The 57671-nt window shown below is 41.1% G+C and carries 42 protein-coding genes and 1 tRNA gene (2 of these 43 only partly in view); 28 read left to right on the top strand and 15 right to left on the bottom strand.

Annotation, left to right across the window (positions count from 1 at the left end; all coding sequences use genetic code 11):
- The 6 genes from sdhA to sucD all read left to right on the top strand — a co-directional run.
- Positions 1-323, top strand: the 3' end of a protein-coding gene (sdhA, locus tag Q0688_RS07235) for a succinate dehydrogenase flavoprotein subunit (RefSeq protein ID WP_299074624.1). The gene continues 1447 nt to the left of window position 1, outside the view; the window shows 323 of its 1770 coding nt (coding positions 1448-1770); the start codon falls outside the window, past its left edge; its stop codon occupies positions 321-323.
- Between the two features lie 12 nt (positions 324-335).
- Positions 336-1046, top strand: coding sequence for a succinate dehydrogenase iron-sulfur subunit (locus Q0688_RS07230; protein WP_299074622.1), 711 nt, complete (start codon positions 336-338; stop codon positions 1044-1046).
- A 74-nt stretch (positions 1047-1120) separates the two neighbouring features.
- Positions 1121-3946, top strand: coding sequence for a 2-oxoglutarate dehydrogenase E1 component (locus Q0688_RS07225; protein ID WP_299074620.1), 2826 nt, complete (start codon positions 1121-1123; stop codon positions 3944-3946).
- A gap of 9 nt (positions 3947-3955) precedes the next feature.
- The gene (gene odhB / locus Q0688_RS07220) at positions 3956-5461 is read left to right on the top strand and encodes a 2-oxoglutarate dehydrogenase complex dihydrolipoyllysine-residue succinyltransferase (protein WP_299074618.1); all 1506 of its coding nucleotides are present in this window, start codon (positions 3956-3958) and stop codon (positions 5459-5461) included.
- Between the two features lie 142 nt (positions 5462-5603).
- Entirely contained in the window at positions 5604-6770 is a 1167-nt protein-coding gene (gene sucC / locus Q0688_RS07215; protein ID WP_299074616.1) for an ADP-forming succinate--CoA ligase subunit beta, read from the top strand.
- The gene (sucD, locus tag Q0688_RS07210; RefSeq protein ID WP_299074614.1) at positions 6770-7642 is read left to right on the top strand and encodes a succinate--CoA ligase subunit alpha; all 873 of its coding nucleotides are present in this window, start codon (positions 6770-6772) and stop codon (positions 7640-7642) included. The genes sucC and sucD overlap by 1 nt, the downstream gene beginning before the upstream one ends.
- Before the next feature lie 616 nt (positions 7643-8258).
- On the opposite strand, the gene Q0688_RS07205 is transcribed toward sucD, so the two are convergent.
- Positions 8259-10637 carry an EAL domain-containing protein gene (locus Q0688_RS07205; RefSeq protein ID WP_299074612.1) on the bottom strand — a complete coding sequence of 793 codons (2379 nt, stop codon included), beginning with the start codon at positions 10635-10637 and terminating at the stop codon, positions 8259-8261.
- A gap of 280 nt (positions 10638-10917) precedes the next feature.
- Here Q0688_RS07205 and Q0688_RS07200 point away from each other — a divergent pair, with 280 nt between their 5' ends.
- Genes Q0688_RS07200 through Q0688_RS07190 form a run of 3 tightly spaced genes read left to right on the top strand, consistent with a single transcriptional unit; the run spans position 10918 to position 16972 of the window.
- Positions 10918-14226 (top strand): glycoside hydrolase family 2 TIM barrel-domain containing protein, encoded by a 3309-nt coding sequence (locus Q0688_RS07200; RefSeq protein ID WP_299074610.1) that lies wholly within the window; start codon positions 10918-10920, stop codon positions 14224-14226.
- A 35-nt stretch (positions 14227-14261) separates the two neighbouring features.
- Complete coding sequence (locus Q0688_RS07195; protein ID WP_299074608.1) at positions 14262-16316, top strand: glycoside hydrolase family 97 protein; 2055 nt, start codon at positions 14262-14264, stop codon at positions 16314-16316.
- A 29-nt stretch (positions 16317-16345) separates the two neighbouring features.
- Positions 16346-16972 (top strand): sulfotransferase, encoded by a 627-nt coding sequence (locus tag Q0688_RS07190; RefSeq protein ID WP_299074606.1) that lies wholly within the window; start codon positions 16346-16348, stop codon positions 16970-16972.
- A gap of 13 nt (positions 16973-16985) precedes the next feature.
- Here Q0688_RS07190 and Q0688_RS07185 read toward each other — a convergent pair whose 3' ends face one another.
- Positions 16986-17252 carry a DUF6356 family protein gene (locus Q0688_RS07185; protein WP_299074604.1) on the bottom strand — a complete coding sequence of 89 codons (267 nt, stop codon included), beginning with the start codon at positions 17250-17252 and terminating at the stop codon, positions 16986-16988.
- A 315-nt stretch (positions 17253-17567) separates the two neighbouring features.
- Here Q0688_RS07185 and Q0688_RS07180 point away from each other — a divergent pair, with 315 nt between their 5' ends.
- A complete protein-coding gene (locus Q0688_RS07180; protein WP_299074602.1) occupies positions 17568-19205 on the top strand; it encodes a DUF6174 domain-containing protein in 1638 nt (545 codons plus the stop codon).
- 65 nt (positions 19206-19270) lie between these two features.
- Here the strand turns inward: Q0688_RS07180 and Q0688_RS07175 are convergent, their stop codons facing one another.
- The 3 genes from Q0688_RS07175 to xthA are packed head-to-tail and all read right to left on the bottom strand — an operon-like array spanning position 19271 to position 21606.
- Positions 19271-20080, bottom strand: coding sequence for a sulfite exporter TauE/SafE family protein (locus tag Q0688_RS07175; protein ID WP_299074600.1), 810 nt, complete (start codon positions 20078-20080; stop codon positions 19271-19273).
- 29 nt (positions 20081-20109) lie between these two features.
- Entirely contained in the window at positions 20110-20772 is a 663-nt protein-coding gene (locus Q0688_RS07170) for an energy-coupling factor ABC transporter permease (RefSeq protein ID WP_299074598.1), read from the bottom strand.
- Between the two features lie 27 nt (positions 20773-20799).
- A complete protein-coding gene (gene xthA / locus Q0688_RS07165; RefSeq protein WP_299074596.1) occupies positions 20800-21606 on the bottom strand; it encodes an exodeoxyribonuclease III in 807 nt (268 codons plus the stop codon).
- A 186-nt stretch (positions 21607-21792) separates the two neighbouring features.
- On the opposite strand from xthA, the gene recC reads away from it, so the two are divergent.
- Genes recC through recD form a run of 3 tightly spaced genes read left to right on the top strand, consistent with a single transcriptional unit; the run spans position 21793 to position 30897 of the window.
- Positions 21793-25206, top strand: a complete 3414-nt coding sequence (gene recC, locus Q0688_RS07160) for an exodeoxyribonuclease V subunit gamma (RefSeq protein WP_299074594.1) — start codon at positions 21793-21795, stop codon at positions 25204-25206.
- Complete coding sequence (recB, locus tag Q0688_RS07155; protein WP_299074592.1) at positions 25203-28907, top strand: exodeoxyribonuclease V subunit beta; 3705 nt, start codon at positions 25203-25205, stop codon at positions 28905-28907. The genes recC and recB overlap by 4 nt, the downstream gene beginning before the upstream one ends.
- A 7-nt stretch (positions 28908-28914) precedes the next feature.
- Positions 28915-30897, top strand: coding sequence for an exodeoxyribonuclease V subunit alpha (recD, locus tag Q0688_RS07150; protein WP_299074590.1), 1983 nt, complete (start codon positions 28915-28917; stop codon positions 30895-30897).
- A gap of 85 nt (positions 30898-30982) precedes the next feature.
- Here recD and Q0688_RS07145 read toward each other — a convergent pair whose 3' ends face one another.
- Together Q0688_RS07145 and Q0688_RS07140 are read right to left on the bottom strand one after the other, a co-directional pair.
- Positions 30983-31255 carry a type II toxin-antitoxin system YafQ family toxin gene (locus Q0688_RS07145; RefSeq protein ID WP_299074587.1) on the bottom strand — a complete coding sequence of 91 codons (273 nt, stop codon included), beginning with the start codon at positions 31253-31255 and terminating at the stop codon, positions 30983-30985.
- Complete coding sequence (locus Q0688_RS07140) at positions 31256-31525, bottom strand: type II toxin-antitoxin system RelB/DinJ family antitoxin (RefSeq protein ID WP_299074585.1); 270 nt, start codon at positions 31523-31525, stop codon at positions 31256-31258.
- Positions 31526-31885: 360 nt separating this feature from the next.
- Between Q0688_RS07140 and Q0688_RS07135 the strand changes: the two genes are divergently transcribed.
- From Q0688_RS07135 to Q0688_RS07125, 3 genes are all read left to right on the top strand, one after another.
- The gene (locus Q0688_RS07135; RefSeq protein WP_299074583.1) at positions 31886-32692 is read left to right on the top strand and encodes a MerR family transcriptional regulator; all 807 of its coding nucleotides are present in this window, start codon (positions 31886-31888) and stop codon (positions 32690-32692) included.
- A 285-nt stretch (positions 32693-32977) separates the two neighbouring features.
- Positions 32978-33757, top strand: a complete 780-nt coding sequence (locus Q0688_RS07130) for an SDR family oxidoreductase (protein ID WP_299074581.1) — start codon at positions 32978-32980, stop codon at positions 33755-33757.
- 42 nt (positions 33758-33799) lie between these two features.
- A complete protein-coding gene (locus Q0688_RS07125) occupies positions 33800-34627 on the top strand; it encodes an enoyl-CoA hydratase-related protein (protein WP_299074578.1) in 828 nt (275 codons plus the stop codon).
- A 36-nt stretch (positions 34628-34663) separates the two neighbouring features.
- On the opposite strand, the gene Q0688_RS07120 is transcribed toward Q0688_RS07125, so the two are convergent.
- Together Q0688_RS07120 and Q0688_RS07115 are read right to left on the bottom strand one after the other, a co-directional pair.
- Positions 34664-36610: a GGDEF domain-containing protein gene (locus Q0688_RS07120; RefSeq protein WP_299074576.1), complete on the bottom strand. Its 1947-nt coding sequence runs from the start codon at positions 36608-36610 to the stop codon at positions 34664-34666.
- On the bottom strand, positions 36607-37707 hold the full coding sequence (locus Q0688_RS07115) for a hypothetical protein (protein ID WP_299074575.1): 1101 nt from the start codon (positions 37705-37707) through the stop codon (positions 36607-36609). The genes Q0688_RS07120 and Q0688_RS07115 overlap by 4 nt, the downstream gene beginning before the upstream one ends.
- A gap of 224 nt (positions 37708-37931) precedes the next feature.
- Between Q0688_RS07115 and Q0688_RS07110 the strand changes: the two genes are divergently transcribed.
- Positions 37932-39401, top strand: coding sequence for a DUF3336 domain-containing protein (locus Q0688_RS07110; protein ID WP_299074574.1), 1470 nt, complete (start codon positions 37932-37934; stop codon positions 39399-39401).
- Positions 39402-39466: 65 nt separating this feature from the next.
- Here Q0688_RS07110 and Q0688_RS07105 read toward each other — a convergent pair whose 3' ends face one another.
- Both Q0688_RS07105 and Q0688_RS07100 read right to left on the bottom strand, forming a co-directional pair.
- Positions 39467-40753 (bottom strand): aminotransferase class I/II-fold pyridoxal phosphate-dependent enzyme, encoded by a 1287-nt coding sequence (locus Q0688_RS07105; protein ID WP_299074572.1) that lies wholly within the window; start codon positions 40751-40753, stop codon positions 39467-39469.
- 138 nt (positions 40754-40891) lie between these two features.
- Positions 40892-41575 carry a tRNA-uridine aminocarboxypropyltransferase gene (locus Q0688_RS07100; RefSeq protein ID WP_299074570.1) on the bottom strand — a complete coding sequence of 228 codons (684 nt, stop codon included), beginning with the start codon at positions 41573-41575 and terminating at the stop codon, positions 40892-40894.
- 72 nt (positions 41576-41647) lie between these two features.
- Between Q0688_RS07100 and Q0688_RS07095 the strand changes: the two genes are divergently transcribed.
- The gene (locus tag Q0688_RS07095) at positions 41648-42193 is read left to right on the top strand and encodes a GNAT family N-acetyltransferase (RefSeq protein ID WP_299074568.1); all 546 of its coding nucleotides are present in this window, start codon (positions 41648-41650) and stop codon (positions 42191-42193) included.
- Between the two features lie 279 nt (positions 42194-42472).
- Here Q0688_RS07095 and Q0688_RS07090 read toward each other — a convergent pair whose 3' ends face one another.
- Both Q0688_RS07090 and Q0688_RS07085 read right to left on the bottom strand, forming a co-directional pair.
- Complete coding sequence (locus Q0688_RS07090; RefSeq protein ID WP_299074566.1) at positions 42473-44173, bottom strand: M1 family aminopeptidase; 1701 nt, start codon at positions 44171-44173, stop codon at positions 42473-42475.
- Positions 44174-44272: 99 nt separating this feature from the next.
- Positions 44273-48655, bottom strand: a complete 4383-nt coding sequence (locus Q0688_RS07085) for a hypothetical protein (RefSeq protein WP_299074564.1) — start codon at positions 48653-48655, stop codon at positions 44273-44275.
- Between the two features lie 107 nt (positions 48656-48762).
- Between Q0688_RS07085 and Q0688_RS07080 the strand changes: the two genes are divergently transcribed.
- The 3 genes from Q0688_RS07080 (at position 48763) to Q0688_RS07070 (ending at position 51047) form a co-directional block, all read left to right on the top strand.
- Positions 48763-49170 (top strand): DUF2750 domain-containing protein, encoded by a 408-nt coding sequence (locus Q0688_RS07080; RefSeq protein ID WP_299074561.1) that lies wholly within the window; start codon positions 48763-48765, stop codon positions 49168-49170.
- A complete protein-coding gene (locus tag Q0688_RS07075; RefSeq protein WP_299074559.1) occupies positions 49171-49707 on the top strand; it encodes a hypothetical protein in 537 nt (178 codons plus the stop codon).
- A gap of 155 nt (positions 49708-49862) precedes the next feature.
- Positions 49863-51047, top strand: a complete 1185-nt coding sequence (locus tag Q0688_RS07070; protein ID WP_299074657.1) for an alginate export family protein — start codon at positions 49863-49865, stop codon at positions 51045-51047.
- 89 nt (positions 51048-51136) lie between these two features.
- Here Q0688_RS07070 and Q0688_RS07065 read toward each other — a convergent pair whose 3' ends face one another.
- Complete coding sequence (locus tag Q0688_RS07065) at positions 51137-51556, bottom strand: DoxX family protein (protein ID WP_299074557.1); 420 nt, start codon at positions 51554-51556, stop codon at positions 51137-51139.
- A gap of 75 nt (positions 51557-51631) precedes the next feature.
- Here Q0688_RS07065 and Q0688_RS07060 point away from each other — a divergent pair, with 75 nt between their 5' ends.
- Positions 51632-51985 carry a VOC family protein gene (locus tag Q0688_RS07060; protein ID WP_299074555.1) on the top strand — a complete coding sequence of 118 codons (354 nt, stop codon included), beginning with the start codon at positions 51632-51634 and terminating at the stop codon, positions 51983-51985.
- A 31-nt stretch (positions 51986-52016) separates the two neighbouring features.
- Here Q0688_RS07060 and rnhA read toward each other — a convergent pair whose 3' ends face one another.
- A complete protein-coding gene (gene rnhA, locus Q0688_RS07055; RefSeq protein WP_299074553.1) occupies positions 52017-52478 on the bottom strand; it encodes a ribonuclease HI in 462 nt (153 codons plus the stop codon).
- 98 nt (positions 52479-52576) lie between these two features.
- Here rnhA and dnaQ point away from each other — a divergent pair, with 98 nt between their 5' ends.
- The 6 genes from dnaQ to Q0688_RS07025 all read left to right on the top strand — a co-directional run.
- Positions 52577-53281 (top strand): DNA polymerase III subunit epsilon, encoded by a 705-nt coding sequence (gene dnaQ / locus Q0688_RS07050; protein ID WP_299074551.1) that lies wholly within the window; start codon positions 52577-52579, stop codon positions 53279-53281.
- A gap of 25 nt (positions 53282-53306) precedes the next feature.
- Complete coding sequence (locus tag Q0688_RS07045; protein ID WP_299074656.1) at positions 53307-54809, top strand: TIGR03503 family protein; 1503 nt, start codon at positions 53307-53309, stop codon at positions 54807-54809.
- 175 nt (positions 54810-54984) lie between these two features.
- A tRNA-Asp gene (locus Q0688_RS07040) sits at positions 54985-55061 on the top strand.
- Between the two features lie 159 nt (positions 55062-55220).
- Positions 55221-56294, top strand: a complete 1074-nt coding sequence (locus Q0688_RS07035) for a CNNM domain-containing protein (RefSeq protein ID WP_299074549.1) — start codon at positions 55221-55223, stop codon at positions 56292-56294.
- Positions 56295-56309: 15 nt separating this feature from the next.
- A complete protein-coding gene (lolD, locus tag Q0688_RS07030) occupies positions 56310-57017 on the top strand; it encodes a lipoprotein-releasing ABC transporter ATP-binding protein LolD (protein ID WP_299074547.1) in 708 nt (235 codons plus the stop codon).
- A protein-coding gene (locus Q0688_RS07025) for a lipoprotein-releasing ABC transporter permease subunit (RefSeq protein ID WP_299074545.1) crosses the window boundary here: on the top strand, positions 57017-57671 show its 5' portion. 581 nt of this gene lie beyond the right edge of the window; 655 of the gene's 1236 nt are visible here — the first part of the coding sequence; its start codon is at positions 57017-57019; its stop codon lies beyond the right edge, outside the window. The genes lolD and Q0688_RS07025 overlap by 1 nt, the downstream gene beginning before the upstream one ends.

The following is a 57671-nucleotide window of genomic DNA, read 5'->3' as shown; positions in this document are numbered from 1 at the left end:
CTGGCCTGAAAGAGTTAGGTGATATTCGCGAAAGATTGCAACATGCACGTTTAGACGATAAGAGTAATGATTTTAATACTCAGCGTATTGAATGTTTAGAATTAGATAATTTGATGGAAACGGCATACAGTACGGCAGTGGCTGCAAACTTCAGAACTGAAAGTCGTGGCGCCCATAGTCGTTTTGACTTCCCAGATAGAGACGATGCTAACTGGTTATGTCACTCGGTATATTTACCAGAAGACAGCTCAATGATAAAACGTGAAGTCAATATGACACCAAAACTTCGTGAAGCATTTCCACCTAAAGCTAGAACTTACTAAGGAGTAACGATTATGCAATTGAATTTCTCTGTTTACCGTTACAATCCTGACGTAGACAACGCCCCTCGTATGCAAGACTACCAACTTGAAGTGGATGAAGGCCAAGACATGATGGTATTGGATGCCCTGATTGCCCTAAAAGAAACCGATGCGACTTTGTCTTTTAGACGTTCATGCCGTGAAGGCGTATGTGGCTCTGATGGTGTAAACATGAATGGCAAAAATGGCCTAGCTTGTATAACACCTTTATCGGCACTTAAAGGCTCTAAAATTGTGATTCGACCTTTACCGGGTATGCCGGTAGTACGTGATTTAGTCACTGATATGTCACAATTTTATACCCAGTACGAAAAAATTAAGCCGTTTCTAATCAACGACGACAATCAGCCTCCGGCTCGTGAGTTTTTACAATCTCCTGAAGAAAGAGAAAAACTCGACGGTTTGTATGAGTGTATCTTATGTGCATGTTGTTCAAGCTCTTGTCCGTCATTTTGGTGGAATCCAGATAAGTTTATTGGTCCAGCTGGTTTGCTACATGCTTACCGCTTTTTGGCGGATAGTCGTGATACCGCAACAGATGCTCGTTTAGGCGAGTTGGATGACGCTTTTAGTGTCTTTAGGTGTCATGGCATAATGAATTGCGTTAGCGTTTGTCCTAAGGGATTAAACCCAACTAAAGCAATTGGTCATATAAAATCTATGCTGTTGAAACGAGCCGTTTAGATTTTAACGAAAACAAAAATACTGTGTGCGAATGCACATATACTTGCAAGTCTGAATAAAACCAAGGGACGACAATGCAACAAAGCGTGATGAAAGCATGGTGGGATTCATCCCATTTGTCTGGTGGCAACGCTACTTACATAGAAGAAATGTATGAAGCCTATTTAGAGGATGCTCAAAGCGTATCTGATGAATGGCGGGACATTTTTGAAAAACTTCCTAAGCTCGAAGGAGTAGGAGTTGAAACCAAGCACAGTTTGGTACGAAATCAATTTCGTTCTTTAGCTGCGCTCGGCCCTGCGGCGAGAGCGGGAGCAAGCTCATCTACTGCTGCCACCAGTGGCGGAGACGAAAAGCAGGTAAAAGTATTGCAGTTGATTAACGCCTTTCGTTTTAGAGGCCATCAGCATGCCAATCTTGACCCACTCGAACTGTGGAAACAAGAAAGAGTCAGAGATTTAGAACTGTCGCACCACAATCTTTCTGAAAGTGATTTTGACACAAGCTTTAATCTTGGATCCTATGCCATTGGTAAAGACTCCATGCCTTTAGGCGAGTTGTTTAAGTCCCTTAATCGCACTTATTGTGGCTCTATTGGTACTGAATACATGCACATTACCGATACAGACCAAAAACGTTGGGTACAGCATCGTATTGAATCAGTACAAGCCAAGCCTGAAATTTCTCGTGAAGAAAAGATTAGTATTCTTAAAGGCTTAGTCGCAGCTGACGGTATGGAAAAATACCTTGGCGCTAAGTTTCCAGGAGCAAAACGCTTTTCCCTTGAAGGCGGTGATGCATTAGTGCCTATGCTCAAAGGCCTAATTAGTCATGCTGGCGCTAAAGGCACCAAAGAAGTGGTTATCGGTATGGCGCACCGAGGTAGAATTAATACCTTAGTGAATGTGCTGGGTAAAAACCCATCTGTATTGTTTGATGAGTTTTCTGGTAAACACGATGATTCTCTAGGTGCCGGTGACGTAAAATACCACGCCGGTTATTCCTCGGATTTCGCCACACCTGGCGGTAACTTGCATTTGGCTTTGGCTTTTAACCCTTCACACCTTGAAATTGTTAACCCTGTGGTGATTGGCTCGGTTCGTGCGCGATTAGACAGACGTGGCTGTACCGACGGCTCGGTTGTACTGCCTATTACTATTCACGGAGACTCGGCCATTGCCGGTCAAGGTGTGGTACAAGAAACCTTTAACATGTCGCAAACCCGAGGCTTCCAGGTGGGTGGCACGGTGCGCATCGTTATCAATAACCAAGTCGGTTTTACCACCTCTAAGACTGAAGATACTCGTTCAACTCAATATTGTACTGATATAGCCAAAATGGTTCAGGCGCCTATATTCCACGTGAATGCCGATGATCCAGAAGCGGTATTATTCGTGACTAAATTGGCGCTAGATTATCGTAATCAATTTAAACGAGATGTGGTCATTGATTTAGTTTGTTATCGCCGTCATGGTCACAACGAAGCGGATGAGCCGAATGCGACTCAACCTTTGATGTATCAAAAAATTAAAAAACATCCTGTTCCTCGCAAAATATACGCCGAGCAATTAGTTGCTGAGGGCATCATAGAAACCCATGAAGTTGAAAAACTGGTGAGTGACTATCGGGCCGCTCTGGATCATGGTGCTTGCGTTGTCGAAGAATGGCGTCCAATGACTGAGCATTCGGTGGATTGGTCGCCCTATCTTGGACACGATTGGGATGTAAAGTATGACAGCGCAATCAGTGCTGATAAATTAAAGTCTTTAGGCGAAAAACTCTGTGATTTTCCAGCGGATCACAAGTTACAGTCACGGGTGGCTAAGTTATATAAAGATCGCGTAGCTATGGTCAATGGCGACAAACCGTTCGACTGGGGCATGGCCGAAAATTTAGCCTATGCCGATATAGTCGATCGCGGTAATCCTATTCGCTTGACCGGTCAAGACTCAGGTCGTGGTACTTTTTTCCATCGTCATGCGGTATTACATAATCAAACCGATGGTTCTGATTATATGCCACTGGCTAACTTACATGATAAGCAAGGCAAAATTGAAATTTATGATTCTGTTTTGTCTGAAGCCGCCGTTTTGGCCTTTGAGTTTGGTTATGCGACAGCAGAGCCCGGCACCTTAACGATTTGGGAAGCGCAATTTGGTGATTTTGCTAATGGTGCCCAAGTGGTCATCGACCAATTTTTAAGTTCTGGTGAAGCCAAGTGGGGGCGTTTGTGCGGATTAACTATGTTGTTACCCCATGGTTATGAAGGACAAGGACCAGAGCATAGCTCTGCAAGGTTAGAGCGTTTCTTACAAATGTGCGCCGATCATAACTGGCAAGTATGTGTTCCTTCGACCCCTGCGCAAGTATTTAATATGCTACGTCGTCAGTCGTTACGGCCAATGCGTAAGCCACTTATTGTGATGTCACCTAAGTCTTTATTGCGTCATCCCTTAGCCGTATCTAGTGTGGATGAGTTAGCTGAAGGTGTGTTTCACAATGTAATTGATGAAATAGATGATATTAATCCAAGTGACGTGAAGCGCGTGGTGATGTGTTCGGGTAAAGTGTATTACGATTTGCTAGAACAACGTCGTAAGCAGGAACAAACTGATGTCGCTATTATTCGTATCGAACAACTTTATCCGTTCCCACATGAGGAGCTAGAAAAAGTTGTTACTAGATTCAAGCAGGTCAAGGATTGGGTTTGGTGTCAAGAAGAGCCACAAAACCAAGGGGCTTGGTATTGTAGTCAACATCACTTTTGGTCCTCGTTACCAAAAGGAGCCAGCTTAACCTATGCTGGCCGTCAAGCGTCTGCCTCTCCTGCAGTAGGCTATATTTCAGTTCACAACCAACAACAAAAAGATTTGGTTGATGATGCATTAACAATTAAATAAGGAACCAGTATGACAATAGAAATAAAAGTACCGGTATTGCCTGAATCAGTGGCAGATGCATCAATCGCTACCTGGCATGTAAAAGTAGGCGATAAAGTCAGTCGCGATCAAAGTCTTGTGGATATTGAAACAGATAAAGTGGTTTTAGAAGTTGTGGCTCCTGCAGATGGTGTCGTTAGCGAGATCTTACAAGCCGAAGGCGAAACCGTTTTAGGTGAGCAAACCATTGCCAATTTTGAAGAAGGAGCCAGTGCGGATACAACAGCTAAAGCTAAAGCTGATGTTGATGCTGATGCAGCGCCGGCTAAAGAATCATCCAGTCAAACATCCGATAAAAAAGGTGAATCAGTGGAAATTAAGGTACCTGTTCTGCCAGAATCAGTGGCAGATGCAACAATTGCAACTTGGCATGTAAAGCCAGGTGAAGCTATTTCTCGAGATCAAAACTTAGTTGATATTGAGACCGATAAAGTCGTTTTAGAAGTGGTTGCTCCTGCGGATGGATCCCTTAGCGATATTTTAGCGCCTGAAGGTGAAACGGTAACTGGCGAACAAGTCATTGCGAATTTTGTAGCCGGTGCTGGAGCAACTGCTGATTCATCTGAACCAGTAGAAGAAGCCGCTTCAGAAGAGAACGATGCCCTTAGCCCATCTGTTCGCAGACTGTTAGCTGAAAAGGGATTAGATGCTGCGAATATTAAAGGCACAGGTAAAGGTGGCCGCGTTACCAAAGAAGACGTTGAAAAGTCTTTAAAAGCTCCTGCTGCTGCTTCATCGACAAAAACGGAAGCCGAGCCTGTTGTAGCGCAAGGAAATCGTACCGAAAAACGTGTGCCAATGACACGTTTGCGTAAAACCATCGCCACACGTTTACTTGAAGCGAAAAACAGCACGGCTATGTTAACTACATTTAACGAAGTTAACATGAAGCCAATCATGGATTTACGCAAGCAATACCAAGAAAGTTTTGAAAAACGCCACGGTATTCGTTTAGGCTTTATGTCTTTTTATGTAAAAGCTGTAACCGAAGCCCTAAAACGTTTCCCAGAAGTGAATGCGTCCATTGACGGTGATGATATTTGTTATCACAACTACTTTGATATCTCGATTGCAGTGTCAACGCCCCGTGGCTTAGTGACACCTGTGCTCAAAGATACAGATGCATTAGGCATGGCCGGCATCGAAGGGGGGATCCGAGAACTTGCCCTTAAAGGTCGTGACGGAAAACTAAGCATGGCTGATATGCAAGGCGGTAACTTCACTATCACTAACGGTGGTGTATTTGGATCGCTGATGTCGACACCTATTTTAAACCTGCCACAAAGTGCTATTTTGGGAATGCATAAAATCCAAGACAGACCTATGGCGGTAAATGGCAAAGTTGAAATTTTGCCAATGATGTATTTAGCATTGTCTTATGATCATCGTATTATCGATGGTAAAGAGTCGGTTGGCTTCTTAGTGACCATCAAAGAAATGTTAGAAGATCCGACACGTCTGCTTTTAGATGTATAAAAAGCAGTAGATGTGTCATTAAACTGAGGCAGATGAGGCTTATCCTCATCTGCATCTTGTCGTTATAGCTTGATATAACGACTTACAAAATAAAGCGGCTTATTAGCGGCTTTTTTCTTAAATTAAACGGGTAGAAAAAATCATGAATTTGCATGAATATCAAGGCAAGCAATTGTTTAAAGAGTATGGCTTGCCTGTCTCTGACGGGTTCGCTACGTCTTCTCCAGAAGAAGCCGCAGCAGCTGCCGATAAAATTGGTGGAAGCGAGTGGGTAGTAAAGTGCCAAGTTCACGCAGGTGGCCGTGGTAAAGCTGGCGGCGTTAAGTTAGTGAAAACTAAAGACGAAATCAAAGCCTTTGCTGCCCAGTGGTTAGGCAAAAATTTGGTGACTTTCCAAACTGACGAACATGGTCAGCCGGTATCTAAGATTTTGGTAGAATCATGCACAGATATCGCCGATGAGCTGTATTTAGGTGCGGTTGTTGACCGTACTTCTCGTCGTATCGTTTTTATGGCGTCTACTGAGGGCGGTGTTGAAATTGAAACTGTTGCTCACGAAACTCCAGAGAAAATTCTTAAAGCTGAAATTGATCCTATTGTCGGTGCTCAGCCTTACCAAGCCCGTGAAATGGCGTTTAAATTGGGCCTTAAAGGCGTACAGATTAAGCAATTCACTAAGATTTTCTTAGGTTTAGCAAAAATGTTTGTTGATTTGGATATTGCTCTTATCGAAATTAACCCTCTAGTGATTAAAGAAGACGGTGATATGCACTGCCTTGACGCTAAAGTGGCTATCGATGGCAATGCTGCCTATCGTCAACCAAAAGTCGCGGCTATGCACGATCCTTCACAAGATGATGCACGTGAAGCAGAAGCTGCCGCTTGGGAGCTTAACTATGTAGCACTAGACGGAAACGTGGGTTGCATGGTAAACGGTGCAGGCCTTGCTATGGGTACTATGGATATTGTTAATCTTCATGGTGGTAAACCGGCTAACTTCCTAGATGTAGGCGGCGGAGCAACTAAAGAACGTGTTGCAGAAGCATTTAAGATCATTCTCTCTGACAGCAATGTTAAGGCCGTTTTGGTTAATATTTTCGGTGGCATTGTACGTTGTGACATGATCGCAGAAGGTATTATCGGTGCAGTTAAAGAAGTCGGTGTAAATGTTCCTGTAGTTGTGCGTCTTGAAGGCACAAATGCCGAATTAGGCCGTGAAGTATTAGCCAGCTCAGATCTAGACATCATAGCTGCAAGCAGTCTAACTGACGCCGCTCAATTAGTGGTTAAAGCCGCGGAGGGCAAATAATGTCGGTATTAATTAATAAACACACTAAAGTTATCTGCCAAGGTTTTACTGGTGGTCAAGGTACTTTCCACTCTGAGCAAGCGATTGCTTACGGTACACAAATGGTTGGTGGTGTTACGCCTGGTAAAGGTGGTACCACTCACCTTGACCTGCCTGTTTTCAATACAGTACGTGAAGCGGTTGAGAAAACAGGTGCAACAGCCTCTGTTATCTACGTACCTGCAGCATTTTGTAAAGATTCAATCGTTGAAGCGGCAGATGCTGGTATCGAACTGATTGTTTGTATCACAGAAGGTATTCCTACTATCGATATGTTGTTTGTAAAAGAATATGTAGAAGCCAAAGGCGTACGTATGATTGGACCAAACTGCCCAGGTGTCATCACCCCAGGCGAATGTAAAATAGGAATTATGCCTGGCCATATTCACAAGCCTGGAAAAGTAGGTATTGTGTCTCGTTCTGGTACATTGACCTACGAAGCGGTTAAACAAACCACTGACGAAGGTTTCGGGCAGTCTACTTGTGTAGGTATTGGTGGTGATCCTATTCCAGGCTCTAACTTTATCGACATTTTAGAAATGTTCCAGGAAGATCCAGAAACTGAAGCCATTGTGATGATTGGTGAAATTGGTGGATCTGCTGAAGAAGAAGCCGCTGAATTTATTAAAGCGAACGTCACAAAACCTGTTGTATCTTACATTGCAGGTGTAACTGCTCCAGAAGGTAAGCGTATGGGTCACGCCGGCGCAATTATCGCAGGCGGTAAAGGCACAGCTGACGAAAAGTTCAAAGCCTTAGAAGCGGCCGGCGTTAAAACCGTTCGCTCTTTAGCCGATATTGGTAAAGGGTTACGCGAGATTACTGGTTGGTAGTTTCTGAGTAATTACATTACTTTTGATATGGAAACCCGCTTTTAGCGGGTTTTTTGTTTATTTGGTAAGAGTATTCACTTCGTTCATTTTTGCGGTGCGCTTATTTATGTGCTTCGCACACGGCATCCAAGCCTTTTTTCAAACAGCATCCTTGCTGCTCGATTTACTTTTTACCAGCAGCAAAAAGTAAACAAAAAGTGTCGCGAGCTCCTAAGTTCTTAACCGCACCAAAAGGCTTAATTTTAGGGGCGTTTCAAATGATTCCCTCCAACTTCCACTCTAATGGCATCCCTGCCATTTGCCCCTAAAATAAGCCTTTTGGTGCTGATACTTTACATACGGGGACTTGCGGAGCAGATTGGGGGTTGGTATGAGTAATTAACATGGGTGATGATAAATCTTTGTAAAAAGCTAATTGATGACGAAATTACTTAACTTTCTCAGACGGAATTGACTCCTCTTAACTGAACTACTTCCTTCAAATTAGTCAATCATACGTACGTGGCGAATCTGCAAAGAACCCAGACATAGGTGTCAGAAAATGCTGATGTAAAAACCGTTAGCTTTTAATTGATGTATGAAAAGAAGAGGCAGTGCAATCTAACAACGAACTAGGCTAATTCCCATCGTGTTGACCTTTTAGTAAAGCTTCAAATTCTAAGATTGGAAGAGGCCGAGCAAATAAATAACCTTGACCATATTCACAACCCAATTTCTGCAATATTTTCTGTTGTTCTTTGGTTTCTATACCTTCGGCAATCACTTTGATATTAAGCTTTTTCGCCATTGTGATAATGGCTTCACACAACATTAAATCGTTACCATTGTCGTGTATTGATTGAACAAAACTCTTGTCCATCTTAAGGTAGTTCGTTGGGTATTTCTTCAAATACGAAATAGAAGAGTAACCTGTACCAAAATCATCTAGCGCAATTTCGACACCAGCTTGGCAAAATTGAAACAACTTGTTTGAAACACTTTCGTGAGAGTCCATTAACAGGTGTTCTGTAATTTCTAATAAGATCGCCTGAGGGGGGGTTTTGCTTTCTAGTAGCCAATTTAACCACTGAGTAATACTATTTTCAGTGTCCGTATAATGTGAGGGCGAAGTGTTGATACTAATTTGCAGATTAGGGCAGTAATTGTTTCGCCAGCTTTTAACTTTGCTGATAACTTGGTGGAAAACCCAATTGCTGATATCGATAATCATGCCGGTTTCTTCAGCTAACGGGATAAAATCTAAAGGTCCAACTAATCCACGAACCGGGTGCTCCCAACGAAGTAGTGCTTCTGCCTTATGAATCACACCAGTATGCAAGTCGACTATGGGTTGGTAAACCAAAAATAATTCTTCTTTATCAATAGCTTGGCGTAAATCACTGATGAGTTGCAATCGTTTAGTTGCTTCATCTCGCATACTTTGAGTGTAATACTGGAAGTTATTGCGCCCTAAATTTTTTGCACTATACATGGCTTGATCGGCATTTTTAAGCAAGTCATCAATATCTTGGGCGTCATTTGGGTAGATGGTAATGCCAATACTAGCACTACAATGAACTACTTCATTTTGTAATTTGTAAGGCTCTGTTAAGGTTTTGAGCATGCCTTGAACGAGTCGATCAATACCGTGAAGATCGGTAATATCATTGATCACAACAACAAATTCATCACCGCCTAAGCGCGCGACCGTATCATAGGAGCGAATGGATGACTTTATTCTCTCGCCACATGAAATCAATAAGTCATCGCCTACACTGTGGCCTAGAGAGTCGTTAATATCCTTAAAATTGTCTAAATCTAAAAATGCAATGGCCACTTTACTGTGATTACGGTTTGCCGTATTGATGGCCATTTTGACATGCTCAGCCATCATATTGCGATTCGGTAAACCGGTTAAATCATCAAAGTTGGCCTGTTGCCATATAAGTTCATTGGTACTTTGTCGTTCGATGGAGATACTCGCCAAATAAGCAAACTGTTCAATACGCAGTAGGTCGTTTTTATTGGGGATTGTAGCTTTTTGGTGATATATGCCAAATGTACCAATAACACTACCTTCGGAGTTAATGATTGGTTCTGACCAGCACGAGCCTAAGTTTGCCTTAGTCGTTAACTCTTTGTAATTGACCCAATAAGGATGAGTCGCTAAGTCTTCTGCTACTACGCGTTTTCCAGAAAAAGCTGCCGTTCCGCATGATCCCACACCTTCACCAACTTCTATTCCTTCAATGGCTTCATTGTAAAAATCCGGTAGCGAAGGCGCAGCACCTAAGGTTAAGTGTTGCTTGGTGTCATCAAGCAATAAGATGCTACACAACATGCCCGGATATTCTTGCTCTACGCTTCTGACGATTTTATGCAAAATTGGATTGAGAGGCTTGGACTGGACAATGAGTTCTAGAATTTGATTTCTAACCCTATGTAGGCTTTCATTTTCTTTTAGCTGTTGGGTTTTTTGTTGCAATTCTTGTTGGGATTCAATTAATTGTAGTGATTTTTGATTAATTTCTTCTGTGGTGAGCTCAGATACAACAATTTTAGCTAAATCCTGAAGAGCGTTAAGCTCTTGTTTTGTGACTTTTCTAGGTTTGGTATCGAGTATACATAAGGTACCAATGGCGCAATCACCTTCAATAATGAGCGGCGCGCCGGCATAAAATCGTATGTTCAAATCCCCGGTAACTAAAGGGTTTTCTATGAATATGGCGCTTTGAGTTGCGTCCTCAATTACCATCACTTTGTCTTCAAGAATAGTATGTGCACAAAACGATATATCGCGCGGAGTTTCACTACCTGTAAAGTTGGTTTTTGACTTAAACCATTGACGGTCTTCATCTATTAGCGATACAAACACATAGGGCACATTAAAAACATGCTGCGTTAAACGGGTTAACCTATCAAAGCGTTCTTCGGGCTCAGTATTTAGGATATTGAGTGAGCATAAAGCTTGTAAACGCTGAAGTTCATTCGCAGGCTTAGTCGCAACAATGGTCAAGTAACCACTCCATTATGTAGTTAGTATAAAAATAATGTTAGCACTATACGCACCTCAACTGTATTTGAAAAGTAATACCATTTCTAATAATTATTGACTTTAAATAGCTTATGCTAGTAACCGAATGTAACGCTTTGCCACTTAGAATATATGCCAGAGGGCTGGGGAAACATAAGTGCATCAACACTCGTAATATAAGTAGATAAAATTACCTAAGTAACAAGAGTTTTTTAGACTTAGGTAATATCATTGGGAAAATTATTAGGCGAGTACATTCATTATGGCTAAAATATTGATTTGGTTGAAGCGTGGTTTTATTGGCGTACTGATACTTTTATTGGTGATTGCTGGAGTACTGGCCGCAAAAATGGCGTGGATAGAATTTCAATCGCCGTCAGCGGGTGAGTATCATGAATGGGAAGACTCACGGGTGTTTCGTCAAAATAAAGAAGCGGCTCGCGCTACTGCTGTCCCTTATCAAAGTTTATCTGCGGCAATCAGTGCAGATAAGGACTCATCACCTTTTATACAGTCTTTGAACGGCCGTTGGCGTTTTAATTGGGTGCAGGCACCTGATGAGCGGCCGGTTGATTTTTATCAACCCGATTATGACGATACAGCTTGGGATTTCATCACTGTACCTAGTAATTGGGAAATACAGGGCTATGGCATACCGCTTTACGCTAATACCCATGTCCCTTGGGCGAAAGTAGGGCGTATGAGTAGTCAGACGTTTCATGGTTTTCCGCCTTATGTGACCTTCTTAAGCGGCACAAATCCTCCTTACGTTCGCAAAGATTACAATCCTGTAGGCAGTTATCGTAAAACCTTTGCTCTACCTGAAAATTGGCAAGGTCGAAATGTGTATATTCAGTTCGCAGGGGTAAAAAGTGCATTTTATTTGTGGATAAATGGGCACAAGGTTGGGTACAGCCAAGATAGTTTTACCGCCGCTGAATTTGATATTTCACAATACTTACAAGGGGGTGAAAACACCTTAGCGGTCGAAGTATACCGTTGGTCAGATGGTAGTTATTTAGAACTTCAAGATATGTGGCGTTTAAGCGGGATTTTTAGAGACGTAGAGCTAATCGCTAAGGCGCCATTGCATATCAATGACTTTGCTATAACCACAGATTTGGACAGTCACTATCAAAATGCTCAGCTTAATGTCAGCAGCTGGCTTAAAGGAAAATCAGTTGCCAACCAAAATGTTGATGTAGAAGTCTATCTGCAAGGCCACGAATATGAAAAAGCGACATTGTTGGCTAAAAAGCGAATAGCTGCTGCAGCAAAGCCTGAGGTACAGGCTGATATGTCTGTCACAGTAATGTCACCAAAACTCTGGAGTGCCGATACCCCGCATTTATATCAATTGGCCATTGTACTTCGTGATGAGGCCGGTAATTGGCTTGACGGTGTTTCGCAGCAAGTGGGTTTTAGAGAGGTAGAGATTACAGGCGGGCAGTTGTTAGTAAATGGTAAAGCCATTTATCTTAAAGGTGTTAATCGTCACGAAATGGCTCCAGAGGTAGGCCAAGCAGTTACACGGCAAAGCATGTTACAGGACATAAAGTTACTCAAACAATTTAACTTTAATGCTGTACGCACTTCCCATTACCCCAATCACCCATACTGGTATCAGTTGTGTAATGAGTACGGTATCTATCTAGTTGATGAAGCGAACTTAGAAACTCATGGGCTACGGGAAAGCTTGCCAGCAAGCGACCCAGCTTGGCGCGATGCATCGGTGGATAGAATGACCAATATGGTGCTGCGCGACCGCAATCATCCATCCATTATAATGTGGTCGGTAGGTAACGAAGCAGGGCGAGGCTCAAACTTTGTAGCCATGAAAGAAGCGGCTTTAGCCATAGATAGCACACGCCCAATAATCAGTGAAGAAATGCCAGAAATTAGCGATGTTATTGTGCCTATGTATGCCACTTACAGCGATAAAGATGAAGCTGAATTACCTAAACATCCCGTAGATGAAAAATCTTTTGGGGTAATGACCACCATGGACTTCTTAACTAAAGGTGCTGAGGTGGACGCAGGTCGATATATTGATACTTGGGGTAACACGCCACAAAATGATAAGCCGTTGATTTTAATAGAATATGCTCACGCGATGGGTAACAGTACCGGTGGTTTCGATGATTATTGGCAAGTGTTTAAACGCTATCCTAATTTACAAGGTGGCTTTATTTGGGATTGGGCCGATCAAGCTTTAGCTAAAACCGAAGAGGGGCAGAAATTTTGGGCTTACGGAGGTGATTATGAGCCTGCTGATATAGCACATGATGGAAATTTCAATAACAATGGTGTGGTGTATCCTAATCGGACACCTAAACCAGCCATGTATGAGGTTAAAAAAGTCCATCAATGGATAGATTTTAGCTACGAAAACGCTAAATTGTCGGTTACAAATAATTATTTATTTAAAGACCTTAGCGACTACCAATTACGATGGGAATTGCTGCAAGACGGCAAAGTAATAGCAAACGGAAATAAATCAATGGGGTCAGAGCAATTTGATCTCAATTTGCCAGCTTTACCTAGTGGTGAGATATTGCTAAATGTAGGTGCGCATTTAACCCAGTCGACTCGCTGGGCAGATGCAGGACATCAAGTAGCCAGCGAGCAATTTTTATTGCAACAGCAAAGCTCAAAACAACCTGTTGGCTTTAAAAAAGCAGCACTGACATTAAAACAATTTGCCGATGATATTACTGTTTCAAACCGAAATTTTTCAGTGAAAATTAATCGTCAGAATGGCTTGATTGAGCAATATACTCAAGGCAATACAGTATTGATAGATGGCGCTATTCAACCTAATTTTTGGCGAGCTGGTACCGACAACGATAACGCACTGGGAACCAATTCAGAGCATTTATTACCGTGGAAACATGCCTATGAAAATCGCGATCAGTTAAGGGTAAATATTAGCGAGCAAAGTGATACAAAAATCAAAATTGTGAGTGAGTTTCATCTTCCTCACAGGGATGTGACTGGGCGGCTTGATTACACTATCAATAGTGATGGTGTCATTGAAATCAATATGCAACTAGACTTACAACACCTTCCAAACTCAAGCGAGTTGTTTAAAGTTGGGCTGCAAACCAGTATTGCTCAAAGCTTAGATAATATCAGTTGGTATGGCCGCGGGCCATTTGAGAACTATATTGATCGTAACAAGGCTGCTGATATTGGCCAGTATAACATGCACTTAGATGAGTTTTATGTCCATTATGTTAAGCCACAAGCTAGCAGTAACCGTACTGATACGCGATGGTTTAGTGTCACGCCAACTAATGTGTCAAAAAGCAATCAAGATGTAGGGCTTAAAGTTGTGGCGAAACAAGCTATAGAGTTTAGTATTTCTCCGTACAAAATGCATGAAGTGGCAAGTAAACGCCATCCTCATCGTCTGCAAAGAGCTGAGTCGAATATCCTCAACATAGACTTAATACAGCGTGGTGTAGGTGGTGACACAGGATGGGGTAAAAATGCCATGGCTGCGCCCTCATATAGAATTAAGCCTGGTACCTATCAATATGGATTTTGGTTAGTACCTTGGCAACAATAAAAGTCTGTGGTGTAAATTGAGAGTGATGCTGTGATATGAAAAATATAGGCTTTTTAGTGCTATTAGCATTTTGTTGTGTGAGTAGTTTTGCGAGCCAAGATCAGCAATGGCAGCTCAAAAATGAGCAGAGCATGTTAGTCGCTGATATTCGCTTTGACGCAAGTGCTGGCCGTTTAAGCTATCGTTTAACCCAAGGAAAACAAGCGCTGTTGCAATGGTCACCTTTGGGATTAATCCTTGAAGATCAAAACATGTCACGACAGCTGTCTTTGGTTAATGCGACAACCTTTGATTACCAACAGCAATATCCGTTAATGCATGGTAAACAATCGAAAGTTGATGTTGATGCTCAACGATTGCAAGTTAATCTTATTAATAAACATGCCATTGAGATGACAGTGCTGTTTCATTTGCAAGCAGACGGATTGGCTTTTCAATATCAAATTGCTAAACAAGCCAAACTAGACAATATTGTTGTGGTCTCCTCAGAAGAGAGTGGGTTCGCTTTGGATAAGGGGCAGGATGCGTGGCTTCAAGGCTATCAAGAGCCGAGTATTCATGGCCCTGCATACGAATATAACTATTTTAAGGCTAAAGCGGGTGACGAGGGCGAAGGACGCAGCACTTTAGGATCATGGATAAACCCCATGTTAGAACCAATTGGTTGGCAAATGCTTGGAAGTGACGGCTGGGCTATGCCCGCCTTATTTCAATCGGAGCAACATTACATTTTGCTGGCCGAAGCAAATATGGATGGCAATTATCCGGGCACTCACCTAGCCGGTAAGCCAAAGGGGTTAGAATACAATATTGAGTTTCCTCACCCTGAAGAAGGCCTGGCACAGGGGGCAACAAACGCAGTAGCGAGGTTACCGTTGGCCACACCTTGGCGGGTTATTATTGCCGGACCGCTCGATACTATCGTTGCTTCCACCCTTATTACCGATTTAAGCGATCCTCTCGATGCCATATTCAATGAGAAACTTCCTGTTTGGGTGAAGCCAGGGGCAGTAGCATGGGATTGGTGGGATGACACCACCACAGGCGATTTAGCAAAACAAAAACGTTATGTTGACGCTGCTGCCGCGTTAAGCTGGCCTTATGTATTAGTCGATGCTAATTGGAATATGTGGAACGATTCTCAACCCGAAAAGCCTATTCGTGAACTGGTCGCTTATGCTGCGGGCAAAAACGTCAATATTTTACTGTGGTACAACTCAGGTGGTAAGAATAATCGCGTGACCGAGCAACCGCGAGAAGTGCTGCACACCCAATCAAAACGGCGCCGTGAGTTTGCCAAAATTAAAGAGTGGGGTGTCAAAGGCGTAAAAGTGGATTTTTGGCATACCGATAAACAGTGGATGATGCAGCAATATGTGGACTTATTAACAGACGCAGCTGAATTTGAGTTAATGGTTAATTTTCACGGCTCGACAATGCCGCGAGGATGGCGTAGAACCTTTCCAAATATGATGACCATGGAAGCGGTACGCGGCGCAGAATTTTATCAGTTTTCCCCTTTAAAAGGCCCCACAGCACAACAAAACCTCTACTACGCCTTTACGCGTAATGTAGTCGGCCCGATGGATTACACCCCAGTAGTATTTCAAGCCGCATATGAAAAACAAGAAATTAGTTACGCTCATTCATTGGCGCTAAGCGTTGTATTTGAATCGGCAATGCAACATTTTGCTGACAAATCTGATACTCCCGAGCAAGGTTACCCATTAATATTCACACACTATCCTTTTGTAAAAGAGTTTATGTCTACTGTACCCACGGCTTGGGATGAAACTTTGTTATTAAGTGGCCACCCTGATAGTCATGGCGTGTTTGCTCGCCGGCACAATAATGATTGGTATATTGGTGGTATCCATTCAGGGCAGAAAAAGCGAAGTGATAAATTGTCTTTAGGCTTTTTGGGAGAGGGGACTTACCTCGCTAAAATCATCGAACAAGGTGATACACCCAATACCTTAAAAGTGCGCACTATATCTGTCAACAACAACGACTATGTTGCTCTAACTATGCATAAGAATGGTGGTTTTGTACTCCAACTTCAGCCTGAAGTAATACAGCCACTTGAGTAAATTACAGGTATCTACAAACTGTCAATGCAATGAATAAACTTTTCATTATAGGGTTACCTAGAACGGGTACAACCAGCATAAGTGTAGCCTTACTGGAACATTTCACGGTGTCACATACCGCTTATACCAAACGCTCCTTTGAGTTGGCCGATGTTATATCAGACTGCCCTTGTTTTAGTGATTATCCACAACTTGATGGGCTATTCCCCCAGTCAAAATTTGTGTATTTACAGCGAAAACTAGAGCATTGGTTACCATCAATACAGATGCTTTTGAATAAGATGCTACCTAGCCTTCAGGGTGAAAACTACGTTAATCCCATACTAAAGCGCAGTTTTAACAACAGCTTTCACTTAGACGCAGTTGATGATCCTCTTAATAAAGCGCATTTAGTGAATTGTTACAGGCGTCACGAACAAGGTGTAATAGATTACTTTAATGGGCGAGATGATTGTTTGAGTATTGATATTACACAAGCCAATAGTTTGTCTCAGTTGCAGAGTTTTTTAGCATTGCCCCAATCTGATACTAATACATTTCCCCATCTGAATAGAGGTAAGCGGGTGGATGCTTGGCGTGACATCAAACATCCACATAAAATAAACTCACATGCAGTTGGTAAAGAAGGTAGAAAATATTTTGAATATTGTCGCTAGAAATTCGGCCAATCTAGATCATATATTCAATCGATTCTTCAAATGCTTTATTTGTACTGGCTTCAGGATTATTTTTAACTCTAAAAGTGACCATTTTATGATGTAAATCAGTGATAGCTTTGCTTCCTGTTTTTACACAAAAACCTGGGATAAATGCATGAATTAGGCTGGCAAACGCCGCTTTAAATAGCTTCATAGAAAAGCTCATGGCCACACTAAAGTGTTGTGTGTAGGTTTCGTTGACTGACTCGGGATGATCAATAAATAGCTTTTTAAACATGTTTGTACCTATTTTGATGTGCTGATATAACGCATAAAATGCGCTCACTTAGAATTATTTAACGAATGAGCTTAGGTGGATCTTCGCTCAATTTTGTTGTCTTGTCTCGCCTTTTATTAACACTGTTCTAGGGGAGTTACTGTAACTTATTGTATACAGTCTTAAACCTCTATGGTCTATAAAGTAGGATTTTTGGTGAGTCGACTAATGAAGTGAATAGATCAAACTGTTACTTTAGAATTACAAATGATTACAAATATTTAATTTCGCTGACGTAATATTGTTCAAAATATTAAATTAAACAGGGTAGTACCAATGATCAATTTAGAAACTGTATCAAATAAAGTGTTTTTAGTGGCTGTGGCGTTTTTTGCTTTAGTCGTGATTTCAGGATGCAATAGTTCTGAAGATGTAAGCAATAATAATGAACCATCAGACTTGGCATCGCTGCAAAGCGCCAAAGCATTATGGCAAAGCACTCCAAAACAGTTCTATTCCATTCAAAGCCGACGCTCTTGTGAATGTTTAGATGAGGTAACGACTCTAATGCAAGTCAGTGTATATGACAATGAAGTGCTCTCAGCAATTAATGTTAATACCGATGAGGCCATTTCTAAAGATATACAGCAAGAGATTAAGACTGTAGATGCCTTATTTACGGCGATTGAAAATGCCATCTCAGACGGTGTGTTGATTGAAGTTATTTACAACGAAGAATTTGGTTATCCAGAAACAGCAAAACTCGATCTTGAACAGCTTGCGGTGGATGGTGGCTTGCATATTACTATGTCGGATTTGCAAGTTAAGGACTCATTATTAGAGCTTGAAGATGTTACTTGGTCTTTAGCGTCATTCGATAGTATCGCCGGCCCTCAACCTATTATTGATAATACTTATATCTCACTGTCTTTTGATATGGGCACTATGCAAGTAAAAGGCGTAGCGGGATGCAATCATTACAGCGCAGACTTTGTGTTGGATAAGTCCAATAACAATCTAACAATATCAAATGTTACTAGTACTGAAATGGCATGTAGCGAACCCGAGAACATCATGGAGCAGGAACAAAACTACTTAGCAACATTAGCACAAGTGCAGTTTTTTAGTTTCGACAAAACGAGCATGAATATGGTGGTAGGTGGAGATGCGGGTTTGCATTTTGTTCTTAGTAGTACCCAAGCTGAATTACCAGAACCAGCGCCTGCTAGTAATGAGCTTGCTGCCTTACTAAGTGCCAAAGCCATCTGGAATAGTCAAGCAGCACAACACTATTCAATCCAAAGTCAACGCTCTTGTGAATGTGTAGATGAAGCAGCAGCTCCGATGCAAGTTAACGTACTAGATAATTCAGTCCTGTCGGCAGTAGATATCAATTCTGATGAGGCGATATCAAAAGAAATACGAGCAGAAATCCAAACGGTTGATAACTTGTTTGTGTTAATCGAACAAGCCATAAGCGATGGCATTTCAATTAATGTAATTTACAACAAAGAATACGGTTATCCAGAAACAACACAAATAGATCTCGAGCAAATTGCTGTTGACGGAGGCTTGCATGTCAATTTGTCCAATTTTGAAATTAAAGACACACAATCGGCACTGGATGATGTCACTTGGCGTTTAGAATCTTTTGATAGCATTGCGGGTCCTCTACCAGTTATTGAAAACAGCATACTTACTATGTCCATCGATATGATTAATATGCAAATCACAGGAATGGGTGGGTGCAACAGCTACAGCGCAGATTTTGTCATAAGCGACAAGGGGCGTAGCATCACTATTTCAAATCTGATCAGTACCGATATGGCATGTGATGCGCCAGAAAACTTGATGATGCAAGAACAAAGCTATTTTTCTACCCTAGAGCAAATTCGATTTTTTAACTTACATGAAGCCAGCTTAAATATGGTGGTAGGCGGCGATGCCGGTTTGCACTTTGTTCCAGAATATTAAAGATAATTTGCTCAAGAGCATTTAAGAAAGAAATAATGTTGATGTTATGTACTATCTTTAGGCACTTATAAGACTACATTCATCAACATTTTTACGCTTAAACACACTAATAATATCGCGAATATCTTTTTAAGTATGGCAATGGGCAGTTTATTCGACATCTTCACCCCTATGGGGGCCATAAAAAAGCCGGATGCTGAAATAATTATGACGCTAGGAATATGAATAAAACCAATGATATTGTCATTGTTAGCTAGCTCTAAGGGGCTTATCTGACCATTTATGCCATAGCCAATAGTGCCTGCAATGGCAATAGGAAAACCAATAGTAGCGGCGCTACCTATGGCCGTTCTAAGTGCTAACCTTCTACTCAATAAATAAGGCACGGTAAATGCTGCGCCGCCAATAGCGACTAAAGTTGAGATGCTGCCAATGCCTAACCCCGCTAATTGCGGTGGCAACCTATTGGGTAATTTAGAAGTGGATGGTGCTTGGTTAACAAACAGCTTTATTGCAAGACTGGTTATAAACAACGAAAAAAACACTGCCAGAAAGGTTGTGTTTATAATCGGGATCAAAAATGAGATACAAAGAGCGCCAATCACAATAAAAGGCACCATAGCTTTAACATGAGGCCAATCGACATTGTGATTTTTATAGTGACTAAAAGCACTGGAAAAAGTAGTGGTGATGATACACGCCATAGAGGTTCCAAGGGCTAAATGCACCGCATGGCTAGGCACAATATTAGCCGACAAAAACATACTAGTGAGCATAGGCACTAAAATAACACCACCGCCCACACCCAGTAGACCCGCGGCAAAACCAACAACGACGCCTAGTAAACTAAGTTGAATAATAAATTCTATTTCCACAACATACTCTCTAGCAAACTCCTTAGTGTCTATTGATTATCTAAGTACAATTTATCGTAAAAGGTATATACCCATTCGGGCTTATAAATAATCAACAAGGTAATAGTCATGCCATTAAACATGGCTTCTGGGAAAAACATTAAAGTGGTTAATACCAAATAATTGTTTTCAATTATTTGCCAACTATAGATGCCATCTAGCCAAAAGTAGCCACTAAAAGCTAGCATCTTTAGGCCTATAGTTAATGCACCAGGAATAAAGGCGCAAAGAAAGATATATATAAAGAGGTGCCTAGGTAATTTATGAAAGGTCAGACTATACATGCCATATGTTAACGCAATGGGGGCAAGAACCCCCAATAGAAAGTTTACGCCTAGCATATTGAAGTGTTCAATGCCTAGTAAGGTAAGGCCCAGCAATGCAAGCGTTGCGCTAAAAACGGCCCAACGAAACCCTAATAACAAAGGTAAGGCAGACAACCATAAAAAATGTACATTTAGCCCTTGGTAGATGCCGGTTCGAAATATCCAAAGTACACACACAGCGACAGAGCTGCCAAAAACCAAGTGCTGACATTTTTTGTCTGACAGTAAAGTCGCAAAAACCAATTTTTTGAAGATGATATAAACTAGGCCAAGACTCAACAGTCCAGCCAAAGCTTGTATATCAGTAAAATAACAAGATTGTTCCATACTTAGAGTATCTGGTTTTACTTATCCTTATTCAAACACCGACCAAATAGGTGCATGATCAGAGGGTTTTTCGATGCCACGTAATTCATAGTCTACGTCGGCTTCTTTGAGCAAAGTATGTAGTTTAGCTGTGGCCAAAATTAGATCGATGCGTAATCCTCGGTTGTCAATAAACCCCTTAGAACGATAGTCAAACCAACTGTATTTTTCAGACTCCGTTGGATGCAAGGCTCTAAATCCGTCGGTAAAGCCCCAGTCAATTAGGGTGTTTAACCATTCGCGCTCTTCGGGTAAAAAGCTACATTTTTTAGTTTGCAACCAACGTTTACGGTTCGGCTCACCAATACCTATATCTAAATCAGTATGGGAAATATTCACATCGCCCATCACAATGACATTATCTTCAGGTGTGTGAAATTCCTTTAAATAGCCCATCAAATCAGCATAATATTTACGCTTGGCAGGATATTTGGTTTCATGATTTTGGTTTTCACCTTGTGGAAAGTACCCATTTAACACCCTTACGGTTTCGCCGTTTTCCATAAGGTAATCCACCATGATCATGCGTTTTTGTGCATCTTCATCGTCTGTAGGAAATCCATATTGCACCGCAATAGCAGGCTTTTTACACATCATGGCCACACCGTAATGGCCTTTTTGTCCATGAAAATACACCTGGTAACCCATAGCTTCAACATCGGCGATTGGGAATTGATCGTTGTGCACTTTGATTTCTTGCAGGCCAATAATATCCGGTTGATGTTTGTCGATTAACGCTTGTAACTGATGTAATCGAGCGCGGATACCATTGATGTTAAAAGAGATGACTTTCATGAAGTGTTCCAAAAAGTAAAAATGAGGTGTATTGGACTTAAAGTCCACGAATTGTCGGTATCTTAGCAATAACTTGAGATTATCTGAACTGCCGATTGCAGGGTTTTAAACAGAAAAATAGATTTAAAATCTGAGACTTTGATAGACTAAAAGTCTTAATAACAGGCTTTAAGAAAAAATCATCAAATGTTGTATTTGGTTCAGTCAAACAAAATGGAATGCTTAGCTGAAAGTTTAGTCAGTTGTTTGCAAGAAACCGCAAAGCAAAACACACCGCTAGGGAAGGGCGCCTCAATATTTGAACCAGAGCAAATATTAGTGCAAAGCCCAGGTATGTCGCAGTGGCTTAAAATCCAAATTGCAGGATCCCTTGGCATTACTGCCAATATCGATTTTCCATTACCTTCTAGTTTTATTTGGCAGTTGTACCAACAACATATTCAAGACTTGCCCGACCAATCTGCCTTTACTAAAGCCAATATGACATGGAAGTTGATGTCGATTTTACCTTTGAAGTTATTGGAGCCTGAATTTAAACCTATTGAGCAATATTTACTGGGCTCCAAACCGTTAAAATTATATCAATTAGCCACTAAAATCGCTGATGTGTATGACCAATATTTGGTGTATCGCCCTGACTGGATTTTACATTGGGAGGCGGGTCATAATGATTTGCCAACAGAAACTAACAGGCAAACTAATCCTACGAATATTGTTGATGCTCATCCGTGGCAACCCATTTTGTGGCGCGCCTTAATTGCTGCTAGCAAAAACTTAAAGGAATCACCTTTTCACCGGGCAAATTTGCATCACAGCTTATTAGAAGCCTTACATACATCTAACGACTCACAAGCTAGAAAGCCGCTTATGGTGTTTGGAATTTCCGCCATGCCTTTACAGCAGTTAGAAGTGCTGAGCGCCTTGTCAAAATCACGGGATGTTCTAATTTTTTGGTTTAATCCCAGTCAACACTATTGGGGCGACATTGTTGATGAAAAAACCCAAGCCAAAGCGCAATTGAAGGCGTTAAATGCAGATGAACTCAGTGGGGTCGAATTTTTAGATGTAGGTAATCCATTGTTGGCCTCTTGGGGTAAATTAGGCAGAGATTATCAAGATATGTTGTTGGGATTTGAGTTTCAGCCACAAGACTGTTTTATTGAGTCTAGGCCACAATGTTTATTGCATCATATTCAAACCGATATAAACCAATTACAGTTTAGAGCAACCAATCAGCCATTAGATGCCAGTGAACTGCTTAGCAATGGCAAACAATTCCCTAAAGTTGATATAAAGCCAACAGATAATTCTATACAAGTTCATGCATGCCATTCAAAGGTGCGAGAGCTTGAGGTATTACACGACCAACTTTTACAGCGTTTTAACGACAACCCCAATTGGCATCCAGGTGACGTGATTGTGATGATGCCAGACGTTGCCAGTTACGCCCCTTTTATTGATGGCGTATTTGGCGCTGTAGCAAGTAAATTGGCTATCCCTTACGCCATATCAGATCGTAATGTTGGCCAAGTATCACCGTTATTGAGTAGCTTCTTAGAAGCGATGAAGTTGCATCAAAGTCGCCTGACGTTATCAAGTGTCTTGTCTTTGCTAGAAGTTCCAGCAATTTTGCGAAAGTTTGCTATCGATCCTCAAGAATTTGAATTAATTCAACACTGGTTAACCGATGCTGGTGTGCGCTGGGGCTGGAATGAACAAGACAAACAGCGTTGGGACTTACCGAGTGAAAAGCAAAATACTTGGGTGTTTGGGTTACAGCGATTGTTAGCCGGTTATGCCATGTCGAGCGAAACTTTATTTAAAGGCAGCCAAGAACACATTTCGGCATATGCAGACATAGAAGGGCAGCAAGCCGTAGCCTTAGGAAAGTGTTATCAATTCACAGGATTATTAATAAAAATGTTGGCGTTTTGCCAGCAGCCACAGAATATTCCACAAAAGGTTACCCAAGCCCTTGAGCTACTCACTGAATTGTACGATGCCGATGAGAGCGAACAAACCGACTTGCAAATATTGCGAGAAACCCTCGAAAAAATGTTACTGCATAGTCACCAATTTACAGCTGCTATTGATCAAGATGTGTTTGTTAGTGAACTACAGCAAAATATTCAAGAAAAAGGGGTAGGGCAAAGATTTTTAGCGGGCTATGTGAATTTTTGCACTTTGATGCCAATGCGCAGTATTCCGTTTAAAGTGGTGTGTTTATTGGGGATAAACGACACCGACTATCCACGTCAAAGTGTTCCAATGGGGTTTGACTTAATGCGTCTTGCGCCGATTAAGCGGGGTGATCGCTCGCGAAGGTTAGACGACCGCTACCTGTTTTTAGAAGCGTTATTATCTGCCCGAGAGCAATTGTATTTTAGTTACATTGGTTTTAGCCAAAAGGACAATAGCCCGTTAGCTCCATCCATTTTACTCAGTGAATTAATCGAATATTGCCAACAAGGCTTTTGTTTGGAAGGGCAATGGCAATCTAATGTGACAGAAACCGAGCAAAATATATTGGCACATTTAACAACAAATCATAAGTTGCAACCTTTTGACCAAGGGTATTTTGAAACCACAACTAGTAGCGATTTGTTAAGTTTTAATCACAAGCAGCAAGCTATTGCTCAGCAACTAAGGCAACCGCCTTTGAAATTGAGTTTTAGCTCAGAGCCATTACCACATTCTCAAGAGCAAACCACTCAAGTTGAATTAGATACCTTAATCGAATTTTTTCACAATCCGGCCAAAGCGTTTTTTATGCAGCGCTGGCAAACCCGTTTTTATCCACTGGCGCAGCAAAATACCGATGAAGAGCCATTTGCATTTAATGGTCTAGACAAATATCAGCTAAACCAAAGATTGATCCAACATTTTCTTGCTGCCCATTCAGGGTTAGATGCCGAGCCTGAAGAACTCAACCATAGAGAAATCCACTTAACAGAATTGCTAAATAAACTAAAAGCAGAAGGCAAATTACCCACAGGTAAAAGCGCTGAAATTGTGCTTGAACCACTAGTGAAAAACAGTAATCAGTTAGTTAAACAGTTAGCAGAATTGCATTTATCTATGGATAAAAAGCACAGTGTTGATGTAGACATTTCCATTAACAAAATGCGAATCGTTGCTCGCATAGATAACCTTTATGCTCAAAATTTGCTGCTATGGCGACCGGGTAAACTCAGAGCAAAAGACCGCATAACCCTGTATCTACAATGGCTGGTTTTGTGTGCCTGTCCTCCAAAAACGGGGTTGGATCAAGCTCATTTTGTTAGCATGGATAAGCTTTATTCGTTAAATGTCATCGAATCGTCTATTGCCATACAAAACTTGCAAATATGGAAGGATAGTTGGTTACGCGGTACCAACGAGCTGTTGCACTTTTACCCCGATGCCGCGTGGCAGTGGGCTTCTAGCTTTGATGAGAATAAAACCTTAAATAGCTTTGTTGGCAATGATTTTGCCCTTGGGGAAGGTAGCGAGGCTCATATTCAAAGAGTTTGCCCAGATTTAAGCGAACACTTTACTGAGTTTTCGCAACTAGCAGAGTTATTACTTTTGCCTTTAGTAGAGCTAGGTGAAGCACCATGAGTTTGACCCAAAACGAAACTGCAACGAATCCTCATAGTGCGATGCAACCTTTAGATACTTTTACATTTCCATTGTCGGGCGCCTCTTTGATTGAAGCCAGTGCCGGTACGGGTAAAACCTACACCATAGTCAACTTGTATATTCGGTTGCTGCTAGGCCATGGTTGTGCACCATTAAATGTTGAACAAATATTAGTGGTGACTTTTACTAATGCGGCCACGGGCGAGTTAAAAGAGCGTATTAGGCAACGTTTACGCCAAGCCTATTTAGATTTTTTTGCAGGTACTAGTCAAGATCAATTTATTCAGCAACTCATTGCACAAAGTGATGATATTCAACGAGATTGCCAACGACTGGCGCTGGCCAGTAAGCAGATGGATGAAGCAGCGGTTTATACCATCCATGGATTTTGTCACAAAGCGCTTACCGAACATGCTTTTGAAAGTGGCGCTATGTATGAACAAAATTTCATTCTAGATGAGTCCCAGTGGCTTAAACTAGCGTCTGAAGACTATTGGCGTAAACATGTTGTTACCTTGCCTTTGCACAGCTTACAGATGTTGTTAGATCAGTGGGCTGCCCCCGAGGTTTTACTTAAAGATATAAAGCGTTTTCTAAATCAACATGCAACATCCAAACAAACCATAACCATTGAAGACGCCATTAAAAGTGTAGATAGTTATGTGGCTTACCTTAATAAAGTCAAAAAGTGGTGGGTATCTAATGAAGTTAGCCAACAACTGAGTAAAGCGAATCTAAAAGGCAACGCTAAGCTGGCAAAATTGCCAACACTCCAAGCCATGCAAGCCTTATGTAAAAGTGATGGATTACAAATTGATTTTGATGCCAAAGGTTGGCTGTTGTTCTCCCCAGAACAAATAGTAAAGGCAGCAAAAAAGGGCAGTGAGGATTTGTCGCATCTTGACTTTTCGCAGTTTGAGCAACTTCATCAGTTATTCACTCAATGCCAAAATAATGTGATCCTCGCTGTTAGTGCCCATGGACTTAAAGAAATCTCAGCCAATCTTGCCTCTCAAAAGCAAATGTTGCAGTTGTTATCACCCGATGATTTGTTAGTGGCTTTGCAGCAAGCGTTAAGTCATCAAGCTGCAGGTACAAATGCAGATGGTGCTAGCTCTTTAGCTAAAATCATTAAGCAAAACTATCCAGCTGCTTTAATCGATGAATTTCAAGATACCGATCCAATACAGTTTGAAGTCTTTAAAGGGATTTATTCAAAGACGAAACACAGCCATGAGAGTGATCCCGCAGCTTGTTGGATAATGATTGGCGACCCTAAACAAGCCATTTACGCCTTTCGAGGTGCGGACATATTCACTTATATCAAGGCTAAAGACTGGGTAGCTTGTCAAAGGCATTTTACCCTAGCAACCAACTGGCGTTCTGCGCCTAGCTTGATCCATGTCATTAATCAGCTATTTGCGAGCAGTAAAAAAGGCTTTATGTTTGAAAATAGTATTCCGTTTTACCCAGTTAAAGCAGGGCGCGAATTAGCGGGGTTAAGCATCAAAGGCGAAACGATTAAAAGCTTAGATTTTAATCATCTCACCAGCGCTCAAGGGCAGCCAATTTCTGCCAATGTGGCCTCTCTTGAGTTGGCGAAAGCCACGGCTAATCAGATTTCTCAGTGGTTGCAGTTAGCACAAAATCAACAAGCGCAAATTCAAGGCCGTGCCCTAACGGCGGCTGATTTTTGTGTGCTGGTTCGCGACCGTAAAGAAGCCCAATTGATCAAAGATGCATTGGCAAAGGTAAACGTAGCCAGTGTTTATTTAGCCAGAAAAAGCGTATTTACAACAACTGTTGCTATTGATTTATTGCGAGTGCTTAAAGCCCTAAGCCACCCCACTGATGAAAGGTTACTCAAAGCGGCCTTGATGAGCGAATTGTTTACCTTTACTGCCCAACAACTAGACACATTATTTACTGATGAATCCCGCTGGCAAGACGTGTTAGAGCAGCGTTTTTACTGGCATCAAACTTGGCAAAAATACGGCGTCATTAAAGCCATAAACCAAGTGCTCGATTATTTTGATGTGGAACAACAGTTGATTAAACATTTAGCCGATGGTTTAAGACGGATCACTGACTTACGGCATTTAAGCGAGTTACTACAACAGCAAAGTTTGCAATTGGTTGGCGAAACTCAGCTTATTCATTGGTTTGAAAACTGTATAGTAGAGCCAGATCACCAAAACGAGAGTCAACAAATTCGTTTAGAAAGTGATGCTAATTTGGTGCAAATTATTACCCTACATTCCTCCAAAGGTTTAGAGTTTCCATTGGTATTTATTCCCTTCGCCAGCAGCTACCGCTCCGCGCAGCAGGCTTTATATCACAATGATTCACAACAACTTGAAGTAGACTTTTTAGACACAGATCACAACCTACAAAAAGCGGACTTTGAGCGTTTAGCTGAAGATATTCGATTATTATACGTTGCGGTAACTCGCGCCATTTACTATTGCTCAATTGGTGTATGGAATATCACGTTAGGCAAAAGTAAAAAATCCTCAGGTTTTACATTATCAGGGCTAGGTAGTTTGTTAATGGAAACCCAAGACAGCCCTGAACTAAGTCTACAAAACTCAATCTCCGATCAACAAATAGCAGAGCGTATTCAAGCCCTTGCTGAAAAATGTGAGCTGTCGTATCGAAGCTTCACAGAAGCCTTACCTGCAATCAAACTCAGTCCGCCTGAAGTGGATCCACAACAACAAACACTTTTAGCTAAACAACTGAAATCACCTATCAATCGTGAATGGCGTTTAACCAGTTATTCGGCCATTAGTAGCCAGCAAGCCCATTTGGATATGCCAGCTCCAGGGCAGGATGAAGGGCTAGATCACCTTACAAATATTGAATTCGAAGCGCAGCTCCCTGAGCAAGCAATTACAGGTACAGTGCAACAAAGTCCTTTTAGTTTTGAGCGTGGAGCCAATGCCGGATCGTTTTTACATGGGGTGTTAGAAAATACTGATTTGCAGCAGCCGCAGCAGTTGCCAGATGCCATAACCCAGCAATCCACATGGTTTGGTATAAGTGACGATTGGCATGATTGTGTGAAGAGCTGGTTAAGTGATGTGTTGTTATCGCCTTTTGCTGCTGAAAGCGAAAACGCAAAGTTATGTTTGAATGAACTTAGTGCCAAGCACGTTAAAGTAGAGATGGAGTTTCACATGCCTTTGCACCACGTAAAGGTAAAAGACTTTAATCACATCATTAATCAATATTTTAAACAACATAAGCGAGATTACCAGTTTGAACAACTTAACGGCATGATCAAAGGTTTTATCGACTTAATGTTTGAATTTGACGGCAAGTTTTATGTGGCAGATTATAAATCAAACCATTTAGGCAACGGTTACGAGCACTACCGCTTTGCATCGATGCAGCAAGCCATGTCAGATCACGATTATCATCTACAGGCGATTTTATACACGTTGGCATTACACCGTTGGCTGTCACTAAAGCTGCCTAATTATGACTATGATACTCACATCGGCGGTGCTTACTATTTGTTTTTACGAGGCATGACCCAAGCACAACCGGGTAATGGGGTGTATTTTATGTTGCCAGAAAAATCAATGATTGAAGCTCTAGATAGGTTGTTTTCAGGAGAGCAACTAGCGACATCGCCACAACAAAGCCAACAAAAATCTCAAATGGATTTATGGTAGGGCGGCTATGTTAAATCAACTTAAAAATCCCCCCACTTTAAATGATGCGTTACAACAACTGCAGCAAATGGCCAAAATTCGCGCAATTGACTTGGCTTTTGCAGACTTTGTGTATTCTGAAGAGTTGAGCTTAGAGCTGCAACAAAGAGACTGTTTTGCTATGTTAGCCGCCTATGTAAGTGCCCAGTCGGGTGAACAACATAGCTGTGTAGATATAGAAAAAATAGGGCAACCTTTTGCCGAAGCTTATTTTTTCCCTGAATTAGGTATTCTGCAAAGTTATCTAAGCAATGCCCATTGTATTGCAGTTGTGCCCAATACAATGAATGAAACAACAGCGATTATCGCCAAGCCATTAGTGCTTCAAAGTGGAAAGCTCTATTTGCACCGTTATTGGCAATATGAACAACAACTTGCCGCTATCATTAGAGAAAAAGCGGGTAAAAATCGCGAACTAGATGTTTTATCAACCCAATCCATACTCAATAAACTCTTTGAAAATAGCGAAAATGAAACTTTAGACTGGCAAAAAGTAGCTGTGTGTATTGCCGCCAGTCAATCCTTGTGTTTTATCACTGGTGGGCCAGGTACTGGTAAAACCACCACAGTGACAAAGCTATTGGCGCTGCTCCAAGGGCTAGCGGTAACTAAGAGAAAACCCCTTAATATACAATTGGTTGCCCCAACCGGAAAAGCAGCGGCTAGGTTAACCGAGTCCATCAACAAGGCTAAACAATCCTTACCTACTGAATTACAAACGCACTTACCAGAGCAGTGCCAAACCGTTCATCGATTATTAGGTGCCAAGTCGCAAAGCCCCTATTTTAAAGCCGATGCTGAGCATCCATTACATCTTGACGTACTAGTGTTAGACGAAGCCTCAATGGTGGACTTGCCGCTAATGGCAAAATTGTTTGCGGCTTTGCCTGATCATGCGCAAGTCATCTTATTAGGGGATCAAGACCAACTGGCTTCGGTTGAAACAGGCAGTGTGTTATCTGATATTTGCGCAGTCAGTGACGCTCAATATACGCATTTGGACTCTTGGTTACTTCAACAAAATGGATTGCATAATTACAGCAATAAAATGCAGCAACATTTAGCGCAGTTATTAGCTATCGGATCGCCAACAACACTGCACTCGCAACAGCCAGCTCAATCATCTCAATGTGTTATTCAAGACAATCTAGTGCGTTTAATTAAAAGTCATCGATTTGATGAGAATAGTGGCATTGGTCAACTTGCCACCCAAGTTAAAATGGGGCAATACCCAGCATGTACTAATTTGTTTAAAAACCAGCAATATTCAGATATTGCATGGTATCAACCCACACAAACCTCAACTCAAGGAGTGAGTAACGAAATACTGACATCCTTGATCATAAAGTTACTGCCAATTTACCAAAACTATCACCAAGCGGTAAAACAAGGTGACTTAGCTCAAGCCTTTAACTATCTTGAGCAACAACAAGTGTTATGTGCCCAAAAGAGTGGATGTTGGGGCGTATTGCAGCTAAATGCATTGATTGAGAGTGAAATGCATAGACAAGGGCTGATTGATAACAGTAAAGATTTTTATCACGGCAGGCCGATTATGCTTTCAAAAAACGATCATCAACTAAAGTTATTTAACGGCGATATAGGCATAGTGATGGCCGACCCCAATAACTCAACATTAACCAAAGTCTGGTTTGTCACACCAGAAGGTGAATACAGAGGGCTGTTACCAAGTCGCCTACCAAGCCACGACACCCAATACGCCATGACCATTCACAAAAGCCAAGGCTCAGAATTTGAATCAGTGTATTTGTGTTTACCACCCATAACCACCAACCACCAAGGCCGAGGGTTAAATCGCGAGTTAATATACACCGGCCTAACAAGGGCAAAAAAGCAGTTTATGTTGTTTGCAGAAGCTAAAGCATTGAAGTTGAGTTTGGCGCAACAAGTTGCACGCGGCAGTGGCTTGGCAGGGCGGTTATTGCTGTGAAATAATTGGCGAAATAGATGCAAGGGACGGTCAAAAGATTAAGAGTATAAGCAATCTTTTTTTGCTTCTTATTGAAGCGTTGGTGCTAGCGAAATAACTCACTATGGGTGCCAATTCTAGCTAGTTTGAGAGTCTTGTTTTCAATTTTATAAATTAAAACTAGATCTGGTTTGACGTGGCAATCGCGATAGTTCGACCAATTTCCAGTCAGCGCATGGTCGACGTATTTTTCTGTTAATGTTTTACCTTGTTGTAAAGTCGTAATAATGTGACCAACTTCAATCACATCAGGTATTGCCAGCTTGATTATTTTCTTAAAGTCCTTCTTGAATTGAGTCGAGTACTCTAATTTATACATTTAGATTTTATTGGCGCTCAACTCTTGAAATAGTTGGCTGACATCGTTAGCAACTTTACCATTTCCATTTTCTAGCTCTTGAATAGCCTCAAGTGTTTTAGGGTTAGGAGTTTTCGAGCGCAACTCAAATGGTATACCACCATAGTTAATCACAGCTTTAGCAAATAATTTTATTGCCTGCGACGGGCTTAAACCAACCTCGTCACAAACATGTGTAAAAGCCAGTTTAGTATCATGATCAATGCGCGTGCTTAGCATTTCAGTCTTCATTTCGATCGCCTTTGTTATACATAGTAATACAATGATAGCAAATAGCACCTAACAAGCAAATCAACAAGGACGAAAAACATTTGACTAGCCTCATTTAAACCGTCGTGGTCAGGTTCGTTGAAAAGCCAGAGTCACTTAAATTTTGAGGCCTTAAGTACTTTTGACCCTCTATCACCACCATGTGGTTAAGGCTTGGCTCTTCTAGACAGTACAAAACGCGTAATAGATAACTCCATTTATTCAATTCAGTTGGTTTCAACGAACCTGACCCCTCAGATCCAGATAAATGGCTTGACCCTTACGTTGCGTAATACTGGAAGATAGGTTTTGTTTTTAGAAAATGAAAAAAGGAATAATGCTTTGAAACCAGATAAAGAATTGAGTGTAAGCCAGCTGAGTAAAATTGCAGGTGTTAGTGTGCGTACTTTACATCATTATGATTTGATTGGCTTATTAAAACCAAATCGAGGTGAGAATGGGTATCGAATATATAACCAAAAACACTTAGTTTTATTGCAACAAATTGTGATTTACCGTGAGTTAGACTTTGCTTTAGCTGACATTCAACATATTTTACACACCAAGGACTTTGATCAATTACAAGCGCTAAAAGATCAAAATAAGCTGTTATTGGCAAGGCAGAAAACGACCGGTTTGATGATTAAAAGTTTGCAGAAAACAATGAATATGATCGAAGGCAAAAAGAATCTAGAAATACTTTTTAGTGAGTTACCTAAAGTAAAAGTTGAGCGTTGGAATACCATGCTAGAACAAGGGTTAGCAGAAGAAGGCTTAGAAGAGCAACTCTCAGCCTTAGGGCAATTAACCAATGATCAGGCCAAAACTGAACAACAACAATTTGATATTTGGGTTGATAGTTATATAAAAATATTAGCTCAGCCCATTGATTCACTGCCTGTTCAAAATAGCATAAAAGCCCATTACATCATGATCAATGGTTTTTTTAGGAAGTTATATCCAGATAATTATAAAGGCATTGGTTTTGAAGGGTATTTGAAGTTAACCGATGAAGTGTTATCTAACCCAGTATCGAACGAAATGTACGAACATTACCAAATGGGTATGGCTAACCATTTACATGATGCTATGGCTTATTTTTCTGAAAATACTTTGCAGCAAAACTTGGATAGCTTGCGGGTGTTATGACATTTTCAAAGTAAAAGTTTATGGGGGTTTTGTAGAAACAAACTAGATTTTGTTGTGCTTTACTATGACGACCTTTATAAACAATTATCAAGAATATAAATGCAAATTGTTCAATAGCATTAGGCTTGTCATGGCATAGTCATTACCATTTTAAAGTCAAATTTCTAGCTCGTTGACCTGTCAATTTTTGCCTTTGCGATTTAGTTCGTACATTGGCGCAAAATCAGGTTAATTAGTTCGATTTTTAAACATTTCCTTAAAATTTATTCAACAAGGAGAAGCCTTTTGGAATTGCAGGACAAGATAATAGTTATCACAGGCGCTGGCAGCGGTATTGGCCGTGCCTTAGCGGTGCGTTTTCATGCACAAGGTGCTAAGCAGATTGTTGCAGTTGATATCAACTTAGATAACGCTCAAGAGACGGCAAAGATGGTCAGTGGCGTGGCTATGATGGCCGATGTGAGTAAAGAAGACGATATTTCTAGGATAATCGAAGAAACCGAAGCTAAGGTTGGCCCTATCGATTTGTTTTGCTCAAACGCTGGTGTGGCTTTAGGCGAGGGCATTGATTCTGCCAATGGTGAATGGCAAGCTAGTTGGGATATTAATGTGATGTCTCATGTGTATGCGGCTCGCCATTTAGTACCGCGCATGGTGGCTAGAGGGGGCGGGTATTTCTTGAATACATCATCCGCTGCAGGTTTACTGAATCAAATTGGTGGTGCAGCTTATGGCGTCACTAAACACGCAGCCGTGGGTTTTGGTGAGTGGTTGGCTATTCACCACAAACATCAAGGTATTAAAGTGTCGTTGTTATGCCCACAGGCGGTGCGAACACCTATGACAGATAATGATAACGAAGCCACAGCCGCTGCGGCGAGTAACGGCATGATAGAGCCTGAAGAGCTAGCTAATTGTGTGGTGGATGAATTACGTAAAGAGAGTTTTTTGATTTTGCCTCATCCAATAGTGGCAGAGTATATGACAAACAAAACCTCTAACTACGACCGCTGGATTGGCGGTATGAATAAAATGATGCGCCATATAATGGGTATCGGTAAATAAATTCAGTTTAAGAAAAATTAATTTAAGACCTAAGGAAGTAACATGAGCTTTTCATCCAATGTAATCAGTATCGAAAAACAAGGGCAGGTGGGTATCGTTTGGTTAGACAGAGAGGCCAAATACAATGCGCTGTCTACCGAGTTATGGTCGGCAATTCCTGGAGCATTAAATGCGCTGTGTGAAGATAGTGAGATTGGTTCAATCGTATTTACCGGTCGAGGTAAACACTTTTGCGCGGGGATCGACTTAGTCGAAGATGGCTTGAGCGCACATAAAAAAGCCAAGGCGCGATCTGCAGCCGAAGCTAATTTAGAACAACTTAGCAATACCGGAAAGTTCCAAGCAGCCATTACGGCTATTGCCGACTGTCCATTGCCAGTTATTGCCGTGATTAAAGGTGTGTGTTTAGGGGCGGGCGTTGATTTGATTAGCGCGTGCGATATTCGCATCGCCAGTGCTTGTTCGTTGTTTAGTGTGCGCGAAACCAAATTAGGTTTGGTTGCTGATGTTGGCACATTGCAACGTTTGCCAAAAATTCTAAACGCTGGCCATGTGGCCGAGCTTGCCTATACAGGTAAAGATATCAAAGCGGATCGCGCCGAAAAAATTGGCTTGGTCAACGATGTGTACGAGTCAGCCGAAGCCACAATGGAAGCGGGCATCGCCCTTGCACGTGAAATTGCCGCCAATTCACCTATGGCAGTACGTGGTACTAAGTATATTTTGCGTAAATCAGAAAATCTCACCGAAGAGCAAAGCCTCACGCTAAATGGCATGTTCACTTTAATGACCAGTTTGCAGTCAAATGATTTGCAGGAAGGCATAAAAGCCTTTGCCGAACGCCGAGCGCCTAAGTTTACTGGTAGCTAAGATTGCGCTTTATATGCGCTATCATAGTGCATACGGTTATTGCTTTTGTGGCTGAACGACAACGCGATTTCGGCCACAATCTTTGGCTTGGTATAAGGCGTTATCTGCCTTCTTAATAAGATAGGATAATTCTTCCTCGTCTTGATAGCAGGCGATACCAGCGCTAATGCTTTGTTGTAATTTCGGTGCTATTTTTGTCCAAGGGTATTGTATAACAGTCTGCAAAAGTCTATTTGCTATGTCTAACGCATCATGCTGCTGTGTGTTTGGCAATAATATTAAAAACTCTTCTCCACCGACTCGGCCTACTATGTCTTCATTGCGCACCACTTTTTTGGCAAGCTGGGCAATGATTACCAATACTTTATCTCCGATATCATGACCAAAGGTATCATTAACATTTTTAAAGTTGTCGGCGTCAAATGAGATAATGCTGAACGCTTGATGTTCGGTTTTACACTGTCTGAATAAGCGCTCTGCATGATTATAGGTATCTCGTCTATTGGCGAGTTTGGTTAGTTCGTCAGTTAAGGCTAAGACTTTGAATTGTTTGTTTTTATTGTGTTGTTTAAAGGTAAACCAAGTAACAAATAACAGTAAAATCGCAATCAGAATAATCACAACTGATTGTAGTAATTCATTCTGTTTAAGTGCGTCTAGTCTTAATTCTTTTTCTTTAGCAGCTTTTATTAGCAAAGTGTTTTCGTTCTGAATTCTAGCGGTATCAAAGCGTGCTTGTAGCTCAGCATTTTGTTGTGAAAGTGCTTGCAGATCTAATTGTTCATGTACCCCTATATAGGCAAGTAATGCACTATTGGCACTCTGATAATCGCCTGTTGCGGTAAGTAGTGTGTTTTTTAGTAATAAAGCCTTAGCGACATATCGTTGATTATTGTCTTTGGCAAAAGCAGACTCTGCCAAAGATAAAGCAAGTAGCGCCTTGTTATATTGGTTTAAATCAAAATATGTCTTAGCAAAATACAATTGCATAAAACTATAAGGCGAATTGTGTTGCGGGGTAATAATTTTTTCTGCTGCAAGTAAGGCGTTTAGGGCTCGATTGGGGTGCCCAAGTGCAAGCAGATTATTGGCAATACTGACCGACATATCCGCTGCGAGTATAGGATGGCTATCTCGTAGAAATAATTTACTACGCTTGTAACCTTCGATTGCTAAATCAAGGTTACCGAGTTGTTCATAGCTGGAAGCAATATGTATATTAACTTGATTAGCCGCAAAATTTTTACCTAGATCAAGGTAATTTTTTTCTAAAGCCAATTGGTATCTTAGGGCTGTTGTTATGTCACCAGAACGCCTATAACTGGCGGCTAATTCTGTTAAATTGGCATTCGCCCAGTGGGGTAAATTTAATGATTTAAAGAGCTCTTGAGCGGTTATTAGGTCTTTAATTGCTATGGAGTGATTACCTTGAAAAGAAGAAATCGCGCCACGGATCCCACGCCCTTGTGCGACCAAAAAGATATCTCCTAATTGATAGGCATGATTAATGGCATTACTGAGTTGCGTGAATGCGTCCGCTAATTTACCTACAAACTGAGTATAGTAAGCCCGACACTGTTGTAAGCTCACAGTTGTCGCGGTGACAGTGTCTTGTGGGAACTTTTCTAACTCTTGGTTAGCATAAAGTAGCGCCTGTTCCATTTGCCGTTGATCTTTCATGGGCTGATGCCAGCACTTAGCTTGTATTAGCCATTTTTTTTGTTGGCTGTTGAGATGGGTTTTCAATGATTCTAGCTGTTGCACTAACTGCAATGCGTGCGCGGGTGAGTTTATGTCGTTGCTTTGTAATTGCAAAATAATTCGCTGAACCATTTCATTTTGAGGATTATTAGCTAAAGCAAAGGTGCTAACTGTTAAGGTGAAAAATAGAATGAATAGATACTTTATCCTGTGATTTAAAGCGTTAATGAACCAAAATCTAACTGCTAGAAAACTAGTGTGACGAGTTGAGGCAGATTTCATTCTATAGGTAGTTCCTTTCGCAGTATTGTTTTTAATTCGGTTAGGTGAGGATGGTTTGCGGTGTTTTCTAGTGTTTTATTAACATACCACTGTAAATTTGCTTTTGCTCCAGCTTTTATAAGCATTATAGCGATTTCATAGTGTTCAAGGATCAAGGCTAAGTCTAACGGAAGCTTGCGAGTTTTGTTGCCCCTTGCCAACAACAATTGGGCGTTTTCATCAGCATATTGATCATTGAAGAGTAACTGTTGTAAAAATGCCACTTGGTTTGCCTCAACGGCATGATGCAAACAGTTTTTGCCATTGGCATCTTCTAAATGGGTGGCGTCGCCTAGCTTATTTGGGTCTAACGAATTAGCATATGCAAACAAAGCCATATCACCTTTACGGCAAGCACCTAATTTCATAAATGAATTGTGAGGGTCTGCGCCTGCGTCAAGAAGCACTTCTATGCTTTTAATAATATCACCATGATAGGCAAACATAACCACATCGAGCGGTGAAGCGTCAAGAATACTAACTTGCCTACTGGGCGTATGCTCACCGGGGGTTGTTATATTGGGATTGGCCCCCACTGCTAAGAACATTTGAATGGCTGGAACGTCAGCATAACTAGCAACTTTTACTAAGTAGGGGATTGAGCCTTGAAATAGTCCTGAGTTGGGGTCAACACCTGCATCTAGTGCTTGTTGTATTTTACTGATATCGGATTCAGTGCCAGTATTTAAAGCGCTGTGCATTAATTGTTCAGAGGATGTAAGCGTCATCACTTGGCGGGATTTATCTTCAAAGGCGCCGTATTTTGCTGCCATAAATATATGGCCAACAACACTAATCAAAATATAAAGATAAGCCCATCTTAAGGATGTTTTAGAACCAATAAAAGATTGAATAAATGTTAAAGTAAACAGCAAAAAATGTAGTGGCGCAGACACTAAAGTAAAGGAAAATAAAAAGATTGCCCACAAGGCAATGCCAGTGTCGCCAGAGGTATTGGCTCCTTTTTCAAATACCACCAAACAAATTAAGCTAACAATTAATGCACAAAAAGTAAGCCAATTAATAAACTTAGTATTGATACCCTTTTTTTTGTTCATAGGCCAATGTACCTTCTCTGTGACTTGATTAGCATTCTATAAAGTAAGCTAAACTGCTTACACAACAATTTGTTGGGTGACATTTAGTCGCCACTCTTTACTAAAGGATATTAAAATAACAATCCTCACACTTGTAGGTTTATATCATCCATCTTGATGGTTCACAGTGTTTTTTTTCTATAAGATAGGCTTATATTCTTTTACCTTTGTGGAACTTTGACGCTATGTTAACCATGTCTAAAACCCTTGCTCTCACGCGCATAGAGCGAAAAATGCGCGAGGCCAATAGTTATGCGGATTGGAAAACGGCTGCCTTAGAGCATGATGCCAAATCTGGTTTTGAAGCGTGGAAGAGTAAAGAACAATCGAAAAGTTATGACTATGTAAATATTCGTACCAGGATCAATACTTTACAACAGTTAAGGCGCAGAGAAGATGATGTAGGGTTGCTGTTTGCACTTAATGAAGGGATCCATGGTAATCAAGGCGGTATGGGGAAATCAAGCCTCTACAAGCTGGCAAAATTTGGCACTAAACACTTAATTGAAGAATATGTTGATGAAATAGTCGACGCCCTAGAGCATATTTCATGCATTCCTGAATCCAGTGAAATTACGCGTGAAGACAAAATTGATTTTTTTGAACGTGCTAGCCATTGTTTTGGACGCTCTGCGTTGATGTTAAGCGGGGCAGGGTCACTTGGGCATTTTCACCGCGGGGTGGTGAAAACCTTATTTGAACATAATTTATTGCCTACTGTTATTTCAGGCTCAAGTGCTGGGGCGGTTTCTGCAGCCATACTAGGCACAAACACTGATGAAGCGTTAACTTCGATACTACTGGATGAAAAAGGGCTCGATCCACTACAAGCCGAAATTGATAACCGCCCTAAAAGCCTGGTGCGACCTCAAAATAACTCAACTTCTCTCAAGTTGATGTTAGAGGCGAGTATTCCAGATATTACATTTCAAGAAGCCTACGAGAAAACCGGGCGCATGATAAGTATTACCATTGCACCTTATGAAGAGCATCAAACTTCTAGGCTAATGAATGCCGTTACTTCGCCCAATGTGTATGTGCGTTCGGCGGTTATGGCATCTTGTGCCGTGCCTGGTGTTTTTGAGCCTGTGATGTTGATGGCAAAAAATGTCTATGGTGAGGCCCAACCTTATTTACCGGATCGTCGCTGGGTAGATGGTGCTGTAACCGACGACTTACCGGCAAAAAGACTTGCCAGACTTTATGGGGTGAATCATTATATTGTGAGCCAAGCCAATCCCCTCGCTCTGGCTATTATGAAAGGCGAAGAATATATGCCTGTGCCTGAAGGAGCGAAGAAGGTATTGCGATTATCCACCCACGAAATGTTAAAAAGTGGTGAGAAATTTAGTCGTCGGTACCTGCGTAAAATTCCTGATGTGGGTAAAAGCATGAGTATGTTTTATTCGGTAATGGCGCAAGATTACAAAGGGGACATCAATATAGTTCCCAATTTCAATTTTGTGGATCCGCAAAAACTCTTAGGACAACTCACCTCTACTGAAATTCAGAAATTGGTTGCTGAAGGTGAGCGTTCGACATGGCCACAATTAGAGCAAATAAAAATTTGCTCTAAAATTGGGCAAAAATTAGAAGCAATACTCGATCATCATAGTGATCACAATATTAAGCGTTTATACAAAAAGCGCCGCTGAGATTTAAACTCTAATAAGTAGAAAGTGGTTGGACTATCTTGCTCCAACCAGTCTCACTTTAGTGCTTATATTGAATCAAGGGCTTGACTCACATCTGCAATAATATCGTCAATATTTTCGATACCCACCGAAATTCTAACCAAATCTTCGCTGACACCCGCCTTAGCTAACTCTTGTGGATTGAGTTGTCTGTGGGTAGTGGAAGCAGGGTGGCAAGCTAATGATTTTGCATCACCAATATTCACTAAGCGTAAAATCATTTGTAACGCATCAATAAATTGCCCACCTGCGATTTTACTGGAAGAGTGGCTACTGGTTTTGATCCCGAAACTTAATATACCCGAGGCTTTTCCTTGAGATATTTTTTGACAAGTCGCGTTGTACGGACTGTCTGGCAGCGCGGCGTAATTTACCCAGCTAACTTTAGAGTGATTGGCTAAATAGGCCGCGAGTTTTTCGGCGTTTTCACAATGACGCTCCATTCGTAAACCTAAGGTTTCAAGCCCCATTAAAATATTAAATGAATTGGTGGGTGATATGGCGGCACCAGTATTGCGTAATGGTGCCACGCGGCAACGACCAATGTATGCAGCCGCGCCTAAAGCCTCGGTGAAAACCACCCCATGATAGGAAGGATCTGGCTGATTTAATACCGCAAAACGCGCTTTATTGGCGGCCCAATCAAACTTTCCTGAATCAACAATAATGCCGCCAATAGAAGTGCCATGACCCCCTATGTATTTAGTCAGCGAATGAATAACTATAGCCGCGCCATGTTCAATAGGACGACATAAAAAGGGCGTCGCAACGGTATTGTCCACAATAAGAGGTACACCGTGTTTGGCACCAATTTCTGCTAATTTTTGAAGATCCACTACATTGCCAGCGGGGTTGCCAATAGATTCACAAAAAATCGCTTTGGTTTTGTCATCGATGGCCGCTTCAAAAGCAGCATAGTCGTCGCCATTTATCATACGGGCTTCTATCCCTTGGTTTGGTAGGGCATGAGCGAACAAATTGTAAGTACCACCATAAAGTTGGCTGGTGCTAATAATATTATCACCAACTGAACAAATACATTGAATAGCATAAGTGATAGCGGCCATGCCTGAGGCCACGGCGAGGGCTCCTATCCCTCCTTCCATTGCGGCGACACGCTCTTCGAGTACCGCCGTTGTTGGGTTCATTATGCGTGTGTAAATATTGCCAGGTACTTTAAGGTCAAATAGGTCGGCACCATGTTGGGTATTGTCAAAGGTATAGGACGTGGTTTGGTATATTGGAACCGCTGCAGCTTTAGTGGTCTCTTCTGAGGTGTAACCATGGTGTAAGGCTAGTGATTCTAATTTCATTGTGGGTATCCTATTTGATGAGTAGTTTTAATGCCTCAACCATAGCTTGATGTGTTTGCTAAGTTCAAATAGAACTGCTGTAATTTATTGTGTCAATTTGGAATATGGTATGCGCCTAATCAAAAATCAGTATTGCAACTAAATAAGGGTTAAATGGGCCTTTCCAGCTATATATGCTCCTTTGAAATGTTGAAAGTATACTTGAAGTGCCTCTGCCGCTTGTTCATCCGCAGCCAGCTTTAATATCTCTATTGCCACCTCAGCCGTGCAAAGTTGATGGGCATGGGCCGCTTCTCGTAGTTGGTACACAGAGGCTGCTTCCGGTTGAATTCCTAACACCGGCAAATGGGAAAAAGACGGACTTTTAAACATCTTGCTAGCCTCACGCCAGGTGCCATCTAACATCACAAATAATGGTATTTTTCCTTGTTGAATACTGCTTAGATCCTGCGGTGAGTCTATGCATCTATGGGCGTCGGCGTATTGCTGTGGAAACACCACTATAGGCTGGTATTTTGGATTGTTTAATAAAGAGATTAAGGCGGGATCGGGTGCTACTCTATCCCATCTAAATGCATAATTATCAGGGATCACATCAGCAATAAGCTTACCGGTATTACTAGGTTTATAATACTCATTCTTGTACATCACTATACAAAATGCACTACGGCTAACAGTGCTTGGTCGCAGCGCACAAATGCATTTGGCTACAGGTATTAAACAACGATCGCAGCGCTTGACTTTATAGCCTCTGGCTCGAAATTCCTTAGTTGATAAGGCTAATTGCTGCTGGCGCAAAATATGTACAGCATTAATATGCACGTAAAAATCCCATGAAAAAATATTCTTAATTGTAATATCATCGCATTTTTGCAGATCTTAAGTTAGGAAACTATGAAAATTCCGGTTGATAAACATATACATCTCGAATTTTTAGTACCGGCATTCGCCGAACCTTTATATCAATTAACCCTTAAAAATCGAGCTCACCTAAAAAACTGGCTGGCATGGTTAGATTTAGTCCATACACTAGAAGATACTCAAACCTTTATAGATACGGCTGTTGCCCAACACAACGACAATCAGGGGACTAACTTTGCCATCATTGCGGCTGGCAAGTTAGTCGGATTGGCTGGCTTTAATCAGATTGATTATCAAAATAAATGGGGTGCAATAGGGTATTGGTTGTGTGCGTCTTGCACGGGTAAAGGTGTTATGACAAAAGTGGTAAAAAGCCTATTGGAATATGGATTTGTTGAAGGGAAACTAAATAAAATAGAAATACGCTGCGCTGAAAAAAACACTAAAAGCAGAGCCATTCCTGAGCGTTTAGGTTTTACATACGAAGCCAGTTTACGTCAATGTGAATGGCTATATGATCACTATGTTGATCATGCTGTGTATTCGATGTTGGCCAGTGAATATAAGGTTCAAAAATAATAGGTTATCAGGTTATTTATTAGCTTAGGTTAAATATCTTAGTTCTAATCGTTAAATTGGGTTGTCAAGGTATATGGATTCCCGATAACAGCATTCGGGAATGACAGTTTTAATACTCGGGAATGACAGTTTCGATATTCGGGATTGACAGCGTTAGCCCCCGGAAATGACAGTCATAGCATCGAGGGTAACAGCGGTAATAAAAGGAAAGACAGCCGTAACACTGGGGTGTGACGGCTGAAGCATTTGTAGTAGGTTGAGAGAATTTTATTTAGAGATTTAACCTCTGTTATCGCGTTTTGCTTGGTTTTCTTCGCATAAGCCAATAATGGGTAAATAGCGAAGAACTTTCATCTGAGGATCGATAATAACGTGGTCTTGTGGCAGCACATCTAGCGTTATTTGGTCATCTTGGGTTGTGTAGATAGCCGTTTCACCATTTATTGATATTGTTATTGGCATCGGAAACGGTAGGTTATCAGGTGTTTTCCATGTCAGCACTAATTGCTTATCTGTTCGTGTTTGCAGTAATTCAGGTAACGCGGCGCGTTTTAAATAGACCTCAAATAGCCATGAATAATCTTCACTACTTAGCTGGTTGATAATATCAATAAATGCTTGGGTGTTTCTATACCTAGGGGTTATTGGATAAGTTAGTGCTTTGGTATCTGCAGTACCGTATAAAAGTTGTCGTGTTGCTTGCCAAAACAATTGATCTCCCACTAACCATCTAAGGGTATGTAAAGTCCAGCCACCTTTACCGTAGATGTCTGAATTAAAGGCTTGCTGTGAGGTTATTTCACCTTCTAATACCACTGGATGGCAGTTAACTAGCCCTAAGTAAGACTCGTACATAGTGTGGATATAGGCCGCTTCACCAAACTTATATAGGCTGTAAATTGGCTGCATGTACAGGCCAAACCCTTCATGTATCCACGCATCGTTGAGTTTTTCGTGAGTGACAAGATTTCCAAACCATTCATGGGCTAATTCATGATGAAGTAACCAGTCAAAGCCATTTTTGTCACGCAAATATTTTTTGCCATAAGCATTAATGGTTTGATGCTCCATGCCTAAATGAGGCGTTTCCACAAAGCCTAATTTTTGATTACCCCAAGGGTAGGGACCTAATAGTTCTTCATAAAAACTAACTTGCTGTAACAAGTCGTCGTTGATCAAACTTTGGGCTTTAGCTGCGTTTTCATTCAATGCCCAAAATTCTATGGGGACCGACTCACCGTTAATGCTGGTGTAACTTTGTTGAATGCGGGTGTAGGGGCCAATATTAAGGGCGATATTATAATCACTGGCAGGCACAGACAATTGCCAATTAAAGGTGTGTCTTTTGTCATCAATCTTGACAGTTGACATTAAAATGCCGTTGGTAACAGCACTCACGGTTTGCGGTACTGTGAGTGAAATCTCCATAGTGTCAGCCTTATCGGCAAAGTGATCCTTACATGGCCAAAATAGGTCGCAACCTTCTCCTTGTACCGCTGTAGCTATCCACGGCGTGCCATTTTCAGTTTCGCTCCATACAAAGCCACCAGACCAAGGTGCATTTAAGGCTATATGGGGCTTCCCTGCATAATGGACTGCTACATTCACTATGTCGCCTACTACTTTAGCGCTAGGTAATTGGATAGTGATAACGCCGCCAAGTCTGTCATATTTGGCCATTTGCTCATCAACTAATATTTGGGAAATATCAAAGCGGCTGTCTAGTTTTAGTTCAACTTGAGAGGTGTTTTGCGTAATTAAAAACTGGCTGTATCCTACTCCTGCGATACTTTTAGAATCGGGAAATACCTCAAGGTGCAAACCGTAACTCACAACGTCGGTACTATTGGCTATCGCAGAAAAAGTTTTGCCGGTATCACCGATTATTGGATCCAGAGGAGGAACCGAACTACAGGCTGTTAACATCATGACACCTGTCAATACAGCCATAGATTGATATTTTTTGAATGTTGATTTCACGCATATTTCCTAAATTATTTTTATAAATTGTATACTTACATGACTTTATTGTGAGTTCTAGTCTAAGACCAAGCCCTATATAAGAAATGATTGGGCTGACTATTCCTTAAATTGTCCCTTAAGCATGCTGGCGCTATTGGTTAAGCTACCAATAGTGCCTAACACGCCAGCTAGGGACGCGGCGATAATAAAAATCGATTGACCAGAGGTGACGGCCACGCCACCTATGATGAGCACAATTAGCATCCCAAGGGGAATACGATAACTCTTCCAAATACCAGCTTCTCCTTCTCTTACCAATTGACGTAGTGTATCTGTTGATTCAGCGTGTAATACAAAATGTGCAAAACTTTTATTGATTATTGCCAGATGATCATGACGCACTTTGATCATACCGTTAATGGCTAAATGTTCGATCATTTCGGTATTACTAGGGTTAAGGCGGTGTTGTTTCGCCAAGTTATACAAGGCGAGTTTTTCGGCACTAGAACAAGACTCCCATTTAAATCGATACAGCGCGTCTGCATGTAGCAAAATATAGTGGATAGTCGCCCATTCGGTGCTTTTAATACTGTTGCTGTCTCTTTGCCAAAAGCGCGTAGCGGGAATGTGCTCGCTATGCAGTTGCGCGTCTTTAGGCAATTGTTTGCTTAAAAAACGTAATTCAGGGACATCTTTTAATTCATTATATAAAAAATCGGCATCAATATTATGCACAAACTCATGAGTAACTTTCACCGAAAAATCCATTAGGCATTCAGACCAAGACATATACTCAGTATGCTCTAAAACAGAGTTGGATGTTTTAGCAAGGGGATCTTTCATCTTAACTCTTCGCAGGCTCATAAAGCCTGAGTAAAGGGTAAAACTGTGTAAATTCCCCGACATAGTGAGAGACTTTATTTCCATGATCATATCTAGCAAATGTTGTCTAAATTCAATCTTTTCTAAGCAAGTTTCAATGTCCCAAATCTTGACAATGAGTAGCCCTGAATCATTGTCGATACTTAGGTTGATTTTTAAGTTTGGTAAAAACGTATTGTTGACACTGAACATTTGCAAACAAGGACTAAGTTGGAATAAATGCTCAAATCCCGGTAATAATTCTTCGGTACTGTTTTCTCCTTTATTACGATTTTGCGCTTCTTGATTGCGCAATAATAAGGCTAAACCTACACCTGATAATTTGTGGCTGTCCACCTGTATCATCAATAGTCGGCTGGGTTGTTCATGAGACATATTAGACACAGATGAGCACAGTTCCTGAATATGTCTTAAGAAGCCGCTTGGGCAATAAATACGCGGCCACAACACTTTTCGATTGAAATAGAACCATACCCATACTAAGCCCAACAAGATCAAAATAGAGCATAATATGATGTCGTACTCAGGGTTGGTTTTTGATAGGTTGTGATCTAACTTGTTGTTGTCTAATGTGGCGTTTATTAAGTATGTTTTCATCCATTTCCATAGATAAGTAGAGCCCACTAAGGTGCTCATTTTGGGGTAATCTTGAGGCTCAACTGAAGACAAATAACCCTCGCACAATCCTGATTTTGTTTGTTTTGCCGCATTTTTGGCCAGCATGGTTTGTTGCCATTGGTCTTCCATGGGCAATAATAAAAATGGCGGGATCCGTTGTTGCGTTACTGAGTTTGGAAAGCGTTTTAATGCCATTTGTGTCAATTCGCCATACTCCTTATTAATGCCATTACACTCTTGTTGAGAATAATAGAACTGTAGACTTTTCAACGGCATAGCTGCACTAAATTGTAAGTAGGCAAAATGTGTTAAGGCCACTAACCATAAACAAAGAGAAAATAACTTGGCGCCTTTAGTAAACTTCCTAATGGCAGACATATCATGATTGTTTGGTACAAAATGATGTAAATAAAATCGATACAGCATAACCAATAATGCGGCCATTCCAAGCAATGGAATAACCGGAGAGAAAAACCAGCTTAAGGGGCTGTTAGGGAAGCTCATTTGTAACAGTTGACCGATGTAAAATAAGCCATAATTAGTGGTGAAAATAGCGGTGCAAATTAACATGACACGCTTGGTATCTAATGGTTGAGGCAATCCAAGGTTTATTCTTATCCACCGTGTCGATGCCCAATGTTGGGCTATTTTTGCGAACAATAGAATCAGGCTAAGTAACAATACAAAGGTGACTAAAATGTAGATAAATTGATTGGTCATAAAACTATCTAGGCTGTCACTAGGTGAGAACACCACCATGGCCCAATTGTCGACTATTGTAGGGGTTAAGGTGTAATGGCCCGCTTCCCCATGATAGAAGCCATTAATTTGATTGCCTCCTAGCTTGGGATGTACATCTAACCCTGCTTTAATCCATTGACTTAAGTGTGATTCACTGTGTCCAGCGTAGAACAAATTTTCAACTAAGGAGCGATCTTCATCGCTGTGAAATAGTACCTCTCCGGTGTTTCTATCGACCACCATAAATACAAAATCAAATTTAGACGGTGGGGCAAGGCTGACTGATGGAAGAATAACGTCGGCACCTAATACGTAGCCAGCAACCGACATATCTATCGGCATATTTAGATTAGGCTGATGCATTGGCACGGATATAGTGGTTCCTCTTGTTCCATCATTGATGTTTAGAAGACGCTGTATATAGACATTTCGAAACACCACATCATTCATTGATTTAGAATCTTCGACTGAAGTTTGCCATTGCTCTGGTGTTAGGTACTTGGATACGGTTTTTTTATCTGAAAAATCCAATAGCCAGCCTCGATAATCTCGTACTCTTTTGAAGTATTCTCGATGTAATAGTGAAAATGCCTGTGGCTTGGAATTTGATTCTTGAAAATAAATAGAAGGTAGATTGGCAAAGCCTTTTTCGTTAGTAGCAAAAATAGTGAAAATCTTTTGAGCAGTATAGGCAGAAGCATTATTCTCGTCCTGTTGCTTTATGGCAGAGCGTGGAATGTGGGTATTGAATACCTCAGCTTCGTGGTCAAACTCTGCTTGCAACTCACCTGAATAGAAACTAATGACACCCAGTTGTTGGGGATCTTTTTCGTAGGAATCTTGCAATATTGTCGCAGCGGGTAATACGTCATTTTTGGCGATCTGCTGACTAAGGCGATCGACCCTATTTTTGATATTCACCACATTTTCCCAGCGTGTTGCATTGTAGTCTGCGCCTAGTTTGGTGTGCCATTGGTCACTTGCCATAATATGGGGTATAGGCTTGTCTATGGTGCAGTTGACACAAGTCGAACGATCTTTGGCCAGCTCACGCAAGGCATTATTTAATGCAGCAACGGTTTTTTCATATGACCACTTGTACGTTTTTGGCGTGGAACTGTTTTGATCTCCTGAGGTTATAGGTTTTAATTTATTTAGCTGTGCAATAGTAGAGCTATAAAATCCTCGATAAGATGACACCTCATTAAACACTTCTTTCAAATCTTGTTTTAAGTTGTCGGCCAGCTCTGTGGCGTACTGCGTGGCGGCTTGTTGTTTATAAGACTGCAAGCCACTTTTAGTTAAGTAAGACAATATCAATGCTACCAAGACAATATAAAACCCATAACTAGCCGATTGAGTTAATATTCGATAAAACTTAGTGATGGATTGGTTATCAGGTAACAAAAATAATCTGATCAGTGCCCACATAAAAAGTAGGCTGATTAAACTAACCACCAAGACTGAGATATTCCAGTGTCCGCTCCCCTTATTATCTAATCTATGCTTAGGCAACAAACCAACTAAATACAGCCGTTCTAGTAGTGCACCTGTGTTTTTGTCGGAACTTGTTATGTTAAGAGGAGTAGATAAGGTAAAAGGAAAGATGAAAATTCTAAAGTCGCCATAGGATAGCTGCATATCCACATGGCTGCTAAATGTTGGCAAAGTGGCATTTTCTAATGATTCATCGCTCATCTTCTGAGGATTGAAACTTAATGCAGAGAATTTGTTTTTCTGCAATATTTGTTTATTTATACTTTTCATTTCGACTATTGAAATGGTCTTTTCACCACCAGTATTGGCCACCACTTTGCCAGAGTTGTCGGCAAACAAATATTGGCTGAAGCCATCAGTAGTATTAGGTAATAAGTCAGGTAGCTCAATAAAGGCGACAAAATCTTGATTCGATATCTTTATTTGTTGTCCAATGAGTTGATATTTGTATGACTCAGGGAGTAGCTTTTTGTTTGACGATGATTCTCTTGAGTAGCTTGGCAACAACGCCCGAATGGAAGTAACGCTTTCTTCTGATTGATGCATGCTATTTAAAGTATTGAGGTTCTCATTAAACTTATTGGAAGCTTCGTATAATACTCGGTAATAATCATGATTAATCGAAGCACTCGAACGATTTAATAAGCTAAAATACCCAAAACCCGATAGAGCTAAAACAATAACTAATAGATAAACCCAGGTTTTACTCTTTGGAGCTTGAGCACGAGTTGGGGTATTCTGTGGGTCAGTTTCGATTGACATCTTGGCTTACCTGTATATTTAGATTTAATTAAGGTTGTAAACGCCCAAAAAATCAAACGTAAAGCCGAAAAATTAAATTTTAAGACAAAGAAAACTAGGACAATAATATGAATGAAATTTCACCTGAACACTTTCTCGACCTCAGTAAGATGTTACCCGAGTTGCGTTTTGAATATGCGTTATCAAAAATGATTGAAGAACAAAGTCTTTGGGGATTATATGGTGAAAGTGGTTGGGTGATGCTTAAGGCTGATGACGATGCCTGCATACCTATTTGGCCACATAAAGAATTTGCTGAGGCTTGGGTTAAGGATGAGTTTCCTACATGCCAAGCCAAGCAAATTGATTTTGTGGATTGGATTGAAACTTGGCTTCCAGGCATGAAAAATAACAATACCTTAGTGCTGGTTTTTCCTTTAGGAGATGACGAAGAAGGGATCATGCTTGAAGCCGACGAGATGATAGCTTGTATAGAAGACGACTTAAAAAAACTTGGAGAAAGTGGCCTAAGTTAAGTGTTGCAACAGAAACGTCAATTTGGACTGGGCGATCCAAACGCCCAGTTCAATGTGTATATTGGCAATTACCCGAGTATTTCTGAATATTCAAACCTAGACTTAACAAAACCGCTGTCTGCAGGTGAGATCCATAGTATTGGTCAAGCCTGTGGCAACGGTTGGCGTAAAGTGTTTAATGTCTATGCCAAACTGGTATTTGCGCTTAATGCAGAAAATATAGTGGCATTACAAGGCGCGCAAAGTTGGCAGGAATATAGAGATCACACATTATTGCAAAGTCTCTCTAACACTAACTTGCTCTTTTCACCTCCTCAACTAATTGATGTTAAGTCTAGTAATAGCCATTCTGTATATATTGTTATGGGCAAAACATACGCAAAATCTCTCAACTTGCCGTGCACATTGCACTGGCTAGATCACGAATTTGCCTTAAATACTCACCTTAAACTGCTAGTCTGCCCCTATTTTGACTATCGTCAGTTATCGAATATTAAAATAATCCGGCTCGTAAAATTGATTCAAAACAATTTTTGATAATGGCTTAGATCTAAAATACTCATCGTTAAAACGTAATTAAATTAATTTTTAATCGTAGAACGTGTTGTGTGACGGGAATATCAGCACACAAAATTAGGGAGATAACGATGAGAGCCATCCCCAACAAAGCAGTCCAAATATTGGCAATCTATATGGGTTTCGTCACAGTGTTTGTGAGCGCTACGCATAGCCAAATGACATACGCTGCAGGGCTGAGTAACGCGCTTACAGATGGTAAAGCAAGTGTTAATTTAAACTTGCGTTATGAAAGTGTCGAACAAAACAACACCCTAGATGATGCCAATGCCTTCACATTACGCACCTTAATATCTTACGACACCTCAAGTTACAAAGGGTTTTCAGCAAAAATTGAAATGGAAGATTCGCGCATTGTATTAGGTCAAGGAAATTATACTGTTGGACCCAGTGGTTACAATATTGGTGAATATTCGGTAATTGCCGATCCTGAGCATACTGAATTAGATCAGGGATATATTCAGTATAAAAAACGGCGTTTTAGTGCAAAGTTAGGACGTCAAGTCATTACTTTGGATGGGCATAGGTTTGTGGGTCATGTTGGCTGGCGCCAAGATAGACAAACATTTGATGCCTTGTCAGCAAAATATAATCCACTTCAAGAGCTAAGCTTCCACTATGTTTATATCACCCAACGCAACCGTATTTTCGCCCAGGATGCAGACCTAAAGGCAAAAGATCATCTTTTCAATGCGGCCTATAAAACAGCCTATGGCACATTAACGGGTTATGGTTATTTACTTGAAGTGGATAATGATGCCGATAACGCTTTGGATACTTTTGGTATTAGTTTTACGGGCGGCTCTAAAACGGATGATCCACAAGTGTTGTATGGGGCAGAATATGCCAGTCAGAGCAGTCAATCAGCCATAACAGATTATCAGGTAAGGTATTTAAAGCTTGAGACAGGGGTTAAGTTTAGTGATACGACTGCAAAATTGAGTTACGAAGAACTAGGTTCAGATAGAGGCGCCTATGGATTCTCCACTCCTCTGGCCACACTCCACAAATTTAACGGTTGGTCAGATCAGTTTTTAGGAACCCCTGCTCAAGGCCTGATTGATTCAAGTGTCACATTAACAAGTGGCGCTTTTGATGGTGTTTGGACTGCGGTGTTTCACAAATTTAAAGCAGATGCGGTGAGTGACACTGTTGACGATTTAGGCAGTGAGTTAAATTTATCTTATGTGAAAAAGTACGGTAAATACTATAGCGCCGGAATTAAATATGCTGCTTATTCAGCCGGCGATATAAAAACCGACACGGATAAATTTTGGCTCTGGTTAGGTGCGACATTTTAGTGGGTATTATTTATGGATCAGCAAGGTCAAGCTTTGAACGCGTCGACCTTGCTAACGACTGTCAATATATGTGACGGCCAATTTTATGGTTATTTAAGGGGGCTATCCTTTCGATTATCGAAACTTAACCAACCCGTGCCAATATTAGCCACCATCAATAATCCAGCCATAATGCCCATGTTTTTAAAGAAGTTTTGGGTTTCGTGAGTGCGGGCTAACCCTTCCTCCATCCCCCAAAAATCATGCATATAAATACTAATAATTAGGGTCAATCCCGCTAAAATAAAGGCAGCAAACTTCCCCTTAAAGCCCACAATTATGGCTAATCCAGCGGCAATTTGAATGACAATGGTCAGTGGTAACAGAATAGCCGTAGCAGGCACACTGTGAGCCAGCATATACTCAGTCATGGCCTGATAGCCGGTTATCTTTTGTAAACCCGGCAAAATAAAATAGGTACCCATTAATAGCCTACCTAACAACAAACAAAACTTTTCAATGGCGCGCATTGGTTATCCTCAATTTTTAGTGCATTATCATATTTAAAGTGACTAATATGATGCGTTAAAAAACTGGAGAATACTATGAGCCAACATCATAAAATTAACTATATTGAAATCCCCGTGAAGGCCTTAGCATCAAGTAAAGCCTTTTTTAATCAAGTGTTTGCATGGGAGTTTGTGGACTACGGCGATGATTATGCCGCGATAACTGGCGCTGGAATTGACGGCGGATTATATGTATCTGAACACAATATTTCTGTAGATAAAGGCAGTGTATTGGTGGTGTTATACAGTGACGACTTAGCCAAGACCCAAACGGCTATAGAATCTGCTGGTGGCACAATAAAAGTCCCAACCTTTGAATTTCCAGGAGGGCGGAGATTTCATTTTTGTGATGGAAATGATAATGAATATGCTGTGTGGAGTGATAAGTAATCATAGTTTACTTATCCTCCGTTTTTCCTAATTAAGCAGTAAAGCCAGTGTCCTCAGGCAGGTTTTTTCCTTCAGCTGCTTGACGGGCAAGTTGGTCGCAGGCTTCATTTTCTGGATGGCCTGAGTGGCCTTTAACCCAAAACCACTTTACCTTATGTTTTGAAACTTGTTCATCTAATCGTTTCCATAAATCAACATTTTTTACGGGCTTCTTAGCGGCAGTTAACCAACCATTTTTTCGCCAATTTTTAATCCACTTATTAATACCATCTTTTACATACTGACTGTCGGTGGTTAAATTAACCGTACATGTTTCAGTTAAGGTGCCAAGCGCCTCAATAGTGGCTAATAATTCCATTCTATTGTTGGTTGTATGCTTAAAACCTTGGCTAAGTTCCTTACGATGTTTGTCAAAAATCAGCACAGCACCGTACCCCCCTGGTCCTGGGTTGCCTAAGCAGGATCCATCAGTAAAAATTTCTACTTGTTTCATTATTGCCTTATGATTGTTATAAAATTCAGGAATTTATAATTTAGCGCAGTATAATGCTCAAGTTTGTTAATGCCACAACATTTTTGGATGAGCAGAGAATGCGTCAAATTGTATTAGATACCGAAACCACTGGACTCGATCCAAAACAAGGTCACCGAATTATTGAAGTTGGGTGTGTGGAAATGGTCAACCGTCGTCTAACGGGGAAAACTTTTCACAAATACATCAACCCGCAACGCCTAGTGGAACAAGAAGCCATAGAGGTACATGGGATCAGCAATGAATTTTTAGCGGATAAACCCGTATTCAGTGCTATAGCCAATGAATTTATTGACTTTATCCGTGGGGCTCAGCTGGTGATCCATAACGCACCTTTTGATATCGGCTTTATGGATCATGAGTTTGCAAAGCTACCTGCTTTGCCGCTCAAAGAGTCTAACAAGATGTGTACTGTACTAGATACTTTAGTACTAGCAAGGCAGATCCATCCCGGCCAGAAAAACAATCTTGATGCCTTGTGTAAGCGTTATGGAATAGATAACTCTCATCGAGAAAAGCATGGAGCCTTGTTAGACGCAGAGATCCTTGCTGACGTTTATCTCATGATGACAGGGGGTCAAACTGATCTTAATTTAAGTGGAAAGACCAATAATGAAGGTGGACAAATAGAAACCATCCGTCGCTTATCTACTGAGCGAAAACCGTTAAAGGTTGTGATGGCAACGGCCGATGAACTAGAACAGCATGAAAGTCGTTTAGACTTAGTGGTTGAAAAGGGTGGCGCCTGCATTTGGCGTCAATGAATACTAAAAAGTGAGTAGCCAAAACATGTTAATACGGGTTTTATCTGTGGTTAGTTTTTGGCTGTTGGTGAATCTAAGCTTTTCCGTTCAATCTAATCCCCTAAATACGAAAGTCAATGATTCACCACCAGTGGAACAAAATATCAATGAAGATGCATCACCTATTACCCAATTAGGAACGAAATATCACAATAGTATTGCGTTGTTACAAAATCGTTTCCGAATAGACTTTGAAGTTGACGAAATTACCATGATTTTCTTTCGAGAGTATGGCTCGGCTCCTATTGTATTAGTCAGGCCTGATGGTTCTAAAATTTTTCAATCGAGTGCTGATGGAGAAAGTGTATTTTGGTTTGATTCTACAACCTACGACATGATCAGTATTAAAAACCCAACCCCTGGACCTTGGCAGGCCGTTGGGAAAATTACCCCTGAAAGTCGGGTGATGGTAGTAAGTGATTTAGCACTTCATGCGGACCCATTACCTAATATTATTTTTTCCGGTGAAATTCTTAAACAAACAGCTTATCTCACCAATAATAATGAGCCTATTGATTACACTGCATTTAGAGATGTGGTTGAGTTAACTATTTCACTGTCGAGCACCAATAATCCTGATTTCAATAATTTCGGCGCTAAACCTGAGATAGTGGCTTTTTTCGAGGACAATGGAAAAGGCATGGACGAACGGCCTTTGGATGGGGTTTTCACAGGCCAATTTAATCTTGCAATTGCCGACGGCGAGTGGATCCCTACATTTAGCGTGGCAACGCCCATGTATACCCGTAACCAAGTGGATCCTAAATTGAGACTGTTAGCCAACCCCATTAATATCGATATTGAACTGGATGAAGGGGGCGGGGGCTACCATAAGCTAAAAATTGATGCTCAACGTGAACATGTGAACATGTCTACCTTATTAATTGATGGAAAAGTACGATTCCCTAATGGTGATATTCACAATTTCTCTATTACAGAGATGTCCGATCATGTCCGAGAACATCTAATTGTAAACTTTGGATTTGGCGTATATCGCGTTAAACTAACGGCCTATGGCACGACCCTAGGTGGCAGGGAGTTTATTTTAGATGTGCCCGAATATAGTTTTTTAAGCGAAGAGCCTGAACCTGTTCCTGTGGCAACTAACGATGCTGTTTCTAGTCCACAGTTACCAGGCACGGCAGCTGAAAGTGAAGCTGAACTGACAGCCCCCCCCGAACAAAGCCAAAATACACCTGAAGAAAAAATGTCTACAACAACATTAGTTATGGTGATTGTGAGCGTAAATTTGGTTATTTTAATCCTTGGTATTGGGGTGATTTGGTATTTAACTACAGACAAAAAGCCTAGCTTCAAAAAAAGTAAAGAGAGTTCCAAGCAAGAAGATGAGCTAAATAGCATTGAAAAACCGGGATTCTTTGAAAAAATATTTAAGCGTAAACACAAAGCTGAACTCCCAGAGCAACAGCCTAAGGAAGAAGCAAAAACAGACCCAGGGTTTATGGATTTATCTATTCCAAAAGAATGATCCTTTGGCGGTAAAATCAACAAATTGTTTAATACAACAGCAAACAGCACTTTTAACTGTAATTCCCATAAAAAAGCTGTTGACTAGTATGGGGTGAACCCGTATTATCTGCGCCGCGGTCGACAAGGGATATGATTTATTTCTTAGTTAACTGTTTGATAACATTGAAAATTGTGGAGTGGTAGTTCAGTTGGTTAGAATACCGGCCTGTCACGCCGGGGGTCGCGAGTTCGAGTCTCGTCCACTCCGCCATTAAATTGTTGTTCACACCGTAAATTTCAGCTCTTAGCATTTTCTTCATTAAATTTTATAAACACTACGTAATCTGCTTATGGTTTGATAAGCTTATGTTATGCCTGTTATTTCTACTTATACATTGTATTTAGTGTTGTTCTCTGAGATCTAATTTCTATGCTTCTGTTATTAATCTATATCGTTATTGCTTTAGGCTTTTCGTTTATCTGTTCAATTGCAGAAGCGGTAATCTTGAGTATTTCTTCTGCTTACATTTCAGTTTTGGAAAATAAAGGCCATCCTTCAGGCTCGTTGTTGAAGAGCCAAGTCAACGATATCAATCGCCCCCTTGCCGCTATTTTAAGTTTAAACACTATTGCACATACTATGGGAGCAGCGGGTGCCGGTGCGCAAGCGGCTGTGGTTTTTGGTGATGCCTATCTTGGGGTGGCATCGGCTGTTTTAACCTTATTGATCCTCGTCTTTTCAGAAATTATTCCTAAAACGTTAGGGGCAACCTATTGGCGTCAACTTGCCCCTGTTACCGCATACTTTTTAAAATATTTGATGATAGTGTTATGGCCATTGGTGCAAATGGCACAAAAGATGACATCTAGAATGCATGATGAGTCGCCTCTTGTAGGGCTAAACAGAGACGAGCTTTCTGCAATGACAGCTTTGTCATTGGAAGAAGGTCAAATTGCTGCTCGTGAAGCAACCGTTATGCAAAATTTACTCAATTTAAAACAGCTTAAAGTACGTCAGGCCATGACACATCGTACTGTGGTGTTTTCTTTGCCTGATACCTTGACTGTGGCGGAGTTCCTAAAAGAACATGGGGAAGTGTCTTTTTCTCGTATCCCGATTTATGAAGACAATGAACCCGAAAAGATCACGGGCTATGTGTTGAAATCCGATTTATTGTTAGCCTTTGCCCGTGATAATGGAGATATGCCTCTAAAGCGCTTTCAAAAGGATATGGTCACTATTTTAAGCAGCATGTCTTTGGCAAAAGCCTTTACGCCTTTGCATTCGCAACGAGGAAATATGTTGCTAATTGTGGATGAATACGGCGGGTTAGAAGGCGTACTGACAGTTGAGGATTTAGTTGAGAGCTTGTTCGGGATAGATATCATTGATGAAAGTGATCAAGTCGTCAGTATGCGTAAGTTGGCGCGAATTTTGGCTAAAAAACGAGAAAAGAAACGCCTTGCTCGGGTTCAAAAAAGCAAGGCTACAAAAATTGATTAGGAAGATGTGCTAGTTATGGGTGAGTTACTTAAATGTGTCAATTTATCTAAAGAATACAACGATGGAGAAAATAGCGTTAAGGTGCTCAAAGGCGTTAATTTTCATGTGAATATCGCAGAACAAGTCGCTATTGTGGGGAGTTCTGGCTCGGGTAAGAGTACCTTATTGCATTTACTAGGCGCTTTGGATACCCCTACATCGGGCCAAGTATTGTTTGAACAACAAGATATATTCACCTTCAACAGTAATCTACAGGCGAAGTTTCGTAATCAATCTCTTGGTTTTATTTATCAATTTCATCATTTGTTACCAGAGTTTAACGCCTTGGAAAACGTGGCCATGCCTTTGTTGATTGCAAAAAAGTCAGTTAATCATGCCAGTGAGATGGCAAAAGCCATGTTGGATAAAGTTGAATTGTCACACAGGTACACCCATAAACCTTCTGAATTATCAGGGGGAGAGCGACAACGTGTTGCTATCGCTCGAGCATTAGTAACACAACCTAAGCTTATTCTTGCAGATGAACCAACAGGTAACCTCGATCAAAAAACCGGTGAAGGGATCTATCGACTACTTCAGGAATTGCGAGAACAAACCCAAACCAGTTTTGTGGTGGTTACCCACGATACGCAATTAGCCAATCGATTAGATCGATCCTTAAGCCTTATAGATGGCTGTTTAACCTCCCCAGAGAAAACATCAACAGCGACGAGTACGCAATAGTGAGATTGGTTTGGTTGTTGGCATGGCGGTTTAGGTCAGACAAGCACCAAAATGGCTTTGTATCATTCATTTCCGCTTCTTCTACTTTTGGAATTGGCCTTGGATGTTTTGTGTTAATACTATTGTTGTCGGTAATGAATGGATTTGAGCGGGAACTAAAAGATCGTTTATTGTCAATTATTCCACATGCCGAGTTTCAATCTGTGTATGCAAGTGGCATAAAGGATTGGCCTGCCGTAGTGACATCACTGCAGCAACACCCAGAAGTAACTTATGTGGAGCCATATGTAAATGCAACAGGCATGCTGCAAAAAGGCAATCATATGAAAGCGGTAGAAATGACAGGTATCGACCCTAACTACGCCCAGGATGGTGTTATTCCAAGTTTAGTCAAACCACAACAGTGGCAGCAATTCCAATCAGATCCATATGCCGCTATGTTAGGCGTAGGCATAATGCATAACTTAGGACTAGAAGTGGGGGATAAGGTACAAATTTTATTGCCTCAATTATCTGAAAACTTAGATCTAAGTGCACCAAAAACCTTAAGACTCAATATTGTCGCAACTTTAGATTTGGGAGGGGAATTAAATAATCATCTTGGTTATATGCATATGGCGTTAGCGGCTAAAACCCAAAATATAAGCCATGGTG

It is taken from the genome of uncultured Paraglaciecola sp. (assembly GCF_937123705.1).
Lineage (GTDB): Bacteria > Pseudomonadota > Gammaproteobacteria > Enterobacterales > Alteromonadaceae > Paraglaciecola.
The sequence above is the reverse complement of the archived record's forward strand: the minus strand, read 5'-3'. Positions and strand labels throughout refer to the sequence as shown.

Bases quoted from the DNA above. Each gene is read 5' to 3' on its own strand.
- recC (WP_299074594.1), top strand. From the start codon at position 21,793: ATGTTGTATTTGGTTCAGTCAAACAAAATGGAATGCTTAGCTGAAAGT.
- Q0688_RS07140 (WP_299074585.1), bottom strand. From the start codon at position 31,525: ATGAAGACTGAAATGCTAAGCACGCGCATTGATCATGATACTAAACTG.
- odhB (WP_299074618.1), top strand. From the start codon at position 3,956: ATGACAATAGAAATAAAAGTACCGGTATTGCCTGAATCAGTGGCAGAT.
- Q0688_RS07080 (WP_299074561.1), top strand. From the start codon at position 48,763: ATGAATGAAATTTCACCTGAACACTTTCTCGACCTCAGTAAGATGTTA.
- recB (WP_299074592.1), top strand. From the start codon at position 25,203: ATGAGTTTGACCCAAAACGAAACTGCAACGAATCCTCATAGTGCGATG.
- xthA (WP_299074596.1), bottom strand. From the start codon at position 21,606: ATGAAAGTCATCTCTTTTAACATCAATGGTATCCGCGCTCGATTACAT.
- Q0688_RS07115 (WP_299074575.1), bottom strand. From the start codon at position 37,707: ATGAACAAAAAAAAGGGTATCAATACTAAGTTTATTAATTGGCTTACT.
- Q0688_RS07105 (WP_299074572.1), bottom strand. From the start codon at position 40,753: ATGAAATTAGAATCACTAGCCTTACACCATGGTTACACCTCAGAAGAG.
- Q0688_RS07065 (WP_299074557.1), bottom strand. From the start codon at position 51,556: ATGCGCGCCATTGAAAAGTTTTGTTTGTTGTTAGGTAGGCTATTAATG.
- Q0688_RS07035 (WP_299074549.1), top strand. From the start codon at position 55,221: ATGCTTCTGTTATTAATCTATATCGTTATTGCTTTAGGCTTTTCGTTT.
- Q0688_RS07110 (WP_299074574.1), top strand. From the start codon at position 37,932: ATGTTAACCATGTCTAAAACCCTTGCTCTCACGCGCATAGAGCGAAAA.
- Q0688_RS07095 (WP_299074568.1), top strand. From the start codon at position 41,648: ATGAAAATTCCGGTTGATAAACATATACATCTCGAATTTTTAGTACCG.
- Q0688_RS07195 (WP_299074608.1), top strand. From the start codon at position 14,262: ATGAAAAATATAGGCTTTTTAGTGCTATTAGCATTTTGTTGTGTGAGT.
- Q0688_RS07185 (WP_299074604.1), bottom strand. From the start codon at position 17,252: ATGTTTAAAAAGCTATTTATTGATCATCCCGAGTCAGTCAACGAAACC.
- Q0688_RS07190 (WP_299074606.1), top strand. From the start codon at position 16,346: ATGAATAAACTTTTCATTATAGGGTTACCTAGAACGGGTACAACCAGC.
- Q0688_RS07045 (WP_299074656.1), top strand. From the start codon at position 53,307: ATGTTAATACGGGTTTTATCTGTGGTTAGTTTTTGGCTGTTGGTGAAT.
- recD (WP_299074590.1), top strand. From the start codon at position 28,915: ATGTTAAATCAACTTAAAAATCCCCCCACTTTAAATGATGCGTTACAA.
- Q0688_RS07060 (WP_299074555.1), top strand. From the start codon at position 51,632: ATGAGCCAACATCATAAAATTAACTATATTGAAATCCCCGTGAAGGCC.
- Q0688_RS07180 (WP_299074602.1), top strand. From the start codon at position 17,568: ATGATCAATTTAGAAACTGTATCAAATAAAGTGTTTTTAGTGGCTGTG.
- sucD (WP_299074614.1), top strand. From the start codon at position 6,770: ATGTCGGTATTAATTAATAAACACACTAAAGTTATCTGCCAAGGTTTT.
- dnaQ (WP_299074551.1), top strand. From the start codon at position 52,577: ATGCGTCAAATTGTATTAGATACCGAAACCACTGGACTCGATCCAAAA.
- Q0688_RS07225 (WP_299074620.1), top strand. From the start codon at position 1,121: ATGCAACAAAGCGTGATGAAAGCATGGTGGGATTCATCCCATTTGTCT.
- Q0688_RS07170 (WP_299074598.1), bottom strand. From the start codon at position 20,772: ATGGAACAATCTTGTTATTTTACTGATATACAAGCTTTGGCTGGACTG.
- Q0688_RS07120 (WP_299074576.1), bottom strand. From the start codon at position 36,610: ATGAAATCTGCCTCAACTCGTCACACTAGTTTTCTAGCAGTTAGATTT.
- Q0688_RS07230 (WP_299074622.1), top strand. From the start codon at position 336: ATGCAATTGAATTTCTCTGTTTACCGTTACAATCCTGACGTAGACAAC.
- Q0688_RS07070 (WP_299074657.1), top strand. From the start codon at position 49,863: ATGGGTTTCGTCACAGTGTTTGTGAGCGCTACGCATAGCCAAATGACA.
- Q0688_RS07125 (WP_299074578.1), top strand. From the start codon at position 33,800: ATGAGCTTTTCATCCAATGTAATCAGTATCGAAAAACAAGGGCAGGTG.
- sucC (WP_299074616.1), top strand. From the start codon at position 5,604: ATGAATTTGCATGAATATCAAGGCAAGCAATTGTTTAAAGAGTATGGC.
- Q0688_RS07145 (WP_299074587.1), bottom strand. From the start codon at position 31,255: ATGTATAAATTAGAGTACTCGACTCAATTCAAGAAGGACTTTAAGAAA.
- rnhA (WP_299074553.1), bottom strand. From the start codon at position 52,478: ATGAAACAAGTAGAAATTTTTACTGATGGATCCTGCTTAGGCAACCCA.
- Q0688_RS07085 (WP_299074564.1), bottom strand. From the start codon at position 48,655: ATGTCAATCGAAACTGACCCACAGAATACCCCAACTCGTGCTCAAGCT.
- lolD (WP_299074547.1), top strand. From the start codon at position 56,310: ATGGGTGAGTTACTTAAATGTGTCAATTTATCTAAAGAATACAACGAT.
- Q0688_RS07200 (WP_299074610.1), top strand. From the start codon at position 10,918: ATGGCTAAAATATTGATTTGGTTGAAGCGTGGTTTTATTGGCGTACTG.